The 54,330-nt window shown below is 59.0% G+C and carries 59 protein-coding genes; 35 read left to right on the forward strand and 24 right to left on the reverse strand.

What is annotated here, in order from left to right:
- The 3 genes from AC1Q8Q_RS09020 to AC1Q8Q_RS09030 all read right to left on the reverse strand — a co-directional run.
- The coding region (locus tag AC1Q8Q_RS09020; protein WP_492614985.1) for a hypothetical protein at positions 1-183 on the reverse strand (183 nt) is incomplete at its 3' end.
- A 64-nt stretch (positions 184-247) separates the two neighbouring features.
- Complete coding sequence (locus AC1Q8Q_RS09025; protein WP_168757040.1) at positions 248-1,468, reverse strand: CaiB/BaiF CoA transferase family protein; 1,221 nt, start codon at positions 1,466-1,468, stop codon at positions 248-250.
- A 12-nt stretch (positions 1,469-1,480) separates the two neighbouring features.
- The gene (locus AC1Q8Q_RS09030; protein ID WP_008064832.1) at positions 1,481-2,662 is read right to left on the reverse strand and encodes an acyl-CoA dehydrogenase; all 1,182 of its coding nucleotides are present in this window, start codon (positions 2,660-2,662) and stop codon (positions 1,481-1,483) included.
- 157 nt (positions 2,663-2,819) lie between these two features.
- Here AC1Q8Q_RS09030 and AC1Q8Q_RS09035 point away from each other — a divergent pair, with 157 nt between their 5' ends.
- The 10 genes from AC1Q8Q_RS09035 (at position 2,820) to AC1Q8Q_RS09080 (ending at position 12,705) form a co-directional block, all read left to right on the forward strand.
- On the forward strand, positions 2,820-3,719 hold the full coding sequence (locus AC1Q8Q_RS09035; RefSeq protein WP_020798089.1) for a LysR family transcriptional regulator: 900 nt from the start codon (positions 2,820-2,822) through the stop codon (positions 3,717-3,719).
- Positions 3,720-4,155: 436 nt separating this feature from the next.
- A complete protein-coding gene (locus tag AC1Q8Q_RS09040; RefSeq protein WP_020798088.1) occupies positions 4,156-5,277 on the forward strand; it encodes a Re/Si-specific NAD(P)(+) transhydrogenase subunit alpha in 1,122 nt (373 codons plus the stop codon).
- A gap of 11 nt (positions 5,278-5,288) precedes the next feature.
- The gene (locus tag AC1Q8Q_RS09045; protein WP_008064823.1) at positions 5,289-5,645 is read left to right on the forward strand and encodes an NAD(P) transhydrogenase subunit alpha part 2; all 357 of its coding nucleotides are present in this window, start codon (positions 5,289-5,291) and stop codon (positions 5,643-5,645) included.
- Entirely contained in the window at positions 5,642-7,075 is a 1,434-nt protein-coding gene (locus tag AC1Q8Q_RS09050; protein ID WP_083349961.1) for an NAD(P)(+) transhydrogenase (Re/Si-specific) subunit beta, read from the forward strand. The genes AC1Q8Q_RS09045 and AC1Q8Q_RS09050 overlap by 4 nt, the downstream gene beginning before the upstream one ends.
- A 215-nt stretch (positions 7,076-7,290) precedes the next feature.
- Positions 7,291-8,784, forward strand: coding sequence for a succinyl-CoA:acetate CoA-transferase ScpC (gene scpC / locus AC1Q8Q_RS09055; RefSeq protein WP_020798086.1), 1,494 nt, complete (start codon positions 7,291-7,293; stop codon positions 8,782-8,784).
- A gap of 319 nt (positions 8,785-9,103) precedes the next feature.
- The gene (locus AC1Q8Q_RS09060; protein WP_007902752.1) at positions 9,104-9,319 is read left to right on the forward strand and encodes a DUF1127 domain-containing protein; all 216 of its coding nucleotides are present in this window, start codon (positions 9,104-9,106) and stop codon (positions 9,317-9,319) included.
- A 336-nt stretch (positions 9,320-9,655) separates the two neighbouring features.
- Entirely contained in the window at positions 9,656-9,973 is a 318-nt protein-coding gene (locus AC1Q8Q_RS09065) for a DUF2388 domain-containing protein (protein ID WP_008064820.1), read from the forward strand.
- A gap of 107 nt (positions 9,974-10,080) precedes the next feature.
- Positions 10,081-10,398: a DUF2388 domain-containing protein gene (locus AC1Q8Q_RS09070; RefSeq protein WP_151143788.1), complete on the forward strand. Its 318-nt coding sequence runs from the start codon at positions 10,081-10,083 to the stop codon at positions 10,396-10,398.
- 28 nt (positions 10,399-10,426) lie between these two features.
- The gene (locus AC1Q8Q_RS09075) at positions 10,427-10,747 is read left to right on the forward strand and encodes a DUF2388 domain-containing protein (protein WP_020798084.1); all 321 of its coding nucleotides are present in this window, start codon (positions 10,427-10,429) and stop codon (positions 10,745-10,747) included.
- Positions 10,744-12,705, forward strand: a complete 1,962-nt coding sequence (locus tag AC1Q8Q_RS09080) for a DUF7844 domain-containing protein (protein WP_432668813.1) — start codon at positions 10,744-10,746, stop codon at positions 12,703-12,705. Before AC1Q8Q_RS09075 ends, AC1Q8Q_RS09080 begins: the two co-directional genes overlap by 4 nt.
- Positions 12,706-12,809: 104 nt before the next feature.
- On the opposite strand, the gene trpA is transcribed toward AC1Q8Q_RS09080, so the two are convergent.
- A complete protein-coding gene (trpA, locus tag AC1Q8Q_RS09085; RefSeq protein ID WP_020798082.1) occupies positions 12,810-13,622 on the reverse strand; it encodes a tryptophan synthase subunit alpha in 813 nt (270 codons plus the stop codon).
- Positions 13,622-14,857, reverse strand: coding sequence for a tryptophan synthase subunit beta (gene trpB, locus AC1Q8Q_RS09090; RefSeq protein WP_020798081.1), 1,236 nt, complete (start codon positions 14,855-14,857; stop codon positions 13,622-13,624). Before trpB ends, trpA begins: the two co-directional genes overlap by 1 nt.
- 112 nt (positions 14,858-14,969) lie before the next feature.
- Here trpB and AC1Q8Q_RS09095 point away from each other — a divergent pair, with 112 nt between their 5' ends.
- Positions 14,970-15,887 (forward strand): LysR family transcriptional regulator, encoded by a 918-nt coding sequence (locus tag AC1Q8Q_RS09095; protein ID WP_020798080.1) that lies wholly within the window; start codon positions 14,970-14,972, stop codon positions 15,885-15,887.
- Here the strand turns inward: AC1Q8Q_RS09095 and AC1Q8Q_RS09100 are convergent.
- Positions 15,860-16,186, reverse strand: coding sequence for an ElaB/YgaM/YqjD family protein (locus AC1Q8Q_RS09100; RefSeq protein ID WP_020798079.1), 327 nt, complete (start codon positions 16,184-16,186; stop codon positions 15,860-15,862). The genes AC1Q8Q_RS09095 and AC1Q8Q_RS09100 overlap by 28 nt on opposite strands.
- 157 nt (positions 16,187-16,343) lie before the next feature.
- On the opposite strand from AC1Q8Q_RS09100, the gene AC1Q8Q_RS09105 reads away from it, so the two are divergent.
- The gene (locus tag AC1Q8Q_RS09105) at positions 16,344-16,559 is read left to right on the forward strand and encodes a dodecin (protein WP_007940746.1); all 216 of its coding nucleotides are present in this window, start codon (positions 16,344-16,346) and stop codon (positions 16,557-16,559) included.
- A 123-nt stretch (positions 16,560-16,682) separates the two neighbouring features.
- Positions 16,683-16,907, forward strand: coding sequence for a DUF1161 domain-containing protein (locus AC1Q8Q_RS09110; protein WP_020798078.1), 225 nt, complete (start codon positions 16,683-16,685; stop codon positions 16,905-16,907).
- A 78-nt stretch (positions 16,908-16,985) separates the two neighbouring features.
- Here AC1Q8Q_RS09110 and AC1Q8Q_RS09115 read toward each other — a convergent pair whose 3' ends face one another.
- The gene (locus AC1Q8Q_RS09115; RefSeq protein WP_168757039.1) at positions 16,986-17,987 is read right to left on the reverse strand and encodes an LLM class flavin-dependent oxidoreductase; all 1,002 of its coding nucleotides are present in this window, start codon (positions 17,985-17,987) and stop codon (positions 16,986-16,988) included.
- A 237-nt stretch (positions 17,988-18,224) separates the two neighbouring features.
- Here AC1Q8Q_RS09115 and AC1Q8Q_RS09120 point away from each other — a divergent pair, with 237 nt between their 5' ends.
- Positions 18,225-18,656 (forward strand): OsmC family protein, encoded by a 432-nt coding sequence (locus AC1Q8Q_RS09120; protein WP_020798076.1) that lies wholly within the window; start codon positions 18,225-18,227, stop codon positions 18,654-18,656.
- Positions 18,657-18,819: 163 nt separating this feature from the next.
- The gene (locus tag AC1Q8Q_RS09125; protein ID WP_492614986.1) at positions 18,820-19,053 is read left to right on the forward strand and encodes a DUF1161 domain-containing protein; all 234 of its coding nucleotides are present in this window, start codon (positions 18,820-18,822) and stop codon (positions 19,051-19,053) included.
- 6 nt (positions 19,054-19,059) lie between these two features.
- Here AC1Q8Q_RS09125 and AC1Q8Q_RS09130 read toward each other — a convergent pair whose 3' ends face one another.
- Together AC1Q8Q_RS09130 and AC1Q8Q_RS09135 are read right to left on the reverse strand one after the other, a co-directional pair.
- The gene (locus AC1Q8Q_RS09130) at positions 19,060-19,479 is read right to left on the reverse strand and encodes a PA0061/PA0062 family lipoprotein (protein ID WP_033038895.1); all 420 of its coding nucleotides are present in this window, start codon (positions 19,477-19,479) and stop codon (positions 19,060-19,062) included.
- A 40-nt stretch (positions 19,480-19,519) separates the two neighbouring features.
- Entirely contained in the window at positions 19,520-19,942 is a 423-nt protein-coding gene (locus tag AC1Q8Q_RS09135) for a PA0061/PA0062 family lipoprotein (protein WP_033038893.1), read from the reverse strand.
- A 60-nt stretch (positions 19,943-20,002) separates the two neighbouring features.
- Here AC1Q8Q_RS09135 and AC1Q8Q_RS09140 point away from each other — a divergent pair, with 60 nt between their 5' ends.
- Entirely contained in the window at positions 20,003-21,070 is a 1,068-nt protein-coding gene (locus AC1Q8Q_RS09140; protein WP_033038890.1) for an aminopeptidase, read from the forward strand.
- Between the two features lie 166 nt (positions 21,071-21,236).
- On the opposite strand, the gene AC1Q8Q_RS09145 is transcribed toward AC1Q8Q_RS09140, so the two are convergent.
- Positions 21,237-21,887 carry an HAD family hydrolase gene (locus AC1Q8Q_RS09145; protein ID WP_020798070.1) on the reverse strand — a complete coding sequence of 217 codons (651 nt, stop codon included), beginning with the start codon at positions 21,885-21,887 and terminating at the stop codon, positions 21,237-21,239.
- Between the two features lie 28 nt (positions 21,888-21,915).
- Positions 21,916-22,461, reverse strand: a complete 546-nt coding sequence (locus AC1Q8Q_RS09150) for a gamma carbonic anhydrase family protein (protein ID WP_008064772.1) — start codon at positions 22,459-22,461, stop codon at positions 21,916-21,918.
- A 62-nt stretch (positions 22,462-22,523) separates the two neighbouring features.
- On the opposite strand from AC1Q8Q_RS09150, the gene prlC reads away from it, so the two are divergent.
- Entirely contained in the window at positions 22,524-24,602 is a 2,079-nt protein-coding gene (gene prlC / locus AC1Q8Q_RS09155; RefSeq protein ID WP_492614987.1) for an oligopeptidase A, read from the forward strand.
- The gene (locus AC1Q8Q_RS09160; protein WP_008064765.1) at positions 24,599-24,886 is read left to right on the forward strand and encodes a YheV family putative zinc ribbon protein; all 288 of its coding nucleotides are present in this window, start codon (positions 24,599-24,601) and stop codon (positions 24,884-24,886) included. Before prlC ends, AC1Q8Q_RS09160 begins: the two co-directional genes overlap by 4 nt.
- A gap of 53 nt (positions 24,887-24,939) precedes the next feature.
- On the opposite strand, the gene AC1Q8Q_RS09165 is transcribed toward AC1Q8Q_RS09160, so the two are convergent.
- Positions 24,940-25,245 carry a hypothetical protein gene (locus AC1Q8Q_RS09165; protein WP_020798067.1) on the reverse strand — a complete coding sequence of 102 codons (306 nt, stop codon included), beginning with the start codon at positions 25,243-25,245 and terminating at the stop codon, positions 24,940-24,942.
- Between the two features lie 190 nt (positions 25,246-25,435).
- Here AC1Q8Q_RS09165 and AC1Q8Q_RS09170 point away from each other — a divergent pair, with 190 nt between their 5' ends.
- The 3 genes from AC1Q8Q_RS09170 to AC1Q8Q_RS09180 all read left to right on the forward strand — a co-directional run bounded on the left by AC1Q8Q_RS09170 (position 25,436) and on the right by AC1Q8Q_RS09180 (position 29,083).
- Complete coding sequence (locus tag AC1Q8Q_RS09170; RefSeq protein ID WP_033038882.1) at positions 25,436-26,494, forward strand: PA0069 family radical SAM protein; 1,059 nt, start codon at positions 25,436-25,438, stop codon at positions 26,492-26,494.
- 240 nt (positions 26,495-26,734) lie between these two features.
- Entirely contained in the window at positions 26,735-27,466 is a 732-nt protein-coding gene (locus tag AC1Q8Q_RS09175) for a carbonic anhydrase (RefSeq protein WP_020798065.1), read from the forward strand.
- 90 nt (positions 27,467-27,556) lie between these two features.
- The gene (locus tag AC1Q8Q_RS09180; RefSeq protein ID WP_033038880.1) at positions 27,557-29,083 is read left to right on the forward strand and encodes a SulP family inorganic anion transporter; all 1,527 of its coding nucleotides are present in this window, start codon (positions 27,557-27,559) and stop codon (positions 29,081-29,083) included.
- Between the two features lie 124 nt (positions 29,084-29,207).
- Here AC1Q8Q_RS09180 and AC1Q8Q_RS09185 read toward each other — a convergent pair whose 3' ends face one another.
- Positions 29,208-29,858, reverse strand: a complete 651-nt coding sequence (locus AC1Q8Q_RS09185; RefSeq protein ID WP_020798063.1) for a hypothetical protein — start codon at positions 29,856-29,858, stop codon at positions 29,208-29,210.
- Positions 29,859-30,227: 369 nt separating this feature from the next.
- Between AC1Q8Q_RS09185 and coxB the strand changes: the two genes are divergently transcribed.
- The 4 genes from coxB (at position 30,228) to AC1Q8Q_RS09205 (ending at position 34,632) form a co-directional block, all read left to right on the forward strand.
- Positions 30,228-31,355 carry a cytochrome c oxidase subunit II gene (gene coxB, locus AC1Q8Q_RS09190; RefSeq protein WP_020798062.1) on the forward strand — a complete coding sequence of 376 codons (1,128 nt, stop codon included), beginning with the start codon at positions 30,228-30,230 and terminating at the stop codon, positions 31,353-31,355.
- Between the two features lie 82 nt (positions 31,356-31,437).
- The gene (gene ctaD / locus AC1Q8Q_RS09195; protein WP_020798060.1) at positions 31,438-33,036 is read left to right on the forward strand and encodes a cytochrome c oxidase subunit I; all 1,599 of its coding nucleotides are present in this window, start codon (positions 31,438-31,440) and stop codon (positions 33,034-33,036) included.
- A 131-nt stretch (positions 33,037-33,167) separates the two neighbouring features.
- Complete coding sequence (locus tag AC1Q8Q_RS09200) at positions 33,168-33,719, forward strand: cytochrome c oxidase assembly protein (RefSeq protein WP_033038877.1); 552 nt, start codon at positions 33,168-33,170, stop codon at positions 33,717-33,719.
- Positions 33,720-33,744: 25 nt separating this feature from the next.
- Positions 33,745-34,632: a cytochrome c oxidase subunit 3 gene (locus AC1Q8Q_RS09205; protein ID WP_020798057.1), complete on the forward strand. Its 888-nt coding sequence runs from the start codon at positions 33,745-33,747 to the stop codon at positions 34,630-34,632.
- Positions 34,633-34,728: 96 nt separating this feature from the next.
- On the opposite strand, the gene AC1Q8Q_RS09210 is transcribed toward AC1Q8Q_RS09205, so the two are convergent.
- On the reverse strand, positions 34,729-34,932 hold the full coding sequence (locus tag AC1Q8Q_RS09210; protein WP_083349954.1) for a twin transmembrane helix small protein: 204 nt from the start codon (positions 34,930-34,932) through the stop codon (positions 34,729-34,731).
- Between the two features lie 70 nt (positions 34,933-35,002).
- On the opposite strand from AC1Q8Q_RS09210, the gene AC1Q8Q_RS09215 reads away from it, so the two are divergent.
- From AC1Q8Q_RS09215 to AC1Q8Q_RS09235, 5 genes are read left to right on the forward strand one after another with little or no spacing between them, the layout of a single operon-like run.
- A complete protein-coding gene (locus AC1Q8Q_RS09215; RefSeq protein ID WP_020798056.1) occupies positions 35,003-35,743 on the forward strand; it encodes an SURF1 family protein in 741 nt (246 codons plus the stop codon).
- Positions 35,709-36,302, forward strand: coding sequence for a PA_0111/PP_0108 family redox-active disulfide protein (locus AC1Q8Q_RS09220; protein WP_020798055.1), 594 nt, complete (start codon positions 35,709-35,711; stop codon positions 36,300-36,302). Before AC1Q8Q_RS09215 ends, AC1Q8Q_RS09220 begins: the two co-directional genes overlap by 35 nt.
- Positions 36,303-36,312: 10 nt before the next feature.
- Positions 36,313-37,386 carry a COX15/CtaA family protein gene (locus AC1Q8Q_RS09225; RefSeq protein WP_020798054.1) on the forward strand — a complete coding sequence of 358 codons (1,074 nt, stop codon included), beginning with the start codon at positions 36,313-36,315 and terminating at the stop codon, positions 37,384-37,386.
- Positions 37,374-38,273, forward strand: a complete 900-nt coding sequence (gene cyoE / locus AC1Q8Q_RS09230) for a heme o synthase (protein ID WP_020798053.1) — start codon at positions 37,374-37,376, stop codon at positions 38,271-38,273. Before AC1Q8Q_RS09225 ends, cyoE begins: the two co-directional genes overlap by 13 nt.
- Positions 38,270-38,905 carry an SCO family protein gene (locus AC1Q8Q_RS09235; RefSeq protein WP_020798052.1) on the forward strand — a complete coding sequence of 212 codons (636 nt, stop codon included), beginning with the start codon at positions 38,270-38,272 and terminating at the stop codon, positions 38,903-38,905. Before cyoE ends, AC1Q8Q_RS09235 begins: the two co-directional genes overlap by 4 nt.
- A gap of 85 nt (positions 38,906-38,990) precedes the next feature.
- Here the strand turns inward: AC1Q8Q_RS09235 and AC1Q8Q_RS09240 are convergent, their stop codons facing one another.
- The 3 genes from AC1Q8Q_RS09240 to AC1Q8Q_RS09250 form a co-directional block, all read right to left on the reverse strand.
- The gene (locus tag AC1Q8Q_RS09240) at positions 38,991-39,764 is read right to left on the reverse strand and encodes a MetQ/NlpA family ABC transporter substrate-binding protein (RefSeq protein ID WP_020798051.1); all 774 of its coding nucleotides are present in this window, start codon (positions 39,762-39,764) and stop codon (positions 38,991-38,993) included.
- A 90-nt stretch (positions 39,765-39,854) separates the two neighbouring features.
- Positions 39,855-40,529 carry a methionine ABC transporter permease gene (locus AC1Q8Q_RS09245; RefSeq protein WP_008002212.1) on the reverse strand — a complete coding sequence of 225 codons (675 nt, stop codon included), beginning with the start codon at positions 40,527-40,529 and terminating at the stop codon, positions 39,855-39,857.
- Positions 40,529-41,536: a methionine ABC transporter ATP-binding protein gene (locus AC1Q8Q_RS09250; RefSeq protein WP_033038874.1), complete on the reverse strand. Its 1,008-nt coding sequence runs from the start codon at positions 41,534-41,536 to the stop codon at positions 40,529-40,531. The genes AC1Q8Q_RS09245 and AC1Q8Q_RS09250 overlap by 1 nt, the downstream gene beginning before the upstream one ends.
- Before the next feature lie 189 nt (positions 41,537-41,725).
- Between AC1Q8Q_RS09250 and katE the strand changes: the two genes are divergently transcribed.
- Complete coding sequence (katE, locus tag AC1Q8Q_RS09255) at positions 41,726-43,885, forward strand: catalase HPII (protein WP_277352214.1); 2,160 nt, start codon at positions 41,726-41,728, stop codon at positions 43,883-43,885.
- Positions 43,886-44,005: 120 nt separating this feature from the next.
- Here katE and AC1Q8Q_RS09260 read toward each other — a convergent pair whose 3' ends face one another.
- Genes AC1Q8Q_RS09260 through zur form a run of 4 tightly spaced genes read right to left on the reverse strand, consistent with a single transcriptional unit; the run spans position 44,006 to position 46,811 of the window.
- Positions 44,006-44,725 carry a PA5502 family lipoprotein gene (locus AC1Q8Q_RS09260; protein WP_151143780.1) on the reverse strand — a complete coding sequence of 240 codons (720 nt, stop codon included), beginning with the start codon at positions 44,723-44,725 and terminating at the stop codon, positions 44,006-44,008.
- A gap of 37 nt (positions 44,726-44,762) precedes the next feature.
- Positions 44,763-45,551, reverse strand: coding sequence for a zinc ABC transporter permease subunit ZnuB (gene znuB, locus AC1Q8Q_RS09265; RefSeq protein WP_020798047.1), 789 nt, complete (start codon positions 45,549-45,551; stop codon positions 44,763-44,765).
- Positions 45,544-46,329 (reverse strand): zinc ABC transporter ATP-binding protein ZnuC, encoded by a 786-nt coding sequence (gene znuC, locus AC1Q8Q_RS09270; protein WP_020798046.1) that lies wholly within the window; start codon positions 46,327-46,329, stop codon positions 45,544-45,546. Before znuC ends, znuB begins: the two co-directional genes overlap by 8 nt.
- Complete coding sequence (gene zur, locus AC1Q8Q_RS09275) at positions 46,329-46,811, reverse strand: zinc uptake transcriptional repressor Zur (RefSeq protein WP_033038868.1); 483 nt, start codon at positions 46,809-46,811, stop codon at positions 46,329-46,331. Before zur ends, znuC begins: the two co-directional genes overlap by 1 nt.
- Before the next feature lie 66 nt (positions 46,812-46,877).
- Here zur and AC1Q8Q_RS09280 point away from each other — a divergent pair, with 66 nt between their 5' ends.
- Positions 46,878-47,798, forward strand: a complete 921-nt coding sequence (locus tag AC1Q8Q_RS09280; protein ID WP_492614988.1) for a zinc ABC transporter substrate-binding protein — start codon at positions 46,878-46,880, stop codon at positions 47,796-47,798.
- Positions 47,799-47,921: 123 nt separating this feature from the next.
- Here the strand turns inward: AC1Q8Q_RS09280 and AC1Q8Q_RS09285 are convergent, their stop codons facing one another.
- Together AC1Q8Q_RS09285 and AC1Q8Q_RS09290 are read right to left on the reverse strand one after the other, a co-directional pair.
- Entirely contained in the window at positions 47,922-48,872 is a 951-nt protein-coding gene (locus AC1Q8Q_RS09285) for a homoserine kinase (protein WP_033038864.1), read from the reverse strand.
- Between the two features lie 59 nt (positions 48,873-48,931).
- A complete protein-coding gene (locus AC1Q8Q_RS09290; RefSeq protein ID WP_110748477.1) occupies positions 48,932-49,222 on the reverse strand; it encodes a DUF2782 domain-containing protein in 291 nt (96 codons plus the stop codon).
- Between the two features lie 74 nt (positions 49,223-49,296).
- On the opposite strand from AC1Q8Q_RS09290, the gene polA reads away from it, so the two are divergent.
- A complete protein-coding gene (gene polA / locus AC1Q8Q_RS09295) occupies positions 49,297-52,110 on the forward strand; it encodes a DNA polymerase I (protein WP_492614989.1) in 2,814 nt (937 codons plus the stop codon).
- A 332-nt stretch (positions 52,111-52,442) separates the two neighbouring features.
- Here the strand turns inward: polA and yihA are convergent, their stop codons facing one another.
- Positions 52,443-53,087, reverse strand: a complete 645-nt coding sequence (yihA, locus tag AC1Q8Q_RS09300) for a ribosome biogenesis GTP-binding protein YihA/YsxC (protein ID WP_020798038.1) — start codon at positions 53,085-53,087, stop codon at positions 52,443-52,445.
- A 191-nt stretch (positions 53,088-53,278) separates the two neighbouring features.
- Here yihA and AC1Q8Q_RS09305 point away from each other — a divergent pair, with 191 nt between their 5' ends.
- Complete coding sequence (locus AC1Q8Q_RS09305) at positions 53,279-53,569, forward strand: c-type cytochrome (RefSeq protein ID WP_033038856.1); 291 nt, start codon at positions 53,279-53,281, stop codon at positions 53,567-53,569.
- A 43-nt stretch (positions 53,570-53,612) separates the two neighbouring features.
- Positions 53,613-54,242: a c-type cytochrome gene (locus tag AC1Q8Q_RS09310; protein ID WP_020798036.1), complete on the forward strand. Its 630-nt coding sequence runs from the start codon at positions 53,613-53,615 to the stop codon at positions 54,240-54,242.
- Positions 54,243-54,330 lie beyond the last annotated feature (88 nt).

Below are 54,330 nucleotides of genomic sequence, written 5' to 3' on the forward strand. Positions count from 1 at the left end.
CACCTCTTTTTCAACTTCCTTGGCGCTTCGATGAACTGAAGCAACCTGCTGCCGAAAACTTCGTAACTCATTGTTTACCAAGGAGTTTTCCGTTTCGACTGCGCCGGAAGTGGGGCGAATTATAGGCTTCCAGAATCTGCCGTCAAGCATTGATTCCGCTTTTCTATCAACAACTTGCAGCAAGCGCCAAAAACTCAGATTGAAACCTATATAGAGGAGTAAGCACTCCTCTATATAGAAGGGCCTATCAGAGGACTCCCGAATCTCTGAGTGCAGACACGGCGCCAGCATCCAGACTCAGCACCCGCTGCAAAACCTCCAGCGTATGCTCGCCCAGCAAAGGCGGTGCATAGCGATACTCCACTGGCGTCTTGGACAACCGTATAGGACTGGCCACCTGGGGCACCATGCCAGCCAGTACGTGAGGCAACTCGATGGCCAACCCGCGCGCCTTGACCTGGGGATCTTCAAACATCTGCGCCAGGTCATTGATGGGGCCGCACGGCACACCAGCCTGTTCCAACTGAGCGACCCATTCGGCGGTAGTCTTGAACACCGTAGCCTGACGGATCAGGGGGATCAGCACCGCCCTGTTTGCCACCCGCAGCTTGTTGGTTGCAAAACGCGGATCGTCCGCCCACTGAGGCTGCCCAGCCACTTCGGCAAACTTGCGAAACTGCCCGTCATTCCCGACCGTCAGGATGAAGTCGCCATCAGCCGTAGGGAAGTCCTGATAAGGCACGATGTTCGGGTGTGCATTGCCCAGGCGCTTTGGCGCATTGCCCGTTGTCAGGTAGTTCATCGCCTGATTGGCCAAACAGGCGACCTGAACATCCAGCAATGCCATATCGATATGCTGCCCACCACCATCGTGGTCTCGATGCGCAAGCGCGGCCAGGATAGCCACAGTGGAATACAGCCCCGTGAGGATGTCCGTCAGCGCCACACCCACCTTGACCGGCCCAGCACCCTCTTCGCCTTCAGGTCGACCCGTCAAGCTCATCAGCCCACCAAGGCCCTGGATCATGAAGTCATAACCTGCGCGCTTGGCGTAGGGACCGGTTTGCCCAAACCCGGTGATCGAGCAATAAATCAGATCAGGATTGATCGCTTTCAGCGACTCATAGTCCAGACCGTAGGCCGCCAGACCGCCGACCTTGAAATTCTCGATGAGGATGTCCGACTTGGCCGCCAAGTCACGCACCAGCTTCTGCCCCTCTGGACGCGTGAAGTCGATGGTGACCGATTGCTTGTTGCGGTTGGCCGACAAGTAATAGGCAGCCTCGCTGGTGTTCTCGCCATAGGCGTCCTTGAGGAACGGAGGGCCCCAGGCGCGCGTGTCATCGCCATTGCCCGGACGCTCGACCTTGATCACTTCAGCGCCAAGGTCGGCGAGGATCTGGCCGGACCATGGCCCAGCCAACACCCGCGATAAATCCAGTACCCGTAGATGTGAAAGCGCGCCCATGACGTTCTCCTGTTAATAGAACGCCTGGATGCCGGTCTGAGCGCGACCGAGGATCAGCGCGTGGACGTCATGCGTACCCTCATAGGTATTCACCACTTCCAGGTTGACCAGATGACGAGCAACGCCGAATTCATCCGAGATACCGTTACCGCCCAGCATGTCGCGGGCCATGCGCGCGATATCCAGGGATTTGCCGCAGGAGTTGCGCTTCATCATCGAGGTAATTTCAACCGCCGCGGTGCCTTCGTCCTTCATGCGCCCCAGACGCAGGCAGCCTTGCAGCGCCAGGGTGATTTCGGTCTGCATGTCGGCCAGCTTCTTCTGGATCAACTGGGTAGCGGCCAATGGGCGACCGAACTGCTGACGATCCAGGGTGTATTGGCGAGCGGTGTGCCAGCAGAACTCAGCGGCGCCCAGCGCCCCCCAGGAGATGCCGTAACGGGCCGAGTTCAAGCAGGTGAAAGGACCTTTCAGGCCTCGGACGTCAGGGAAGATGTTTTCTTCCGGAACGAACACGTTGTCCATGACGATCTCGCCGGTGATCGATGCCCGCAGGCCAACCTTGCCGTGAATCGCCGGAGCGCTCAGGCCTTTCCAGCCCTTCTCCAGAACGAAGCCGCGGATGTCGCCGGCATCGTCCTTGCCCCAAACCACGAATACGTCGGCGATCGGGCTGTTGGTGATCCACATCTTGCTGCCGGTCAGGCTATAGCCGCCTTCCACTTTCCGTGCACGGGTGATCATTGCACCTGGATCGGAGCCATGGTTTGGCTCGGTCAGGCCAAAGCAGCCGATCCACTCGCCCGACGCCAGTTTTGGCAGGTACTTCTGTTTCTGGGCTTCAGTACCGAATTCATTGATCGGCACCATTACCAGCGAGGATTGCACGCTCATCATCGAACGGTAGCCTGAGTCGACGCGCTCGACTTCACGCGCAATCAAACCGTAGCTGACGTAGTTCAGGCCGCTGCCACCGTACTGCTCGGGAATGGTTGCACCCAGCAGACCCACTTCGCCCATTTCACGGAAGATCGCCGGATCGGTCTTTTCATGGCGGAAGGCTTCGAGCACACGCGGCGCGAGACTCTGCTGAGCGAACTGCGCAGCGGTGTCGCGGATCATGCGCTCTTCTTCGGTGAGCTGTTGATCCAGCAGCAGGGGATCGATCCAGTTGAAGCTAGCTTTACCGGCCATGAGTGTGTCCTCTCGAAACAGGTCAAATAACGTGCAGTGATCCTAGGCCGGGTTCGCCATCTGGGCAAACGAGGATTTCGCATACTGTTGTGCTAATTTCTCACTCCGAGATGTCGCAAAAGCCATTTAAGGCGATGTATTAGTGAGGTTGACGTACATGCGCAGGAAAATACCCAGTACAACGGCCCTGATCAGTTTTGAAGCCGCCGCCCGCCATGAAAGCTTTACCAAGGCAGCCCAGGAGCTTTCGCTGACCCAAGGGGCAATTTGTCGACAGATCGCCAGCCTCGAGGAGTTCCTGGGCGTGGAACTGTTCCGACGCTCCCGACGCGGGGTCAAGCTGACGGAGGCGGGTCTTTCCTACAGTCGCCGGGTTGCCACCCAACTCGATGCGGTTGAGCGCGACACCCTGTCCGTGATGGGCCAACAGGGGGCCAACGTCATAGAACTGGCCGTAGTTCCAACGTTCGGGACCCAGTGGCTGCTGCCCAGGCTCAAGGACTTTCAACAGAAACACCCGGAAGTAACAGTCAACCTGACCAACCGCACACGGCCGTTTCTGTTTGCCGACACCGATTTCGACGCAGCGATCTACTTCGGTGATGCGGATTGGTCGGGTACTGAATCCCACAGACTGATGGGCGAAAATCCGATGCCCGTGTGCAGCCCCAACCTATTGGGCCAAAAAAATGCCCTGACAGCCGCTGAAATCGCCGACCTTCCCCTTCTGCAACAGACCACCCGCCCCTACGCCTGGCGCCAATGGTTCGACTCTCAGCACCTGAACGTCCCACGCGACATGACAGGGCCGCGCTACGAGCTATTCTCCATGCTGGCCCAGGCGGCGATGCACGACATGGGGATTGCACTGATCCCGCCGTTCCTGATTCAGCGCGAATTGGCCGAGGCTCGCCTGGTGATCGCCAACCCGCAGGCGCTCTCCAGCATAAAGGCCTATTACCTGATGATTCCGGAGAGAAAGGTCGAATCGGCGTCTTTAAGGGCTTTTCGGGACTGGCTGGTAAATCAGGCCCATGGCTACAGCCTAGAAGGATAAAGGCCTGCAGAACTTATCTGACCTCGTAGTCAGAAAACTGAAAACCCTACAGATATAAGTAATTGTCGCATAGAGAGAAACTGTACGACGAAGCAGTACAAACGTGCCACAAGCGCCTGAAGACGCGGCTTTGCGCCACTATTCCAGGTCGATTCCGCATCATTCATATGGCCGATGTGTAAATTGTTGGATTTGCGCCAAAATGCCCGAAAGGCACGGCCTACAAGGGATTGAGCCGTTTGGTTGCGACATTCGGTCACGGGGTGACTTGTAGTTAATTTTCCGTCACCCGTCATAATCCCTTGTAAGGGCACAAAGTTCGCCTGCAAAATGCCGCGCCCCGCCTGAATTTAGCGGGGTCGTGCTGATCGGCCGCCCCAGCCGCACCATCCGTAGTGCATGGGTTTACTCAATAAGATCACGCAGGAGATTTGACGTGCACATTGGTGTTCCTCTCGAAACCCAGACCGGTGAAACACGGGTTGCTGCAACCCCCGAAACCATCAAGAAGCTGATCGGCCAGGGTCATAAGGTCACTGTACAAAGCGGCGCCGGCGTCAATGCCAGTGTTGTCGACAGTGCCTATGAAGCCGCAGGCGCGGCCATTGGCAGTGCCAGCGAGGCGTTTGGTGCAGAGCTGATTTTGAAGGTGGTCGCCCCCAGCGACAGCGAGCTTGCGCTGATTAAGAGCGGCACCGTTGTGGTGGGGATGCTCAATCCGTTCAACAACGAAACCATCGCCAAGATGGCTGAGTGCGGCATTACTGCCTTTGCCTTGGAGGCTGCTCCTCGCACCTCGCGCGCACAGAGCCTGGACGTGCTGTCCTCGCAAGCCAACATCGCCGGCTATAAAGCCGTGTTGCTGGCCGCTCATCACTATCCGCGCTTCATGCCGATGCTGATGACCGCCGCGGGCACCGTGAAAGCGGCGCGGGTGCTGATTCTCGGCGCCGGTGTTGCCGGGCTGCAGGCCATCGCTACGGCCAAGCGCCTGGGTGCGGTGATCGAAGCGTCTGACGTGCGTCCGGCGGTAAAAGAACAGATCGAATCCCTGGGCGCCAAGTTCGTCGACGTGCCTTACGAGACCGATGAAGAGCGCGAATGCGCTGTCGGTGTCGGCGGTTACGCTCGCCCGATGCCTGCCAGCTGGATGCAGCGCCAGGCCGTGGCCGTGCACGAACGCGCCAAACAGGCTGACATCGTCATTACCACGGCGCTGATTCCGGGTCGCAAGGCACCGACGCTGCTCAGTGCAGAGACCGTGGCACAGATGAAACCGGGCTCGGTGGTCATCGACCTGGCGGCTGCCCAAGGCGGTAACTGCCCGCTGACCGTGGCCGACCAGGTGGTTGTCGAAAACGGTGTGACCATCGTTGGCCCGACCAACCTGGCGGCCGCAGTCGCTGCCGACGCCTCGGCACTGTATGCACGCAACCTGCTGGACTTCATGAAACTGTTGTTCGATAAAGAAGGACAACTGGTGATCAACCTTGAAGACGATATCGTCGCCGCGTGCCTGATGTGCCGCGACGGCCAGATCGTGCGCAAGAACGGCTGAGGATAAAAACAATGGAAGACATGCTGATCTCTCACGGTATCTACAACCTGATCATCTTCGTGCTGGCCATCTATGTCGGCTACCACGTGGTCTGGAACGTGACCCCTGCACTGCACACCCCTCTGATGGCCGTGACCAACGCGATCTCGGCCATCGTCATCGTCGGCGCCATGCTGGCTGCCGCCCTCACCGTGACCCCACTGGGCAAGACCATGGGCACCCTCGCCGTGGCCCTGGCCGCAGTGAACGTGTTCGGTGGCTTCCTGGTTACCCGGCGCATGCTGGAAATGTTCAAGAAGAAAGCGGCTCCAGCAAAAGCTCCGGCAGCCAAGGCCGAAGCAATCAAGGCTGAGGTGCAGCAAGCATGAGCATGAATCTGGTTACTTCCCTGTATTTGATCGCCTCGGTCTGCTTCATCCAGGCGCTCAAGGGACTCTCGCACCCAACCACGTCGCGTCGCGGCAACCTGTTCGGCATGCTCGGCATGGGCCTGGCGATCCTCACCACGGTTGGCCTGATCTACAAGCTGGGCGCCGAGCTGGCCCACGACGGTATCGTCTACGTGATCGTCGGCCTGCTGATCGGCGGCACTGTCGGTACGATCATGGCCAAACGTGTTGAAATGACCAAGATGCCCGAACTGGTCGCCTTCATGCACAGCATGATCGGCCTGGCGGCGGTGTTTATCGCCGTGGCCGCCGTGGTCGAGCCACAGTCGCTGGGTATCGTCCAGAACCTCGGCGATGCGATCCCGGCCGGTAACCGCCTGGAGTTGTTCCTCGGCGCTGCCATCGGTGCGATCACCTTCTCCGGTTCGGTCATTGCCTTCGGCAAACTGGCGGGCAAGTACAAGTTCCGCCTGTTCCAGGGCGCGCCAGTACAGTTTGGCGGTCAGCACAAGCTGAACCTGCTGCTCGGCCTGGCCACACTGGCCCTGGGCGTGACCTTCATGCTCACCGGCGACTACACCGCTTTCGCCGTGATGCTGGCGCTGGCCTTCGTGCTTGGCGTGCTGATCATCATCCCGATCGGCGGTGCCGACATGCCGGTCGTCGTGTCCATGCTCAACAGCTACTCGGGCTGGGCGGCGGCGGGTATCGGCTTCTCGCTGAACAACTCGATGCTGATCATTGCCGGCTCGCTGGTCGGTTCGTCCGGCGCGATTCTTTCGTACATCATGTGCAAGGCGATGAACCGTTCGTTCTTCAACGTATTGCTCGGCGGTTTCGGCAACACGGCGGACGCAGGCCCTGCAGGCTCGAAAGAAGCGCGTCCGGTGAAATCCGGTTCGGCTGACGATGCAACCTTCCTGCTGACCAACGCCGACACCGTGATCATCGTTCCGGGCTACGGCCTGGCGGTAGCGCGGGCCCAGCATGCGCTGAAGGAACTGACCGAGAAGCTGACCCACCGTGGCGTGACCGTGAAGTACGCGATCCACCCGGTTGCCGGTCGCATGCCTGGCCACATGAACGTACTGCTGGCCGAGGCCGAAGTGCCTTACGACCAGGTGTTCGAGATGGACGACATCAACTCCGAGTTCGGCCAGGCCGACGTGGTACTGGTGTTGGGCGCGAACGACGTGGTCAACCCGGCGGCGAAGAACGATCCGAAATCGCCGATTGCCGGCATGCCGATCCTCGAAGCGTTCAAGGCCAAGACCATCATCGTCAACAAGCGCTCGATGGCCAGCGGCTATGCCGGCCTGGACAACGAGCTGTTCTACCTGGACAAAACCATGATGGTCTTCGGCGACGCCAAGAAAGTCATCGAAGACATGGTTAAAGCCGTCGAGTAAGACCGTTTCGCAGTGCCACAACGCCCCGACTCGTCGGGGCGTTTTTGTTTGTGCAAATCAATGGTCAAACCGTCGCGTTGTTACCGAAACGGTAACGGTGTTTTGTCTTAAAGCACCGGAATAGACACCTCGTTTGCGACCTTGGTAGCGGGACACAGCGCCGTGAAATTCAATAGACTGCATGTCCTGCTACCCGTTGCCCGAGATAACAATCCATGTACCGTGACCGTATTCGCCTGCCTTCGTTGTTGGATAAAGTGATGAGCGCCGCCGAGGCTGCCGCTCTGATTGAGGACGGCATGACCGTCGGCATGAGCGGCTTCACCCGTGCCGGCGAAGCCAAGGCCGTGCCCCACGCACTGGCCGAACGGGCCAAAGCCTCCCCGCTGAAGATCAGCCTGATGACCGGCGCCAGCCTGGGCAACGACCTCGACAAACAGCTCACAGAAGCCGGCGTATTGTCACGACGCATGCCGTTCCAGGTGGACAGCACCTTGCGCAAGGCGATCAACGCTGGCGATGTGATGTTCATTGACCAGCACCTCTCGGAAACCGTCGAGCAATTGCGCAACCAGCAACTGAAGCTGCCGGACATCGCGGTGATCGAAGCCGTGGCCATTACCGAGCAAGGTCATATCGTGCCGACCACTTCCGTGGGCAACTCGGCCAGCTTCGCGATTTTCGCCAAGCACGTGATCGTCGAGATCAATCTGGCGCACAACCCCAACCTCGAAGGTCTGCACGACATCTATATCCCGACCTATCGCCCGACCCGTACGCCGATTCCCTTGGTCAAGGTCGACGATCGCATTGGCAGCACCGCCATCCCGATTCCACCGGAAAAGATCGTCGCGATCGTGGTCACCAATCAGTCCGACTCACCGTCCACCGTGCTGCCTCCGGACGTGGATACCCAAGCGATCGCCGATCACCTGATCGACTTCTTCAAGCAAGAAGTCGGCGCGGGACGCATGACCAACAAGCTCGGCCCACTGCAGGCCGGGATCGGCACCATCGCCAACTCCGTGATGTGTGGTTTGATCGATTCGCCATTCGAAGACCTGACCATGTACTCCGAGGTGCTTCAGGACTCGACGTTCGACTTGATCGATGCCGGCAAGTTGAGTTTTGCCTCTGGCAGTTCGATCACCTTGTCGAGTCGCCGCAACGCTGACGTATTCGGCAACCTGGAGCGCTACAAGGACAAACTGGTGCTGCGCCCTCAGGAAATCTCCAACCACCCGGAAGTGGTCCGCCGCCTCGGTATCATCGGCATCAACACCGCCCTTGAATTCGATATCTATGGCAACGTCAACTCCACCCATGTCTGCGGCACGCGGATGATGAACGGCATTGGCGGCTCGGGCGACTTCGCGCGCAACGCGCACTTGGCGATTTTCGTCACCAAGTCGATCGCCAAGGGCGGGGCGATTTCCAGCGTGGTGCCGATGGTCAGCCACGTTGACCATACCGAACATGATGTCGACATCCTCGTCACCGAAGTCGGCCTGGCGGACCTGCGCGGCCTGGCACCCCGGGAGCGGGCACGCGTCATCATCGACAACTGCGTACATCCAGATTATCGCCAGGCACTGAACGACTACTTCACGGCCGCCTGCGCCATCGGCGGACACACGCCCCATATCCTGCGTGATGCACTGAGCTGGCACATGAACCTGGAAGAAACCGGGAGAATGATCGCTGTTTGATTGATACAGATGGCAGCTGACGCAAACACAGTTTCGTCAGCTTGCTGTTGTCACCTCGTAATCTGACAAAAACTGTACTGCTGTACCGGTCATTTCCTACCGAATTTTCCTACTCCACTCCGCCAAATCAGTAAAATCGCACCATAATGGCGCAGATAGATACAGTTGCCTCATTTTTGACCAGTACACCCCCTATAAACAGTTAACTGAGCTCTCACAATACAGATGAACTGTATCTACAGAGACTAGGCAAACAAGAGGATCATGGGCACCAGTTAAGCCACTACCTAATCCCGCCATAAGCGGAAGGATGAAAACCATGGAACGTACACTCAGTTCCGAACTGTTCTTCGAAGACACTGCTGCAAAAACCCAGGCTTCCATGCCTCTGCGCGTTATCGCCAACCTGATGCTGTGGCAGCGCCGCATCTCCAGCCGCCACCAACTGGCTCGCCTGGATTCGCGTCTGCTGGCTGACGCCGGGATTAGCGAAGCACAACGCTACGAAGAGCTGAGCAAGCCGTTCTGGCGCTAAGTCAGCGTCGCTGGCTCTGACCCGCAGGGTCCACCGCCAGCAACCCGAATTGCACAAACAAAGCCCGTCGTGGGACTCCACGACGGGCTTTGTCGTTTCAGGTGTTATCAATGCGCAAACAGGTACAGTTTTTATAGTTCAGGATCAGACCATTACAGTTTGCAATCGACTATCGACCGCTCGAACTGATTTTTAGCAACCTTTTCTCTTATAGGCTGTTCGAAACGACCTGCTCAGGCCTAATATCAAGCCAGAACGTGGCGCCCCCCGAGTGTCTGGCGTCTGAATCACCAGACACTGCGCCACCTTTATCGTCTTATCCAAAGGAGTTACACCATGTCCCGTCTTCGTCTGCTCAGCGCTGCAGCCCTGCTTGCCGTGGCTGCCAATGCCCACGCCACCAGCTTCATCGTGACCACCGATGCCGTCGTCGGTGCACTCAAAGCCACGTCCGACGCCACCTCCGACGTGACGTCTTCGTTCAAGGACGACAAGATCGTGCTCGCGGCCCGTGACGACGCTGCCAGCTTCGTCGCCAGCGAAGGTTCGATTCGTGGGGTAAAACTGGAAAGCGCACTCGATCACATTCGCCACCAGGCTCCGCAACTGAATGCAACAGACGCCCAGCTGGCGCAAGCCATCCTGACCATCTAAGCGTTTTCCATGATGGGGGACACGCGTGACGTGTCCCAATGTTTCAGCGCTGGCTCTAGCCCGGGCCTTGCGCTAGCCTTGGGACTCACATTCAACTGTCGAGTCTCATGCGTTTTCTTTCAAACCTGCTGGTTGCTCCAGTCTTTCTAGCAGCCTGCTATTCGGGGGCAGCCCATGCCTTCGACGCGTTTAACCTGTCTACCCAAGGCATCGTGGCCAGCGTTTATGCCACAGGCCTGGTGACCTCTGCCCCCTTCGATCATAAACTGCTCCTCAACGCCCGGGATGATGCCGCGGTATTCATCGCCAGTGATGGTCGAATGAGAGGCGCACGACTGGAGTCGGCCTTGAATTACCTGCGCCAGGCCCAGCCAAAACTTCATGCCAGTGACCTTGAACTGGCACGAGCAATTCTCGTCCAATAGTTATCCCATGTTTCTCCGGAGTCGTTCCATGCGTAACCCGCTGATTGTTGCCACCCTTGGCCTATTGTTGTTGGCTGATGTGGCCCAGGCCCAAACCCTGGTTGCCACCAGCAACATCCTCATTCGTGCCACCCAGCGCACACTGGATTTCACTTCCGACACCACGACGTCGATCCGCGACTCTAAAATCGTCCGTGAAGCCCAGGACGATGCCGCCAGTTTCGTCGCCAGCAACGGCGATATTCGTGGTGCACACTTGGAATCTGCACTCAATTTGTTGCGCACTCGCGTTCCTGAAGCCCGCGATGCCAGTGATCAGGATCTCGCCGAAGCCATCCTCGCACTGTGAGGTCTCCAGCTTCCTGGCTGTTGGCCGGGGCCCTGCTGCTGTTTGGCAGCACGGCCCACGCCGACCTCGAACTACACCTCAAGACCGAAGGCCTTAGCCCGGCGCAACAGCGGGCCAGCCAGGCGTTGCTTGATGAAGCCATGCAGGCATTGCCGCCACGGTTCATCGAGCAACTCGACCGGCGTATCGACGTCGGCTGGACCGATAAAATGCGCAGCGATGCCTACGGTCAGGCGTCGCTGGTTTCCGAACTCGATCTGAATCGCAATTTGTTGGCGAGCCTCACCGATGGCAGCGCCGCCACCAAGAAAACCTATCGCCCCCATGGCACTGTGCGCCGGGAAATGCTCGCGACGGTGCTGCATGAGCTGACCCATATTTATGATCGCTCGCGCCTCTGGCCAAACGCGGAACGCACGCTGATCCAGCGCTGCACCCAACGCAGCGGCAGTTCAGGGCTGATCGGTATTCCCGATCAATGCCGTGGGCAGTCCGATAGACGCTTTACCTTGAGCGATGATCCGCGCCTGCTCGACCTTGCCGGCTGGCAACAGTACGTTGGCCGTCGGGGCGAGCGCGAACAGCACAACCGTCAGATCGCCCGCAGCCCGGATATCTACGAGACCAGCAGCCCCAAGGAATTCGTCGCGGTCAACATGGAGTATTTCCTCCTCGACCCGAGCTACGCCTGTCGTCGCCCTGCGCTGTACCGCTACTACAAGGAGCGTTTCGGCTGGGCACCTGCGGCCAAGAACGATTGCGGCAAGACCTTCGCATTCCTCAACGCCGGCAATGACTTTGCCAAGACGCCTTTGGGCCAGGTCGATCCGGAGCGGGTCTACGCCGTCGACTATCTACTGGCAGAGGCCAATCAGAACTGGGTCAGCCGTTGGGGCCACAGCATGTTGCGCCTGGTGATCTGTGCACCTGGCCGGCCACGCGGGCCGGATTGCCGCCTGGACCTGGACCAGCACCTGGTGTTGTCCTACCGTGCGTTCGTGGGCGACGTGCAACTATCGAGTTGGGATGGACTGGTGGGTAAATACCCCTCACGCCTGTTCGTGTTGCCGCTGGCCCAAGTGATCGACGAATACACCAAGACCGAGTTACGCAGCCTCGCCTCCGTGCCACTGAACCTGTCTCGTGAAGAGGTTGAAAACGTGGTGGAGCGTGCCGCAGAGATGCACTGGAGTTACGACGGCAACTACTTCTTCCTGTCGAACAACTGCGCTGTCGAAGAGCTGAAGTTATTGCGTGGCGGCACCAACAACTCAAAACTGGTTGCCCTGGACAACATCATGCCCAATGGTTTGCTGGAGGTGCTCAAGGGGCGCGGTCTGGCGGATACCAGCGTGCTGGACGATCCACGTGAGGCGCTTCGCCTGGGCTATCGCTTTGACTCTTTCCGCGATCGCTATCAAGCAATGTTCGAGGTATTGAGAAAACAGCTACCGATCAAACAGGAGAAGGTCGAAGACTGGCTGTCCCTGACCGCCGCACAACGCCGCCAATGGTTCGATCAGGCAGATTTGCGCACCAGCGCGGCATTGCTCTTACTGGAACAGGCAAGCTATCGCCAGCAGTTGCTTCTGGCCCAGGACGAGGTCAAACAACGTTATCTGGGTGCCCGTGAGCTGAAAAACGGCGGAATGGACAAAGCCAACGCGACACTGAGGCAAATTCTCGATAACAGCGGTTTCCTCAGTCGTCCGGCGGAATTACTCGGCAGCGGCGGGTATGGCTTGCCACAACCTGCTGAATGGCAACGCCTGGAATCGGAGACCAGCCTGCGGCAGAAGCAGCTTCAGGCACTGACCGGGGATCTGGACAAGGAAGTCCGGGCCCTACTCGATCCAGACCGCGCAGCGGAAATGGCGGCCAACGAAGCCAACGTGAAACAGATCGGTGAGCATCTGCGTAAATTGCACAAGGCAGCAGGTGGCCTTCAATTGCCTTGAGGCTAAAAAAGCAAAAGGGCTTCAGAACATTGTCCTGAAGCCCTCGATCTTGCTGATCAACCTGTGACGAGAGGGTTTGATTCCTCTGTGTAGCAACTGTTCCGTTAGCTGACGCGGGCCTTACGCACGCCATCGGCCAATGCCGAGCACAGGCTCAGCACACCATCGATCGCCTGTTCCGGCGTCGTGGCATTGGCGATGTGATCGATCAGTGCCGAACCCACCACCACTCCGTCCGCCAGGCGCGCGATGGACGCCGCTTGCTCTGGCGTGCGAATGCCGAAACCGATGCTGATCGGCAGATCGGTGTGACGGCGCAGACGAGTGACCGCTTCTTCGACGTGTTCCAGGGTTGCTGCGCCAGCACCGGTCACACCGGCCACCGATACGTAGTAAACAAACCCGGAGCTACCATTAAGGACTGTTGGCAGACGCACATCGTCAGTGGTCGGGGTAGTCAGGCGAATGAAATCGAGACCGGCGGCCTGGGCCGGGTCGCACAACTCACCGTTATGCTCGGGCGGCATGTCCACCACGATCAGGCCATCGACACCGGCCTCTTTTGCATCGGTGATGAAACGCGGTACACCGTACTTGTGGATCGGGTTGAAGTAACCCATCAGGACGAGTGGCGTCTCGTTGTTGTCCTTGCGGAACTCACGCACCATTTCCAGGGTTTTCGCCAGGTTCTGCTTGGCCGCCAGCGCGCGAATATTGGCGAGCTGGATCGCCGGGCCGTCGGCCATCGGATCGGTGAAAGGCATGCCCAATTCGATCACGTCGGCGCCAGCGGCTGGCAAACCCTTGAGGATCGCCAGGGAGGTGTCGTATTCCGGGTCGCCGGCGGTGACGAAGGTCACCAGGGCGGCGCGGTTCTGTTCCTTGAGTTCGGCAAAACGCGTTTGCAGGCGGCTCATCAGTGTTTCTCCTGCTTGGATTGCTCGTGTTGAGAGTGTTCCATGTGGTGCATCACGGTCTGCATGTCTTTGTCGCCGCGACCCGACAGGTTGACCACCATCAGGTGATCCTTCGGCAGCGTCGGCGCGCGCTTGAACACTTCAGCCAGGGCATGGGCGCTTTCCAGGGCAGGAATGATCCCTTCCAGACGGCAGCACTGGTGGAATGCAGCGAGCGCTTCGTCGTCGGTCACCGAGGTGTACTGGACACGGCCGATGTCATGCAACCAGGCGTGCTCCGGGCCGATGCCCGGGTAGTCCAGACCAGCGGAGATCGAGTGTGCGTCAATGATCTGGCCATCGTCGTCCTGCAGCAGGAAGGTCCGGTTGCCGTGCAGCACACCCGGTACGCCGCCGTTCAGGCTGGCCGCGTGCTTGCCGGTCTCGATGCCGTGGCCGGCCGCCTCCACGCCGATGATCTCAACGCTCTTGTCATCCAGGAACGGGTGGAACAGGCCCATGGCATTGGAACCGCCACCGATGCACGCCACCAGGCTGTCCGGCAGGCGGCCTTCCTGGGCTTGCAGCTGGTCACGGGTTTCCTTGCCGATAACGGCCTGGAAGTCGCGGACCATTGCCGGATAAGGGTGTGGACCGGCGACGGTGCCGATCAGGTAGAAGGTGCTGTCGACGTTGGTCACCCAGTCGCGCAGGGCTTCGTTCATCGCATCCTTCAGGGTGCCGGTGCCGGCCACGACCGGGATCACTTCAGCGCCCAACAGCTTCATGCGGAACACGTTGGCCTGCTGGCGTTCGATGTCGGTGGTGCCCATGTAGATCACGCAGTCCAGGCCAAAACGCGCAGCCACGGTGGCGGTCGCCACCCCGTGCATGCCAGCGCCGGTTTCGGCAATGATACGTTTCTTGCCCATGCGTCGCGCCAAAAGGATCTGGCCGATGCAGTTGTTGATCTTGTGCGCGCCAGTGTGGTTCAGCTCTTCGCGCTTGAGATAAATCTTCGCGCCGCCACAGAATTCGGTCAGACGTTCGGCGAAATAGAGCGGGCTCGGACGACCGACGTAGTCGCGCTGGAAGTACGCCAGCTCTTCCTTGAATGCCGGATCTTCCTTGGCCGCTTCGTATTCGCGGGCCAGGTCAAGGATCAGTGGCATCAGGGTTTCAGCGACGTAACGGCCGCCAAACGCGCCGAACAGGCCGTTGGCGTCAGGGCCGTTGCGCAGATTAGTCTGGGTCATGGGGCGCTCCAATTGAATGCGTGATATGACAATGGGCTTAACTCTACCCCTGACGCCAGGCTCTGAAAACCGATAAGATCGCCACAACCTGTCAGGAAAACTCACAGATATCATGAGCCACGATCTGCCACCCCTGAACGCCTTGCGCGCCTTCGAAGCCACTGCCCGCCTGAACAGCGTCAGCCAGGCTGCCGAGCAGCTGCATGTCACCCACGGTGCTGTCAGTCGCCAACTGAAGGTGCTTGAAGAACACCTCGGGGTGAGCCTGTTCACCAAGGAAGGCCGTGGCCTGAAACTCACAGATGCCGGCATGCGTTTACGCGATGCCAGCGCCGACGCCTTCGAACGCCTGCGCACGGTGTGCGCCGAGCTCACGCAAAGCACTGCCGATGCACCGTTCGTCCTGGGCTGCTCAGGAAGCCTGCTGGCACGCTGGTTCATACCGCGCCTGGGCCGACTGAACGCTGATCTGCCTGATTTGCGCCTGCACCTGTCAGCCGGCGAAGGCGATCTCGATCCCCGTCGCCCCGGCCTGGATGCCCTGCTCGTATTTGCCGAACCGCCCTGGCCCGCTGATATGCAGGTCTTCGAATTGGCCAGCGAACGGATCGGCCCGGTCATGAGCCCACGGTTCGCCGGTTATGAGCACCTGGAAACAGCGCCGGCTGCAGCGCTGCTCACTGAACCCTTGCTGCATACCACTTCGCGACCGCAAGCCTGGCCCAGTTGGGCGCAGCAAAGCGGCCTCGACGCCAAAGCGTTGAAGTACGGCCAAGGTTTCGAGCATTTGTATTATTTGCTGGAAGCGGCCGTAGCCGGACTGGGTGTTGCGATTGCTCCCGAGCCGCTGGTGGCCGAGGACCTGAAGGCGGGTCGCCTGGTCGCCCCTTGGGGATTTTGCGAAACACCCGCTCAACTGGCCCTGTGGCTACCCAAGCGCGCCGCGGACGGGCGCGCCAGGCAACTGGCGCAATGGCTCAAGACTGAGCTGCGCCAGACAGATCATTCCCCGCGCTTAAACAGCAAATAGGCCGCCAACAGGCCCAGCGCACCAACGGCAACACCAGCAGTCGTCCAAGGGTGTTCCTGCGCGTAATCCCGAGTGGCAATTCCGGTTTCACGGGTTTTGACCTTGACCTCTTCATAGGCATCCGAGAGCAGATGGCGTGAATGCCTCAGAGCGTTCTCGGCATTGCCTTTAAGCACCTTGAGGGTTTTACGCGACTCGTCCGAGGCGTCGTCCTTCAGGCTTTCCAAGGATTTGAGCAGACTCTCGATCTCCGCTTCCATGCTTTGCAATGAGGCTTTACGTAACGAGCTGTTGGCCATGGTGGCTCTCCTGCATTGTTGATGAGTGGCGTGTGTTGGTTGGGACTTCAGGGACTCGAGAAAGTGCAGTAAATGTGAGTATCAATGTCGCAACGACCGAAGGAAGTAAGACAGAAAATCACTGCTAGGCTGTATTTCACACCCTAAGGAGAACGCCATGACTGACCATCACACCTATAAGAAAGTCGAACTCGTCGGCTCGTCCACCAGTAGTATTGAAGACGCGATCAACAACGCACTGGCCGAGGCCAACAAAAGTCTCAAGTACATGGAATGGTTCGAAGTCACTGAGACCCGTGGCCATATCAAGGATGGCAAGGCTGCGCACTTCCAGGTGACACTCAAGGTCGGGTTCCGGATTGCCAGTAGCTGACGTTGGTTCTAGTCTGTTGAACTTGAGCGCTGGCCGAATGCCATAAGGAATGGCAGTGCGCTAGATGCGTTTCCGGCCAATGGCTGGATGCCTTTTTTTGATCCGACCAGAGAAATGCGACTGATGAAGAAATTTATTTTGGCGGTAGGCTTGTTGAGCCTGGTGGGTACTGCCTTTGCTGACAACGGCAAAAATTGCGAAGAATTGAAAGCCGAAATCGCAGCAAAGCTCGACGCCAAGGGCATTTCCGGCTATTCGCTGGAAATTGTCGACAAAGGCAATGCGTCTGGCGGGAAAATCGTCGGCACCTGCGAGAAGGGCAGCAAGGAAATAGTCTATAAGCGGTAGCACCAGAAAACGGTAGCCCCAACCGATTGCCAGCAAAAAGCCGACGCCATCGCGTCAGCTTTTTTGCGGTCAACGTGTTCAGCCCTTCATGACTTGCGCCAGCAGCTCATAGGAATGCAGCCGATCCGCATGTTCGTACAGGTCGCAGGTAAAAATCAGCTCGTCGGCTTGGGTCTGCTCGATCAGCACGTCCAGCTTGGCGCGGATTTTTTGCGGGCTGCCGATCATCGCCAATCCCAGGAAATCGCTGACCGCCTCTTTCTCATGAGGCAACCACAGCCCGTCCATCGTCTTCACCGGCGGGCGCTGCACCAGGCTCTGACCACGCATCAGCGCAAGAATACGCTGGAATACCGAGGTCGCCAGATAATCGGCGTGTTCATCCGTGTCGGCGGCGACCAAAGGCACGCCAAGCATTACGTATGGCTTGTCCAGCACGGCGGAAGGCTTGAAGTGATTGCGGTAGACGCGAATGGCCTCATGCATGAAGCGCGGAGCAAAATGTGACGCGAACGCATAAGGCAAACCGCGCTCCCCTGCCAGCTGCGCACTGAAAAGGCTTGAGCCCAGCAACCAGATCGGCACATTCGTGCCGGTACCCGGCATTGCGATGACGCGCTGGTCCGGGGTGCGCGGGCCGAGATAACGCACCAGTTCGGCCACATCTTCCGGGAAGTCGTCGGCACTGCCGGAACGTTCGCGACGCAGCGCACGGGCCGTCATCTGGTCGGAACCGGGCGCACGGCCAAGCCCCAGGTCGATGCGCCCTGGATACAGACTTTCCAGCGTGCCGAATTGTTCGGCGATGACCAGCGGTGCATGGTTTGGCAGCATTACCCCACCGGACCCGACACGGATGGTCGACGTACCACCGGCCAGATAGCCAAGCAGCACGGAGGTTGCAGAACTGGCAATACCGTCCATGTTGTGATGTTCAGCCACCCAAAAGCGGTTATAGCCGAACTTCTCGACGTGCTGCGCCAGGTCCAGCGAGTTGCGCAACGACTGGGCGGCGCTGCCGTTTTCGCGCACGGGCACCAGGTCGAGGGTCGAGAACTTGATATCGGACAGTCGTTTCATAATCCTGCTTCTCCAATTGAGGGCGCAGGTTTTTTTACAAACGAAAACCTGCCGAATCCATAAGCGTGTTTCATGCAATGAGGGCATATACCCGAGTTTCAATAGCAAGGCGAAATTTAGCGACAAAAAACCGAACGATCAGATGCGCTGAACTTTGCTCCCCGGTCTACCCTCAGAACCCTAACGACCGAAACCACAACGGCGCGACGCTTCGCGCCGGATCTTGAGGAGACAGGCATGGCTATCACCAAGAAAGCATCGGCCCATTGGGAAGGTGATCTGAAAACCGGCATCGGCTCGATTTCCACCGAAACCGGTGTGCTCAGGGACGCGCCCTATGGCTTCAAGGCCCGCTTTGAGGGCGGAAAGGGCACAAATCCGGAGGAGTTGATCGGTGCGGCCCATGCGGGCTGTTTCTCCATGGCGTTTTCGATGATTCTCGGTGAGGCCGGCCTCAAGGCCGACAGCATCGATACCAACGCCGAAGTGACCCTGGACCAGGTAGAAGGTGGTTTCGCGATCACGGCCGTGAAATTGATCCTCAAGGCAAAAATCCCCGGCGCGAGCCAGGCGCAGTTCGATGAGTTGAGCAACAAGGCCAAAGAGGGTTGTCCGGTCTCCAAGGTGCTGAATGCGAAAATCAGCCTGGATGCGACGCTGGTCAACTAAGTTCGCATGATCGCAGCCTTCGGCAACTCTTGATCCTGTAGGAGTTGCCGCAGGCTGCGATCTTTTTTGATTTGAAACAGATTTGCCCGGTAAAACTGTGGTCGAATAAATGACAGCAGCACAAACGCATGACCTATGCGCGCTGCCTCAAGGAGCTTCAACCATGAAACGTTTTACCTTGGCGATTATCTGCTGCACCCTGGCCACTTCGGCCCTGGCGGCACCCAAACCTTGTGAAGAGCTCAAGGCCGAAATCGAAGCCAAGATCCAGGCCCGAGGCGTGACGTCCTACACCTTGGAAATCGTTACCAACGACGAAGTGCACGATCAGAACATGGTCGTTGGCTCCTGCGACGGCGGCACCAAGAAAATCATCTACCAGAAGAATGACCGCTGACCTGAATCAAGGCACACAGTTGATCTGGCTCGCTTCGGCGACGATCTCGCGCCTGGCGTTATACAGGCGCGCTTCAGGGGTGAACGCCATGGAACGGGCTTGTAACAGATAACGCTGACCGGCTTCGAAATGATCGTATTTAACGATTATGTAGCATAGCCGCTCCGTAGTACCGCCGAACAAGTCCGAGCTCCCGCCTGGCACTTCAAAATCGAAGCGCACGGTCAGCTCGTGGCTACCGGGAGTGACCTGGAAAAAACGCCCGTCACGCAAGCGCTGGTTATCCAGTCGCTCCGCCATCAGCAATTTATCGTTAGGAAATGGCGTAGAGAAGTCTACCCACGCCATGTGCGGATTGGCCGCCGGCATAGGCGTCGAACAGCCGGCCACGGCACTTGCAGCCAGTAACAGCATCAACCTGCGCATGATAAATATCCCTATGTCAGGATATTCAGGATAGCGCCGATCAGGATCGTTGACAGCCCGCTGGTGTGCCCTGGCCAATCACTTTTCGCTGTTGATCATACAGCTTGGCCCATGGCCGGAAACCAATATTCCCCGCCTGCAATTGATAGCGCTCGCCTGCATTGAAGTCGTTGAATTTCACATTCATCTGACAGTCTCGCCACAGCGGTTGCGCATCGGGACCGATATTGGTGGGCTGGACGGGGAACTGGTAGCGAACGGTCAACTCATGGCTGCCGGGTTGAACCTCGAAATAGCGCTTGTCGGTTGCCGCTTTGTTGTCCACTTCAAACGCCAGCAGGGCCGTGTCTTCCTGATGTGACTCCAGATCGATCCAGGCTTGCGTCGGGTCATGGCGAGGTAATCCGAATCCAGCACATCCGGCCAGCATCAGCAGGCCTCCCGTCAGCATCAACTTGCGCATAGCGGAGCTCCAGTCAAGCGGGATAGTCTTGCGAGCAGACTTTCCAGGGATTTTTTTATTTTGATCAGGCCGCGTCGAAGCCTTGGGTTACTTGATCGCGTTTTACGCATTTTGTTTCCGGGTGTGCTGTTTTTGTTACTCAACGGTTGTTCCAGCGTCAGCTACTACAGCCAGTTGGCCAGTGGTCAACTGCAATTGCTGCGGGCCCGGGAACCCGTTGCCCGCGTCATTGCCGACCCACAGCGCGATCAGAAATTGCGCGCGCACCTGGTCCAATCACAAAAGGCCAGGACCTTTGCCAGCCAGCAACTACACCTGCCGGATAATCAGAGTTACCGCCTGTATGCCGACATTGGCCGTCCCTACGTGGTCTGGAACGTGTTTGTCACACCGGAATTTTCCCTGAAGCCACAAAACCACTGCTTCCCCGTCGCCGGTTGCGTGGCTTATCGCGGCTATTACAGCCAGAGTGCGGCTCGCGGTGAGGCGGCGCTGCAGCGCATGCAAGGCATGGACGTGTCCATCGGTGGAGTAGAGGCCTATTCGACCCTAGGGTGGTTCAACGATCCGATCATGAACTCAATGATGGGCTGGGGCGATGAACGACTGGCCACGCTGATCTTTCATGAACTCGCGCATCAGCGTGTTTATGTGAAGGATGACACTGAGTTCAACGAGTCATTCGCCACCTTTGTCGAGCAGGAAGGCACCCGCCAATGGCGGGCTTACCGTAGCCTTCCACCCGTAAACAGAACACAGGAGAAACAACGGGGCCAATTCATTCAGCTGATTCTGGACACCCGCACCCGGCTTGAAAAGCTATACACCCTGCCGCTGCCGCCCGAACAAATGCGCCAGCGTAAAGCTGAGGCGTTCGAACAGTTGCGCGCCGAATACCGCCAGATGCGTGATGAACAATGGGCCGGGGACAAACGCTACGACGCTTGGATTAATGCGCCGATGAACAATGCACGATTGCTGCCGTTCGGTCTGTATGACCAATGGGTGCCGGCGTTTGCGGCGTTGTTCAGGCAAGTAGGTGGGGATTGGGTGAAGTTTTATGCACAGGTCGAAAAGTTGGGGGCGTTGCCGGTTGAACAGCGTAAAGCGGCGTTGAAGGCGTTGTAGGAGCCAGGCTTGCCGGCGAACCAGGCGCCGCGGTTGTACCTGTTGCACCGCGTTATCGTTCTTCGCGGGCAAGCCTCGCTCCTACAGGCGAATTGGGCGCCGCGCTGTGTCTGTTGCCCCGCGTCATCGTTTTTCGCCGCCAAGTCGGATCGCCGCCCGCTCGCTCCTACTCGCGCAAAAACGCCTGATGCATCTCGTCCAACGTTTCAAAATGATAAGTCGGTGCTTCGGCACTCAACTCCTCCCGACTGCCAAACCCATAACCCACCGCTGCCGCATCCAGCCCGTTACTGCGCGCGCCGATCAGGTCGTGCTTACGGTCGCCGATCATCAGGGTACTCGCCGGGTCGAGGCCTTCTTCGGCCATCAGGTGGGCGATCAGTTCGACCTTGTTGGTCCGGGTGCCGTCCAGTTCGCTGCCATAGATCACCTTGAAGTGTTTGGCGAAGTCGAAATGGCGAGCGATTTCCCGGGCGAAAACCCAGGGTTTAGAGGTCGCGATGTACAGCTGTCGTCCTTGCCCACCCAGGGTTTCGAGCAGCGGTGTAACACCGTCGAATACGCGGTTTTCATAAAGCCCGGTAACCTTGAAGCGTTCCCGATAGAAGTTCACCGCCTCCCAGGCCCTGGGCTCGTCAAAGCTATAAAACTGCATGAAAGCCTGTAACAAGGGCGGACCGATGAAGTGTTCGAGTTTGGTCAGGTCGGGTTCATCGATGCCCAGCTTACCCAGGGCAAACTGGATCGAACGGGTGATGCCTTCGCGCGGGTCGGTCAGGGTGCCATCAAGGTCAAACAGAACGGTTTGGTAATGCATGAAGATTCCTGGGCGATAGCGAGACATTTCAGATCTGGTCGTAGCCTTCGGCCAGATGCAAATCCTTGAGCTTCACGTAGTTCGCCGCGCTGTAGGTGAAAAAGGCTTGTTCCTTGTCAGTCAGTGGCCGGATCTGTTTCACCGGGCTGCCCACATACAGGAAACCGCTTTCCAGGCGTTTACCCGGAGGTACCAGGCTTCCGGCACCAATAATAACGTCGTCGGCGACCACCGCGCCGTCCATGACGATGCTGCCCATGCCGATCAGGACCCGGCTGCCCACAGTGCAGCCATGCAGCATGACTTTGTGGGCGATGGTCACGTCGTCGCCAATAAGTAACGGGAAACCATCCGGATTGAACGGCCCGGCATGGGTGATGTGCAGCACGCAGCCATCCTGCACGCTGGTACGCGCGCCAATGCGGATGCGGTGCATGTCGCCACGGATCACCGTCAATGGCCATACCGAGCTGTCTTCGCCGATTTCAACATCGCCGATCACCACCGCCGAACTGTCGACAAAAGCGCCTTTGCCGAGCAACGGCGTGTGGTTCTGGTACTTGCGAAGGGACACGATAGGTTCTCTCTCTGTCGCTGATAGCTGCGGTGAGTGTCGATTGTAATTAAGATGGCTGCATGTTTCTTCCAGCCAAGGTGCCAACCGTGAGCGTGAACAACCCTCTTTTGCAGTCCTACGACCTGCCGCCGTTCTCCGCGATCCGTGCCGAGCATGTGCAACCGGCCATTGAACAGATCCTGGCTAACAACCGCGCCGCCATTATCGAGATCCTCAAGACCCAGGGCAAACAACCGACCTGGGCCGGCCTGGTGCTGGCCATGGACGAGCTCAATGACCGCCTGGGTGCGGCGTGGAGTCCGGTCAGCCATTTGAATGCCGTGTGCAACAGTGCCGAACTGCGTGAAGCCTATGAGGCTTGCCTGCCTGCATTGAGCGCCTACTCCACGGAAATGGGCCAGAACCGTGAACTGTTCCAGGCGTATGAGGCCTTGGCCAACAGTCCGGAAGCCGCCGGTTTCGACGTAGCGCAGAAAACTATCCTGGAACACGCCCTGCGCGATTTTCGTCTGTCGGGTATCGACCTGCCGGAATCCGAGCAGAAGCGCTACGCCCAAGTGCAGAGCAAACTGTCGGAGCTGGGTAGCCGCTTCTCCAACCAATTGCTGGATGCCACCCAGGCCTGGACCAAGCACATCACCGACGAAGCTGCCCTCGCCGGCCTGACCGATTCGGCCAAGGCGCAAATGGCCGCCGCCGCGCAAGCCAAGGACCTCGATGGCTGGCTGATCACCCTGGAATTCCCGAGCTACTACGCGGTAATGACCTACGCCCACGATCGCGCACTGCGTGAAGAAGTCTACGCTGCGTACTGCACCCGCGCCTCGGACCAGGGCCCGAATGCCGGCCAGAACGACAACGGCCCGGTCATGCAGGAAATCCTTGACCTGCGTCAGGAGCTGGCCAAGCTCCTGGGGTTCGCCAGTTTCTCGGAACTGAGCCTGGCCACCAAAATGGCGGAATCCAGCGATCAGGTGCTGAGCTTCCTGCGCGACCTGGCCAAGCGCAGCAAGCCGTTCGCCGCCCAGGACCTGGAACAGCTCAAGGCCTATGCGGCCGAACAGGGCTGCCCGGACCTGCAAAGCTGGGACAGCGGCTTCTATGGCGAAAAACTTCGCGAACAACGTTACAGCGTTGCCCAGGAAGCCCTGCGTGCCTACTTCCCGATCGATAAAGTACTGGGCGGCCTGTTTGCCATCGTGCAACGCCTGTACGGCATCGAAATCGCCGAGCAGCAAGGCTTCGACACCTGGCACCCGGATGTGCGCCTGTTCGAAATCAAGGAAAACGGCCAGCACGTCGGCCGCTTCTTCTTCGACCTCTACGCTCGCGCCAACAAACGCGGTGGTGCCTGGATGGACGGTGCCCGCGATCGTCGCCGCACCGCCGAAGGGATGCTGCAAAGCCCGGTGGCCAACCTGGTGTGCAACTTCACTCCGGCCGACAGCGGCAAGCCTGCGCTGCTGACCCACGATGAAGTCACCACTCTGTTCCACGAGTTCGGTCATGGCTTGCATCACCTGCTGACCCGCGTCGAACACGCCGGGGTGTCCGGCATCAACGGTGTGGCCTGGGACGCGGTCGAGCTGCCAAGCCAATTCATGGAAAACTGGTGCTGGGAGCCCGAGGGGCTTGCGCTGATCTCCGGTCACTATGAAACCGGCGAACCACTGCCCCAGGACCTGCTACAGAAAATGCTGGCGGCGAAAAACTTCCAGTCCGGCCTGATGATGGTTCGCCAACTGGAGTTCTCGCTGTTCGACTTCGAACTGCACGCCACCCATGGTGACGGTCGCAGCGTATTGCAAGTGCTTGAAGGCGTGCGCGACGAAGTGTCGGTGATGCGTCCTCCGGCCTACAACCGCTTCCCTAACAGCTTCGCGCACATCTTCGCCGGTGGTTACGCGGCGGGTTACTACAGCTACAAATGGGCTGAAGTGCTCTCGGCCGATGCTTTCTCCAAATTCGAGGAAGAGGGCGTGCTCAATGCCGACACCGGCCGGGCATTCCGCGAAGCGATCCTCGCGCGCGGCGGTTCTCAAGAGCCGATGGTGCTGTTCGTCGATTTCCGTGGTCGTGAGCCGTCGATTGACGCACTCTTGCGCCACAGCGGCCTGAGTGAGGGCGCAGCAGCATGAGTGAGAGCCCCGTGATTACCAAACGACGCTTTATCGCCGGCGCGGTTTGTCCAGCCTGCAGCGAGCCGGACAAGTTGATGATGTGGAGCGAAGACGACGTACCGCATCGCGAATGCGTGGCTTGCGGTTACTCCGATACGCTGAATGAACAAGGCCTGTCCGTTCCCAAGGAACTGGGTACCCGGGTCAACACTTCCGCACTCAAGCCTGCGGACACCAAGGTTCAGGCCGTGCAGTTTTTTCCGAATCCGAAGCTGAAGAAAAAGCCTGACGAGCAACACTGAGAGGAAAGCGACACCTCTCACGGCGCAACGCCGTGAGAGGTATTGAGATTCCGTCAAGGCATGGAAATGCTGACGTAGGCTTTGGCCAGCGCCAGCAGTTTCATCATGTCCTCGGCATCAATATCGCCGTCACCATCGACATCTTTTTTGAGGTTACGGATCTTGAATGATTGTCCCCCATCATTTGAGGAGGCGATGAGGGTGGTGGCGTCCAGCAAAGCGGTGCTCGTCGCGAAATTTTTCGTATCCCAAGTCTCTTCTTTCAATGCGAACTGCATCGATACAAGCACTTCATTTGGATCGACGACAGTCGGACCAAGTTTCTGCAAAAAAATACCGCGGCGATTAAACATCGACATAATTAAATCCTTTTAATTAATACTCCAATCAATGCATGGAGCGACCATAACAATACCGGTCGCTGGAGCGTTTCAACCAGACGCGATGTGTATCGTTCAGTGACTTTCGAAACCAAGAGCTGCCCAACGGCACTGGTCACTCGAATCTTTCACGTATACTGTATGGGCATACAGCATGCGAGCCATTCCCATGAACGCGCCATTGCCTCCACGCGGTCGCGGCACCGCCACCAACCCGCATAACCGCTTCGCCCCCCATCGCTCGGTGGCCGAGGACGACGGTTGGTACCAGGAAGCGCCGATGACCCAAGGCACCGAGGTGTCCATCGAGACCGCGAAAACCATCATCACCCGCAATAATTCACCGGACCTGCCCTTCGATCGCTCGATCAACCCTTATCGTGGCTGCGAGCACGGTTGCATCTACTGTTATGCACGGCCCAGTCACGCCTATTGGGACATGTCGCCAGGTCTGGATTTCGAGACGAAGCTGATCGCCAAGACCAATGCAGCGGACATATTGGAAGAACAGCTTTCCAAACGTGGCTATCAATGCGCACCGATTAACCTGGGTTCCAACACCGATCCTTACCAGCCCATCGAGCGCGACTACAAGATCACCCGCCAAACCCTCGAAGTGCTGCTGCGCTATCGTCATCCGGTAACCATCGTGACTAAAGGCTCGTTGATTCTGCGCGATCTGGACCTGCTGGCCGAACTCGCCCGTCAACGGCTGGTGGCGGTGATGATCAGCCTGACCACGTTGGACGACGAGCTCAAGCGCATCCTCGAGCCCCGCGCGGCGGCCCCCAAGGCCCGGCTGCGGGCGATCAGGGTGTTGCGCGAAGCGGGAGTTCCTGTGGGCGTTCTGTGCTCACCCATGATTCCGATGATCAACGACAGCGAAATCGAAAACCTGCTCACAGAAGCCCATGCCGCTGGAGCACAAAGCGCGGCTTACATGATGCTGCGGTTGCCCCTGGAAGTCGCGCCCCTGTTCGAAGAGTGGCTGGCGGCCCACTATCCGCAACGTGCGGCCCATGTCCTCAGCCTGATTCGCCAGAGCCGTGGCGGCGAGTTGTACGACAGTCGCTTTGGCGCACGCATGCGTGGTGAAGGCCCCTTTGCCGATTTGTTGGCACAACGTTTTGCCAAAGCCATTAAACGCCTGGGGCTCAACCATCGGGAAGGTTTCAACCTGGACTGCGATGCCTTCTGTCCCCCGGGTCGCCAAATGTCGTTGATTTGAGGACAATTAGCCTATGGTTGAGTACGAGGATCGCCCTCAACTTTTTCGCCAGTCACGTTTTTTGTGACCTGGAACACAGGTTCTAGAGCGGTCTTTTCAGTTTGAGTTAAGATTCGACGGCTACCTTGTTCATCGAGTGACTGACGGGTCGATCGACGACCTGGATGTTTTTTTAGACAGCCACTGGCTTCACACCGGACAAAACGGGAATATCCCTGACTCCGCCAAAGAGGATGAATCATGAGTGACAAGGATAAACAGCCGTTGGCTGCGTCGGCTTCTGCCCAACCCGGGGCGGAAAGCGCCGATGCAGCGCTGAAGCATATCGTTGACGGCTTTTTGCATTTTCATCATGAGATCTTTCCACAACAGGAAGAACTCTTCAAAAAACTCGCCACGGCCCAGCAGCCACGGGCGATGTTCATTACCTGCGCTGACTCGCGCATCGTCCCCGAGCTCATCACCCACAGCTCGCCGGGCGACCTGTTCGTCACTCGCAACGTCGGCAACGTCGTACCACCGTACGGCCAGATGAACGGTGGTGTGTCCACCGCCATCGAGTACGCGGTGCTGGCACTGGGTGTACAGCACATCATCATCTGCGGCCACTCCGATTGCGGAGCGATGCGTGCGGTACTCAATCCCGACAGCCTGGAAAAAATGCCTACGGTCAAAGCCTGGCTGCGGCATGCGGAAGTCGCGAAAACCATGGTGCACGACAACTGCAACTGCGCCGACGAAAACGAACGCATGCACGTCCTCACCGATGAAAATGTCATCGCCCAGTTGCAACACTTGCGGACCCATCCCTCGGTCGCCTCGCGCATGGCGAACGGTCAACTGTTCATCCATGGCTGGGTCTATGACATCGAAACCAGCGAAATCAAAGCTTACGACGCGGATCAGGGTCGTTTCCTGCCGCTCGACGGCAGCCATCCGATTCCGGTGGCGACGCCCAAAGCGCGCTTCTAAATCCTCCTAACCATCTGTGTGGTTTGATGCCGGCCGCTGTTACAGCGGCCCGGCCTTGCCATGCCTGAAGAAAACTTCGGGAGAATCATCATGCGTGCTGCGCAACTTAAAACAGTGCTGCCACGGGAGCTGTTGGCTTCGGTGGTGGTGTTTCTGGTCGCCCTGCCATTGTGCATGGGCATTGCCATTGCTTCGGGACTGCCACCAGCCAAAGGCCTGATCACGGGGATCATCGGTGGACTGGTAGTCGGTTGGCTGGCCGGCTCGCCATTGCAAGTCAGTGGTCCTGCGGCAGGTCTGGCGGTGCTGGTGTTCGAACTGGTACGCCAGCATGGCGTGGTCATGCTCGGGCCAATCCTGCTGTTGGCGGGCTTTTTACAGTTGGTCGCTGGTCGCTTGAAACTCGGCTGCTGGTTTCGCGTGACAGCACCTGCCGTTGTCTACGGCATGCTCGCCGGGATCGGGGTGCTGATCGTCCTGTCACAGCTGCACGTGATGCTGGACGCCACGCCCAAGCCCTCGGGGCTGGATAACCTGGCAGCCTTCCCGGCCGCCGTGGCTCAGGCTTTGCCATCCTTTGGCTGGCAGGCCGGTTTGCTTGGGTTGGGAACGATCGCAGTCATGTGGTTGTGGGAAAAGCTGCGTCCCCATTCCCTGCGCTTCGTTCCCGGCGCGCTACTGGGGGTTGGGATCGCCACCGTCGTCAGCCTGGCCTTGGCGCTGCAAGTCAAACGGGTGGAAGTACCCGCAAACCTGTCCGAAGCCATCGATTGGCTTAAACCTGCCGACTTGCTGAACCTGGCTGACCCTGCGTTGCTGATTGCCGCATTCGCGGTCGCATTCATTGCCAGCGCCGAAACCCTGCTATCCGCTGCCGCAGTCGACCGCATGCACAGTGGTCAACGCTCGGACTTCGACCGCGAGCTGTCCGCCCAAGGCGTTGGCAACATGCTTTGCGGAATGCTCGGCGCGTTGCCGATGACCGGAGTGATCGTACGCAGCTCGGCCAATGTCCAGGCCGGTGCCAGCACGCGTTACTCGACGATTTTCCATGGATTATGGCTGCTGGCGTTCGTAATGTTGTTGTCGAGCGTGCTGCAAAGCATTCCCGTGGCGAGCCTGGCCGGTGTGTTGGTTTACACCGGTTTCAAACTGGTGGATCTCAAGGCTTTTCGCGGTTTGGGTCGATACGGTCGAATGCCGATGTTCACCTACGCCACGACAGCGCTGGCGATCATCTTCACCGACTTGCTGACGGGCGTGCTGGTCGGCTTCGGCTTGACCTTGGTGAAGCTGGCGCTGAAAGCCTCACGACTGAAAATAAGCCTGATCGACCTTCCGCAGGACGGCGAAATGGAGCTGCGTCTGGTGGGGGCGGCGACCTTTCTCAAGGTGCCGGCGTTGACCCGGGTACTGGGTAGCATTCCGGCAGGTGCGACGGTGCATGTGCCACTCAATAACCTGAGCTACATCGACCATTCGTGCCTGGAATTGCTGGAGGAATGGGGACGGGCGAATGCGGCCAAGGGCTCGAAATTGTTGATCGAGTCGCGCGGGTTGAAGCGAAGGCTGGAGGGCCGGGTGCGGACCAATATCGGAATTGGTGCGGCTGGCTGAATAACCCACCTGTAGGAGCGAGCCTGCTCGCGATGGACCAAAGAACACCGCGGGGTGTCAGAATACCCGCGGAATCGTTGTCGACCATCGCGAGCATGCTCGCTCCTACAAGGGTAATGCGAACCTACGCCACCGGCTGTTCCAGCTCCAGGCCCACACCCAGGCGGCGGGACATGCACGGCCAGCGCTTCCATGCGGCGCCGGTGTCCGGGCTGCTGAGTTTCTCGCGGTAGGCTTCGACCGACTCCAGCGCAAAGCTTTCGTCGTTGAGCATCTCGTCCACAGCGTGATGCACCGCCTCGTCCAGTTGGTTGGCGAACTCCTCACCGATCAACTGGTGAGCAATCAGGTTGGCGACAGTCATGTCCAAGGGGATCAGTGGCTGGCCAAGATGCTTGATGTACAGGTCGTTGACCTCTTCGACGAACCGGTGCGCCAGATAGGCTTCGTCCAGCAGGCTGTCGAGCCCGACGTGCCCGGCCATGATCGCCGGCGGCTGGAGGAAGTACTGTTCGGCGATTTTCAGCACCGGTTTTACCTGCGATTCGATACCCGCTTCCCTGGCGACTTCATTGGCTGCATCCAGCAGATCAGGTACTTCCTCAATGTAGGCGGCGACAAAACGTGTCAGGACGCCGTTGGCATCCGCCTCCGGTAATTGGATCGCGCGGTGTAGGTGAGGCAGTTGGTTTTCCAGCTGACGCGTCAGCAGGCCGCTCTCGGCTTCGTGTTGTTGTGCTTTTTGGATCTGCTCGCGCAATGCGGCGGTGTTCATGAAAACTCCAGGAAACAAGGCAATGAAATAGGGAAGACATAACTTAGCTGGCATACGAAAAATGCTAAGACGCATTTGTCATAATTATTTCATCCTTGAGACGCCTCCGTTATATCGGTTTGCCACCACTCGTCTGCATCCTTCTCCATTCGTGCCCTGCAAAGCAAGTTAATGCTGTTTCAGATGATTTACGCCAGCACATTGCGAGGTGGGAGTCGCTGTCTATACTCGGGTTGGAATGGAGTTAGCTGATGACGCCCGACTGCAATGCAGCAAGGCCCGGCGATTCAAGTTCGTAGTCTGATGCAGCCGCTCCCTTGCCGCAGGTGAAAGCCGGCGGGATAACAAGAACGATAAGGGGAACCCGCAATGATGCGACATCCACATGTCTGGATGGGCCTCCTGTTGTGGTCGATTTTCAGTCAGGCACAAGCGGCCTGGACTGTGAATATGGCGCCTGGAGCGACTGAAATCAGTCACGCTGTGTTTGACCTGCACATGACCATTTTCTGGATCTGTGTAGTGATCGGCATCATCGTCTTTGGCGCCATGTTCTGGTCGATGATCTTGCACCGCCGCTCTACCGGGCAGGTGGCGGCAAAATTTCACGAAAGTACCACCGTCGAAATTCTCTGGACCATCGTGCCCTTCATTATTCTGGTGGCCATGGCGGTTCCGGCGACTGCCACCCTGATCAAGATGTACGACGCCAGTGAGCCGGATATCGATATCCAGGTCACCGGCTATCAGTGGAAATGGCATTACAAGTACCTGGGCCAGGACGTTGAGTTCTTCAGCAACCTGGCCACTCCCGCCGATCAGATCCACAACAAGGAAGCCAAGAGCGAGCATTACCTGCTCGAGGTCGACAAGCCCCTGGTGCTTCCGATCGGCGCCAAGGTGCGCTTCCTGGTGACCTCTGCCGACGTGATTCACTCCTGGTGGGTGCCGGCCTTCGCGGTCAAGCGCGATGCGATCCCGGGGTTCGTCAACGAAGCCTGGACCCGTGTCGAAAAGCCCGGTGTCTACCGCGGCCAATGCGCCGAGCTGTGCGGCAAGGATCATGGGTTCATGCCGATCGTGGTTGAGGTCAAGGACAAGCCCGATTACGAAAAGTGGCTGGCTGAACGCAAGGCAGAGGCTGCACAACTCAAGGAGCTGACCAGTAAGGAATGGACCCTCGACGAGCTCAAAGAGCGCGGCGACAAGGTCTATCACACCGCCTGCGTGGCCTGTCACCAGGCCGAAGGCCAGGGCCTGCCGCCCATGTTCCCGGCTCTCAAGGGCTCGAAAATCGCCACCGGCCCCATCAAGGATCACCTGAGCATTGTCTTCCACGGCAAGCCTGGCACCGCCATGGCGGCGTTCGGCAAGCAACTGTCGGAAGTCGATATCGCAGCGGTCGTGACCTACGAGCGTAACGCCTGGGGCAACAACAAGGGCGACATGGTCACCCCCAAAGAAGTGCTGGAGCTGAAACAGGCGGAAAGCAAATGACCCAGTCTATTGCGCACCCAAGGAACCCGTCGGGGCAGCACGCCCCGACCTGCCCAGCCCATCTGCTTGCAGGAGACAGGACATGACTGTTGTAGTCGATGACCATGTTCAGACCGGCACCGCACACGAACATGCCCACGGCCCTGCCAAAGGCCTGATGCGCTGGGTGCTGACGACCAACCACAAGGACATCGGTACGCTGTACCTGTGGTTTGCGTTTTCCATGTTCCTGCTCGGCGGCTCGTTCGCGATGGTGATTCGCGCCGAACTGTTCCAGCCGGGGTTGCAGATCGTCCAGCCGGAATTCTTCAACCAGATGACCACCATGCACGGCCTGGTGATGGTCTTCGGTGCGGTGATGCCGGCCTTCGTCGGCCTCGCCAACTGGATGGTTCCGCTGATGATCGGCGCACCCGACATGGCGCTGCCGCGGATGAACAACTTCAGCTTCTGGCTGTTGCCAGCGGCATTCATCCTGCTGGTTTCGACCCTGTTCACCCCAGGAGGCGGACCCAACTTCGGCTGGACGTTCTACGCGCCGCTGTCGACGACGTACGCGCCGGAAAGCGTGACCTTCTTCATCTTCGCCATCCACTTGATGGGGATCAGTTCGATCATGGGTGCGATCAACGTGATCGCCACCATCCTCAACCTGCGCGCCCCCGGCATGACGCTGATGAAAATGCCGCTGTTCGTCTGGACCTGGCTGATCACCGCGTTCCTGCTGATCGCGGTAATGCCGGTACTGGCCGGTTGCGTGACGATGATGCTGATGGACATCCACTTCGGTACCAGCTTCTTCAGCGCCGCCGGTGGCGGTGACCCGGTGCTGTTCCAGCATGTGTTCTGGTTCTTTGGCCACCCCGAGGTGTACATCATGATCCTGCCGGCCTTTGGTGCCGTCAGCTCGATCATTCCGGCCTTCTCGCGCAAGCCGCTGTTCGGCTACACCTCGATGGTCTACGCCACGGCGAGTATCGCGTTCCTGTCGTTCATCGTCTGGGCGCACCACATGTTCGTGGTCGGTATCCCGCTGGTGGGTGAGCTGTTCTTCATGTATGCCACGTTGTTGATCGCGGTACCCACCGGGGTCAAGGTGTTCAACTGGGCCAGTACCATGTGGCAAGGCTCGCTGACCTTCGAGACGCCGATGCTATTCGCGGTGGCGTTCGTGATCCTGTTCTCCATCGGCGGTTTCTCCGGACTGATGCTGGCCATCGCCCCGGCGGATTTCCAGTACCAGGATACGTATTTTGTGGTCGCGCACTTCCACTACGTGCTGGTGCCGGGTGCAATCTTCGGGATCTTCGCCTCGGCCTATTACTGGATGCCGAAGTGGACCGGCCACATGTACGACGAAACCCTCGGCAAGCTGCATTTCTGGCTGTCGTTCATCGGCATGAACTTGGCTTTCTTCCCAATGCACTTCGTCGGGCTTGCGGGCATGCCTCGACGGATTCCGGACTACAACCTGCAATTCGCCGACTTCAACATGGTGTCGTCGATCGGCGCCTTCATGTTCGGTGCAACGCAGATTTTCTTCCTGTTCATCGTGATCAAGACCATTCGCGGTGGCCCGCCAGCACCGGCCAAACCGTGGGATGGGGCCGAAGGCCTGGAATGGAGCGTTCCCTCACCGGCGCCGTATCACACCTTCACCACGCCGCCGGAAGTGAAATGAAATGAGCGCCATGGCCTTTGTGGGAGCGAGCCTGCTCGCGAAAAACGATGACGCGGTCTACCTGCCAAACCGTGGCGTCTGCTTCGCGAGCAGGCTCGCTCCCACAGGGCTCTCGGCGCAGGTGAGAAATCATGGCTGACTCGATTTCGATGAAGAAACTGGTCACCCGCCTGTTACTGGTGGTGGTAGCGATGTTTGTCTTCGGTTTTGCCCTGGTGCCGATCTACGACGTGATGTGCAAGGCATTCGGCATCAACGGCAAGACCGCCGGGCAGTATGAGGGTGAGCAAACGGTCGATACCTCGCGACAGGTTCGCGTGCAGTTCCTGTCGACCAACTCCGCCGACATGTCCTGGGATTTCTATCCCAAGCATGATGAATTGACGGCCAACCCCGGGGCAGTGAACGAGATGATCTTCATCGCGCACAACCCTACCGATCGCCCGATGAGCGCCCAGGCGGTGCCGAGCATCGCGCCCAGCGCGGCGGCGGCGTACTTCCACAAGACCGAATGCTTCTGCTTCACCCAACAAGTGCTGCAGCCCGGTCAACGAATCGAGATGCCGGTACGTTTCATCGTTGACCGTGACATGCCCAAGGATGTGAAGCACCTGACGCTATCCTACACGCTGTTCGATATCACCGCCCGACATCCACCGGTCGCAGTAAATACTGGCGGTTGAGCGTGCCCGATAAGGAGAACAATAAATGGCAACTCATGAACATTATTACGTTCCGGCCCAGAGCAAATGGCCGATCATCGCTACGGTCGGGATGTTCGTCACGGTGCTCGGCCTGGCCATCTGGTTCAACGATCTGAAAGCGGCGCGGCCGGAATCCCACGGCCCGCTGATCTTTTTCGTCGGTGGCCTGTTGCTGGCCTACATGCTCTTTGGCTGGTTCGGTACGGTGATCAAGGAAAGTCGCGGCGGCTTGTACAGCGCGCAGATGGATCGCTCGTTCCGCTGGGGCATGAGCTGGTTCATTTTCTCAGAGGTGATGTTCTTCATCGCCTTTTTCGGCGCACTGTTTTATGTGCGCCATGTATCCGGTCCCGCCCTGGGTGGCGAAGGCACCAAGGGCCTCGCTCACATGCTGTGGCCTGCCTTCGAGTGGACCTGGCCACTGCTGAACAACCCCGATTCCAAGCTGTTCCCACCACCGAAGGAGGTCATCAGCCCCTGGGGATTGCCGCTGCTCAATACCGTGATACTGGTGACCTCCAGCGTCACGGTGACCATCGCCCACCATGCCTTGAAGAAGGGCCATCGCGGCGCGCTGAAAATCTGGCTGGCGCTCACGGTGCTGCTGGGCGTTGCGTTCCTCGGCTTTCAGGCCGAAGAGTACATGCACGCCTATAACGAACTGGGCTTGACCCTGGGTTCGGGCATCTACGGCGCCACGTTCTTCATGCTCACCGGATTCCACGGCGCCCACGTGACGATCGGCACCATCATCCTGTTCGTGATGCTGATGCGGGTCATGCGTGGGCACTTCGACAGCGAACATCAGTTCGGCTTCGAGGCAGCGAGTTGGTACTGGCACTTCGTGGATGTGGTGTGGATCGGGCTGTTTGTTTTCGTCTATGTGCTGTAGGAGCGAGCATGCTCGCGATGGTATCCAACGATAACGCGGGGAACCTGATACCCCGCGATGCTTTCGAGTTTTTCGCGAGCATGCTCGCTCCTACGGTTACCAGGGTGCGCGAGATACAAGCTGGCCGCTGAAAAAGCCCCAGGCGATCAAGCCGACGGTAATGGCGGCCAGTGCTACACGAACACTCAAGGCAATGACGAGGCGGTTCGAGCTGCTGTCGTCCTTGACCAGAAAAAACAGGCCGCTGAACAGGCTGACAACCGTGGCAATCAGCATCAGGACGATGGCTGCTTTGAGCATGGTGGGACTCCGGGGGACAAGCGATGCATCTGAGTATAGCTATCGCGACGACCGACTTTCTGGCGATGCCATGAAGCGCTTTCGGCCGGGCATCATTCCGACATTGGTGGTTGCGCTGTTGCTGCCCCTGCTGGTGTCGCTTGGGTTCTGGCAATTGAGCCGGGGTGCGGAGAAAAGCGCGCTACTGCAAACCTATACTGAACGCCGGGCTGCAGAACCGATGGCCAGCACCGAGCTGCAACACACGGCAGACCCGGCCTTCAGACGGATTCACCTGCATGGCCAGTTCGATGCCGCGCACAGCCTGTTGCTGGATAACCGTCAGCGTGGCGGAAAAGTCGGGGTCGAGCTGCTGCAACCGTTTCAGGATCAGGCAACTGGGCTGTGGCTGCTGGTCAATCGCGGCTGGCTGCCTTGGCCCGACCGCCGGACGCCGCCGCGATTCACTACACCGACCGATGCCTTGAGTCTCGATGCATGGGTCTACGTTTCACCCGGCGCGACCTTCCAGCTCCACGCCGACCCAAGCACCAGCACTTGGCCAAAACTACTCACGGCCATTGACCCGAATGCACTCTGGGCAGCCCTGGGCCGTGAAGGCTTTGCCTACGAATTACGCGCAGAAACCGGGCCCGCGACGTACCAGGCCGATTGGCCGGTAGTGGCCATGGGGCCGGAAAAACACATCGCTTATGCCGTGCAGTGGTTCGCCATGTCGATCGCCCTGTTCGGTCTTTACCTCTACCTCGGCTGGCACAACGCAAAGGAGAAACACCATGGGAGCGGCCATGAATCCACCCAGCATGTCTGAGGCCAAAACGCCGGTGAACCGGCGCAAGGGACGGTTGCAGTTACTGCTGATTGTGCTCGGGGTGGTCGGTCCGATGATCCTGGCCACCGGCATGTACAAACTGAATTTCTGGGTGCCGGAAGGCCGCAGCTATCACGGCGAACTGATCGGCAACGGACAGAGCCGCGCCGACCTTGGCGTACGGGCGCAGGAAAACCGCTGGCAGTTGCTGGTGACGGCACCGAAAGAGTGCTCGGTGGACTGCCAGCAACTGGTTTATCTGGCGCGCCAAATCCAGATCGGCCTGGGTCGCGATGCCGGTCGCGCCAGTCACGCACTGGCGGCGACACAGCCGCTGAGCAGTGATTACGAGACTAAACTTCAACGCGAGTACCCGCAGTTGCAGCGCTATCCACTGGATTTGCCGACCTACACCAAAGGAGCTCAGAGTAATGACTCTCCACACCTGTGGATCATCGATCCCCACGGCAATCTGGTCTTGCGCTACGACCCGTCAGTCAAGGGCAAGGATCTGCTCAATGACCTGCGGCACCTGCTGAAACTGTCGAACATCGGATAAGGGCATCGTCATGGCCAAGCCTGGATTTCGCCTCGCGCTGTTTGCCACCTTTCTGGCACTGATTGTGGTGTTGCTCGGTGCCTATACCCGCCTGACCCACGCAGGCTTGGGCTGTCCGGACTGGCCTGGCTGCTACGGTTTTATCAGCGTGCCCAAAAGCGAAGCACAACTGGCCCATGCCGAATTGCATTTTCCGGACACGCCTGTAGAAGCCCATAAAGGCTGGAACGAGATGATCCATCGCTACTTCGCCGGCACGCTGGGGCTGCTGATATCGGTGTTGGCCGGTAGGGCCTGGGTCCATCGCCGGCATCCAGGGCAACCGGTGAAGCTGCCGTTGTTCCTGCTGGCAGTGGTGTTTGCCCAAGCCGCGTTCGGCATGTGGACGGTGACACTCAAGCTCTGGCCGCAAGTCGTCACCGGACATCTGCTTGGCGGCTTTGCGACCCTGAGCCTGCTGTTTCTGCTGACCTTGCGCCTGTCCGGCGTACTGCCCGCATTGACGGTGCCGCGACGCCTGCAGTACTGGGCGACGGCGGGGCTGTTGCTGGTCATCGGGCAAATCGCCTTGGGTGGCTGGGTCAGCTCCAACTACGCCGCTGTGGCCTGCATCGACTTTCCGACGTGCCACGGGCAATGGCTGCCGCCTGCGGACTTCGCCAATGGCTTTCACCTGACCCAGCACATCGGCCCGAACTACCTCGGCGGGCAACTGGACAGCGACGCCCGCACCGCGATTCACCTGACACACCGGATCGGCGCGTTGTTGGTGACCCTGGTGTTACTTGGCCTCGCCTGGCAACTGAAAGTCGTTGGCATGACGCGACTCGCCGGGTTGGTGCTGATCGCCCTCGCGGCGCAAATCACCCTGGGCATCAGCAACGTGCTGTTGCACCTGCCGCTACCGATTGCCGTCGCCCATAACGCCGGGGGCGCAGCGCTGTTGCTGACGATGGTGTTGGTCAATTACCACGCCCGGACCAGCCTGGTTCGGGTCAAGCAGCCGACACGCTGGCGTTTCAGCCCGCGTAAACATTCAGCCGGGCCCATAACAATAAAAGGAGAGACGCCATGGCGATTCTGATCGGCGAACGTCACAGCCAGGCAATCTGGCGTGACTACCTGGAGCTGACCAAACCAAAAGTGGTGGTGCTGATGCTCATCACTTCACTGGTAGGGATGTTCCTCGCAACGCGCGCCGGAGTGCCGTGGACCGTGCTGGTGTTCGGCAACCTGGGCATTGCCTTGTGTGCGGGCGGTGCGGCAGCGGTCAACCACGTGGTGGACCGCAGGATCGATGCGGTCATGGCTCGCACCCACAAACGGCCACTGGCCGAAGGCCGGGTGTCTCCGGCCGCCGCGCTGACTTTTGCCCTGGTGCTGGCACTGCTTGGCCAGGCCTTGTTGCTGGCCTTCACCAATCCGCTGACAGCATGGCTGACCCTTGCCTCCCTGCTCGGCTACGCAGTGGTCTACACCGGTTTCCTCAAGCGTGCGACGCCGCAGAATATCGTCATCGGAGGCCTGGCCGGGGCCGCTCCGCCGCTGCTCGGCTGGACCGCCGCCACCGGCCACGTCAGCGCCGAACCGCTGCTGTTGGTGCTGATCATCTTCGCCTGGACCCCGCCACACTTCTGGGCCCTTGCGATCCATCGCAAGGAGGAATATGCCAAGGCTGACATCCCAATGCTGCCGGTGACCCACGGCGAGCACTACACCAAGATCCACATCCTGCTTTACACCTGCGCGCTGCTGGCCGTCAGCCTGATGCCCTACGTGATCCACATGAGCGGCTTGCTCTACCTGGTCTGCGCCATCGGTCTTGGCGCCAGATTCCTGCAATGGGCCGTGGTGCTGTACCGTGGCACTCGGCCGCACGCGGCGATCAACACCTTCAAGTACTCTATTTACTACTTGTTCCTGCTGTTCATCGCCCTGCTCGTTGACCACTACTTATTGTTGAACCTATGACCCGAACCCAGAAAACCGTCTTCATCCTTGTCGCCCTGATCGCGCTGGTCCTGGGCCTGACCATTAACAAAGTGCTCTCCGGCAAAGGCCAGGGCGACCCGACGGCACTGATCGACGCGGGGATCATTCTCCTGCCGCAAAGCCGCAACCTGCCGGATGTGAAGATGACTGATCAGGACGGCAAGCCGGTGGCCATCAACGAGCTCAAAGGCAAGTGGAGCCTGCTGTTCTTCGGCTACACCTTCTGCCCGGATATCTGCCCGACCACCCTCGCCCAACTGCGCCAGATCAAGAGTGAATTGCCGCCGGAGGCTGTGGATAAGTTGCAGATCGTGCTGGTCAGTGTCGATCCGCACCGCGATACGCCCAAGCAGCTCAAGCAGTACCTGGGCTACTTCGATCCGCAGTTTGTCGGCCTAACGGCGACGTCGACCGAGGATCTGCAAAAGATCGCTAATGCCGTGAGCATCCCGTTCATTCCGGCCGATACAAGCAAGCCGAACTACACGGTCGACCACAGCGGTAACCTCGCGGTCATTGGCCCGGACGGAACCCAGCGCGGCTTCATTCGGGCGCCGTTGAACAATGTGAAGCTGGTGGCGCAATTGCCGGTGATGCTCAACCGCAAATAACCACCATACCGCTCCTACGGGAACGATATTTCAGGCACAAAAAAGGGGACGCTTATGGCGTCCCCTTTTTCGTTGCGTCAGCCAATCAGAACGCAGGCACCACCGCGCCTTTGTACTTCTCGAGAATGAAGGCCTTCACTTCCGGGCTGTGCAGGGCAGCAACCAGCTTCTTCATCGCTTCACTGTCCTTGTCGTCCGGACGGGCAACCAGGATGTTCACATAAGGCGAGTCGCTACCTTCAATGACCAGCGCGTCCTTGGACGGATCGAGCTTGGCTTCCAGCGCGTAGTTGGTGTTGATCAGCGCCAGGTCGACCTGGGTCAGCACGCGCGGGATGGTCGCGGCTTCCAGCTCACGGAATTTCAGGTTCTTCGGGTTCTCGGTAATGTCCTTGACCGTCGACAGGATGTTGTTCGAATCCTGCAACTTGATCACACCGGCCTTGGCGAGCAGCAGCAGCGCGCGGCCACCATTGGTGGCGTCGTTCGGGATCACCACGGTGGCGGTGCTTGGCAGCTCTTCCAGGGTCTTGTACTTGCTGGAGTAAGCACCCAGTGGTTCCAGGTGCACGCCGGCCACCGAGACCAGGTTGGTGCCCTTGGCCTTGTTGAACTCATCCAGGTACGGCTGGTGCTGGAAGAAGTTGGCGTCCAGGCGTTTTTCCGCGACCTGCACGTTCGGCTGGATGTAATCGGTGAAGACTTTAACCTTGAGGTCCACGCCTTGCTGGGCCAGGGCCGGTTTAACGAACTCGAGGATTTCCGCGTGCGGAACCGGAGTCGCGGCGACTGTCAGGGTGTCGGCGGCGTGGGCGGAAAAGGCTGCAACAGCAGCGAATGCGACGAGTAGTTTTTTCATTCAGCTAACTCCTTTTGGGTACCCGCTTGAGGCGCCAGTCTTCGGCGCCTCAAGCGAATGGCCGGCTCATTTGTCATGTACGAGAACGTTTTATTTCCGAGAGAAATGCACAACCAGCTTGTCGCCAACGGTTTGCAGGACCTGCACCAGCACCAGCAGCAGCACCACCGTCACCACCATCACGTCAGTCTGGAAACGCTGGTAGCCGAACCGGATCGCCAGGTCACCCAGACCACCGGCACCGACCACACCGGCCATTGCCGTGTAGGACACCAGTGTAATGGCCGTCACCGTAATCGCCGCGAAAATGCCCGGGCGGGCTTCGGGCAGCAAGGCATTGGTGATGATCTGCCGCGTCGTCGCGCCCATGGCCTGGGTCGCTTCGATGATGCCGCGATCCACTTCGCGCAGAGCGGTTTCCACCAGCCGCGCGAAAAACGGCGTGGCACCGACCACCAGCGGCGGGATCGCGCCGGCGACCCCCAGGGAAGTGCCAGTGATCAACACGGTGAACGGAATCATCACGATCAACAGAATGATGAAGGGCAGCGAACGCAGGATGTTCACCACCAGAGACAACATCGCGTAGACGCCTTTGGCTTCCAGCAACTGACGCGGGCTGCAGAGGAACAACAGCACACCCAGCGGCAGGCCCAGCAACACGGTGAACAGCAGCGAACCACCGAGCATCAGCAGCGTATCACCGGTGGCCAGCCAGATTTCGAACCAGTCGATGTTGGCGAAGAAACTAGTCAGGGCTTCCATTAGCGCAGCACCTCCATGTGAACGTCGGCCGCGGTGAAGCGGGCAAAAGCCGCTTCCATGTCACCACCGGTCACGGCCAGGGTCAGTTGCCCGTAAGGGACGTCCTTGATGCGATCGATCCGACCGGCCAGGATGCTGTAGTCCACACCGGTCTCCCGAGCGACGGTTCCCAGTAGGGGCGCGTAGGTCGCTTCGCCCTGGAAGGTCAGACGCACGATGCGGCCTGGCACGTGTGCGAAGTCGTCACGCTGTTCGCTTTCGTCGATGTGCTCGTCTTCTTGCACGAAACGCTTGGTCGTCGGGTGTTTCGGATGCAGGAACACCTCGGCCACCGAACCTTGCTCGACAATCACGCCAGCGTCCATGACGCCGACCTGGTCGCAGACTCGGCGGATCACGTCCATTTCATGGGTGATCAGCACGATGGTCAACTTCAGCTCACGATTGATCTCAGCCAATAATTGCAGGACCGACGCCGTGGTCTGCGGGTCCAGTGCACTGGTGGCTTCGTCGCACAGCAGGATTTTCGGCTTGGTCGCCAAGGCGCGGGCAATGCCGACACGCTGCTTCTGGCCGCCGGACAACTGCGCTGGATACTTGTTGGCGTGATCGGACAAACCGACCCGGGCCAACAACTCGGCCACGCGCAGATCGATCTCGCGGCGGGACAATTCACCGGCCAGCGTCAGCGGCAGCGCAACGTTGTCGGCAACGGTCTTGGACGCCAGCAGGTTGAAGTGCTGGAAAATCATTCCGACCTGCTGACGGAAACGGCGCAGTCCGTTGGCATCGAGCGCAGTGACTTCTTCGCCGTCCACGATGATCTTGCCGCCGCTAGAGTTTTCCAGGCGATTGATCAGACGCAGCAGGGTACTTTTTCCCGCACCGGAATGGCCGATCAGACCAAAGACCTGACCATTCTCTATCGTCAGACTGGTCGGATGCAGGGCGGGGATATCCTTACCGGCGACGCGGTAGGTTTTATGGACGTTTTGAAACTCGATCACGTAGCGAACCTTGTGGGGCGCGTTGGAAAAGGATCAGCGGTTAGCCGGGCGCGCATTTTAGCCTGTCCGTATAGCAGTTCTTAGCATTTATTTCGTATTCAACCAGTCATTTGGCAATAACGCGATCAAAGGTCAGATAAAAGGAACGGCTCGAAACGTCATCAGTCACTAATTAGGCCACTCGAAACAATCCCCGAGGAGTCATGCCTGATGAGCACCAAGAAGCCTGCCGCCCCCAAGAGCGCACTGGCCGGGACCGATACCCTGGACCGCAGCAACACCAATACCAAGCTCGATAGCCTGGAAAAATTCCGTTCCGACGCCACCGGTCAGGCCTTGCGTACCAATCAGGGCGTGAAGGTGGCGGACAATCAGAACACCTTGAAAGCCGGCGCCCGAGGGCCATCGTTGCTGGAAGACTTCATCATGCGTGAAAAAATCACGCACTTTGACCATGAGCGCATCCCCGAGCGTATCGTGCATGCCCGAGGCACGGGTGCCCATGGTTTCTTCCAGACTTACGAGAACCACTCAGTACTGACCAAGGCCGGTTTCCTGCAAGACCCGGCGCAGAAAACGCCGGTGTTCGTGCGTTTTTCCACCGTGCAGGGGCCCCGTGGTTCAGGCGATACCGTGCGGGACGTACGTGGTTTCGCTGTGAAGTTTTTCACCAATGAAGGCAACTTCGACCTGGTGGGCAATAACATGCCGGTGTTTTTCATCCAGGACGCCATCAAATTTCCCGACTTTGTCCATGCAGTAAAACCCGAGCCTCACAATGAAATCCCTACTGGCGGCTCGGCCCACGATACGTTTTGGGACTTTGTCTCACTGCAACCTGAATCAGCCCATATGGTGATCTGGGCCATGTCCGACCGGGCAATTCCGAAAAGCCTGCGCAGCATGCAAGGTTTCGGCGTGCACACCTTCCGGTTGATCAACGCCGAAGGTAAATCGCGTTTCGTCAAATTCCACTGGCGCCCCGCCGCCGGGACCTGCTCGCTGGTGTGGGATGAAGCGCAGAAACTGGCGGGTAAAGACACCGATTATCACCGCCGCGATCTCTGGGAAGCCATCGAGATGGGTGACTACCCGGAATGGGAACTCGGCGTGCAGATTATTGAGGAGGAAAACGAACACGCCTTCGATTTCGACATCCTCGACCCCACCAAGCTGATTCCTGAAGAGCTCGTGCCCATTACGCCACTGGGGAAAATGACGCTCAACCGCAACCCGGACAATTTCTTCGCCGAAACCGAGCAGGTTGCATTCTGCCCGGGGCATATCGTGCCCGGGATCGACTTCTCCAATGATCCGTTGCTGCAAGGTCGGCTGTTTTCCTACACCGATACGCAGATCAGCCGACTTGGTGGACCGAATTTTCATGAAATCCCGATCAACCGTCCAGTAACACCACTCCACAACGGCCAGCGTGATGCATTACACCGCACCACCATCGACAAGGGGCGTGCGTCCTACGAACCCAACTCCATCGACGGCGGATGGCCGAAAGAAACACCTCCTGCCGCCCAGGACGGCGGTTTCGAAAGTTATGCGGAGCGCATCGACGCCAACAAGATCCGGCAGCGCAGCGAGTCGTTCAGCGACCACTTCTCCCAGGCACGGCTGTTTTTCCACAGCATGAGCAAGCATGAGCAAGAACACATCATCGCGGCATACAGCTTTGAGTTGGGCAAGGTTGAGCGTGAGTTCATCCGGGCCAGGCAAGTGAATGAAATCCTGGCCAACATCGATCTGGAGCTGGCCAAACGGGTGGCACAGAACCTCGGGCTTGCGGCGCCGAAAGCGGGGACCGTCGATGTACCGAAAACGTCCCCGGACCGCTCGCCGGCCCTGAGCCAGGCCAACCTGCTGCCAGGCGACATCAAAACCCGGAAGGTAGCGATCCTGGCGGCCGACGGCGTGGACGGGGCAGCAATCGATGCCATGAAGAAAGCGCTGGAAGCTGAAGGGGCGCATGCCAAATTGCTCGGCCCGACCTCGGCCCCGGTGAAAACCTCCGATGGCAAGTCGTTGCCGGTAGATGCGTCCATGGAAGGCTCGCCTTCAGTAACATTCGACGCTGTGTTCGTGCCTGGAGGCGCGGCATCGATCAAGGCGCTGAGCACTGACGGTGTGGCGTTGCATTACGTACTGGAGGCTTACAAGCATTTGAAAGCGATTGCGTTGCACGGTGAGGCGAAGCAGTTGCTGGATGTGTTGAAACTGGAGGTTGATGCGGGGTTGGTCATAGGGGCGGATAGCAAGTTGGCCAAGCCATTCTTTGCCGCGATTGGACAGCATCGGGTTTGGGACAGGGAGCCGAAGGCTAAAGCGATTCCGGCCTAGAAAGCTTTATCGTCGGATAGGATGCCATCGCGGGCAAGCCCGCTCCTACAGTGGACAAGTTGGCCAAAAAATGTGCGGCCGACCCGAAACCCTGTGGGAGCGGGCTTGCCCGCGATGCTTTCAAGGTGCTTTGCGGGGACTCAATACCATCTGCGCCGGAACGCTGCGCAGAATCTGCCGATCCAGCTTCAGATCAAACTGCGGATCGAGCTTCTGCACGCGCTTGATCAACAAATTGGCCAGCCAAGGATAATCATCGGTACGCGGAACCTGAAGGCTCACATCGCACTGAAAATTCACCACATCGGCGGCAATAGCATCCAATTGACGACGCATTTTCCCCATATCGGTGATTTTCAGCTTCACCGTCGTGCTTTCAGCCTCAGGGTCAATGACCTTGGCCTTGCGCTTGGCTTCGGCGGACTTGAGGTCTGCTTCGGCCTTTTCCAGCTCAGCCTTGCGGGCTTGTGCGATGGCACCGTTGACACCACCGGTCAGCGCAGGCGCTTTAGGCATCAAGACCCGAGCCCGGGCCAATGCGGTGGCAGCAGCGTTTACATCGCCCTTTTGCAGGACGATCTGACTACGCAGCAGATAGGCTTCGGCCAGTTGACGCTGGTATTGCTCTAGGGACTGATCGTTGGGGGACTCGGCCTGCAACGCTGCCAATTGATTCTCGGCTGTGGCCAGCTCGCTGCTGGCCAGGCTTTGTTCCAGCTGTGCAATGGCCGTGGCCCGCGCATCCGGGGCCTCGGTGGCTGCCGGTGGCGTGCTTTGGCAAGCGCCCAGCAGCAAAGAAAATGCGACAAGGAGCAGATAACGGGAGGCGAACGACTTCATTCCTGCGACTCTCTATTTGCGCAAAAAACGAGCAAGTCTACACCCCTCGACGGGGCAGAACAAAACTCAGCAGAAACAGCGCGGCGGCCGCCACTACAATCGACGGGCCCGCCGGGGTGTCCTTGAACCAGGACAACGCCAACCCGCCACACACGGCGAGCACGCCCAGCAGGCTGGCGCCCAGTGCCATCTGCTCCGGTGAGCGGGCGTGACGTTGTGCCGCGGCGGCCGGAATGATCAACAACGATGTGATCAGCAACACACCGACGATTTTCATCGCCACGGCAATCACTACGGCGATCAACAGCATCAGCGCCAAGCGCAATCCCGCCACCGGCAGCCCTTCGACCCTCGCCAACTCTTCGTGCACCGTGATTGCCAGCAATGGCCGCCACAATGTCACCAACAACGCCAGCACCGCAGCGCTACCCCCGAGGATCCATGCCAGATCGGTCGGGCTGATCGCCAGCAAGTCACCGAACAGATAGGCCATCAGGTCGATCCGCACTTCGTGCATGAAGCTTAGTACCACCAGGCCCAAAGAGAGGGTGCTGGGTGCGAGAATTCCCAAAAGCGTGTCGGAGGCCAACGGCTGGCGCTGTTGCAAGGTCACCAGCAACACTGCCAACAGCAAGCAGCCGACGGTGACGGCCACAGTCGGGCTGACATCCAGCAAAAAGCCCAGCGCCACGCCCAGCAATGCCGCGTGGGACAGGGTGTCGCCGAAATAGGCCATGCGCCGCCAGACCACGAAGGAGCCCAACGGGCCCGCCACAACTGCCAGAGCCAATCCTGCAAGCAGGGCGTAGAGCAGAAAATCAGCCATGCTTGCAGCTATCTCCGTGAACATGGGTATGACCCGATGTGGGCGCCTTGACCACCGAGCCGTGCAGATCGTGGGCGTGGTCGTGGTGGTGGTGATAAATCGCCAGGCTTTGTGCGTTTTTGCCGAAAAGTTCGACAAATGCCGGATCGCCGCTGACCTGCTCGGGGTGGCCAGAGCAGCAGACATGGCGATTCAGGCAAACTACCTGGTCGGTGGTGCTCATCACCAGGTGCAAATCGTGGGAAACCATCAACACACCGCAGCCGTGACGGTCTCGCAGGCGGGTGATCAGGCTATAGAGTTCAGCTTGGCCGGCCACGTCGACGCCTTGTACCGGTTCGTCGAGCACCAGCAGCTCAGGCTCACGCAACAAGGCCCGGGCCAACAGGACACGTTGCATCTCACCGCCGGAAACACTTTGCACGGGGCTGTCGATCACCTGCTCGGCGCCGACTTCCTTGAGCGCGGCCAACGCCATCGCGCGGTCCACACCCGGCACCAAGCGCAAGAAGCGCAGCACCGAGAGCGGCAGGGTCGGGTCGACATGCAGCTTTTGCGGCATGTAGCCGACCCGCAGTTTCGGCTTGCGCCAGACGCTGCCACTGTCGGGCTTTAGCAGACCGAGCACGGCGCGCACCAGCGTGGTCTTGCCGGCGCCATTGGGGCCGATCAGGGTCACGATCTGCCCCGGCTCGACGCTCAGTTCGATGTTATCCAGCACCGGTTGCCCGGCAAACGTGACGGCAACCTGCTCGAGGCGGATCAGCGCGTTGCTCATCAAGCCCCCTGGCAGCCCGAACAGAGACCTATCACTTCAACGGTCTGGCCTTCGACGACAAACCCGACGTCCCTGGCACTGGCGATGATCGCGTCGCTGATGGACTTCTGTTCGAGTTCGATGGCGGCGTGGCATTCACGGCAGATCAGGAACTGACCCTGGTGGGCGTGCGTCGGGTGATTACAGCCGATGAAGGCGTTGAGCGAGGAGATACGGTGTACCAGGCCGTTTTCCAGCAGGAAATCCAGAGCGCGGTAAACCGTTGGGGGTGCGGCCCGGCGCCCGTCCTGCTCACTGAGGACCGCAAGAATGTCATAGGCCCCCAGTGGCTTATGGCTTTGCCACACCAGTTCCAGCACCCGCCGACGCAACGCGGTCAGGCGCAAACCCTGGCGCGCGCACAGGGCGTCGGCCTCAGACAGTGCGCTGTGAACGCAATGAGAGTGGTCGTGAGGACGGCTGGCTATCGGTGTTTTAGGCATGAGCGGCGACGAGTATTGTGAGAGACGTTATTATGTTACCCGTTCTCGCCTCTTCGAGTGGTCATCGTGTCCCGACTTTTTTCCATCTTTGTCGCAATTTTCACAAGTTTTCTGCTGATCGGCTCAGCGCAAGCCGAAGTCAAGGTCCTCACCAGCATCAAGCCGCTACAGCTGATCGCCGCTGCCGTACAGGACGGCGTGGCGATCCCGGAAGTCTTGTTGCCACCCGGCGCCTCGCCGCATAACTATGCCTTGCGCCCATCCGACGTACGGAAGGTGCAATCGGTGGATCTGCTGTACTGGATCGGGCCGGACATGGAAGGTTTCATGCCTCGGGTGCTCAATGGTCGTACGCTGCCGAGCGTTGCGGTGCAGGACCTTCCTGGCCTGAAATTGCGACATTTCGCCCAAGACAACCACTCCCACGCTGAAGAAGCGGACGAACATGACCATGACCATCGCCCGGGCAGCCTGGATGCGCATTTGTGGCTATCGCCGGCCAACGCCCGGGTTATCGCAGCGAAGATGGCGGCGGATCTGAGTGCAGCCGACTCGGTCAACGCGGCACGCTACCAGAGCAACATGAAGGCATTTGACGAGCGCCTCGATGCGCTGGATGCACGCCTGAAGAAACGCCTGGGGGGTATTGAAGGCAAACCTTACTTCGTGTTCCACGAAGCGTTCGACTACTTCGAAGACGCCTACGGCCTGAAGCACGCCGGTGTGTTCAGTGTCGCCGCCGAAGTACAACCCGGCGCCCAGCATGTGGCGGCGATGCGCGCGCGGTTGCAGGAAGTCGGCAAGACCTGTGTATTCAGCGAACCACCACTGCGCCCGCGCCTGGCGGAAACCCTGGTGGCCGGGCTCCCGGTGAAACTGGCGGAGCTGGATGCGCTGGGCGGGTATACGCCGGCGACCGCCCAGGGGTATGAGCAGATTTTGGAGAAGTTGGGGAATGATTTGGCGGGGTGCCTGGAGTCGTTGTAACAACCCAGCTCTCTGTAGGAGCGAGCATGCTCGCGAAGAAATCCCCAGCACCGCGGGGTGTCAGGCACCCCGCGTCATCGTTAACCACCATCGCGACGGTGCGACGATTCGACATGCTCGCTCCTACAGGGCGAAAGGCAGCGGCGTATTGACCGTCTGCCGCTGGGCTAGCCGCAGCTCAAACTCCATCGGATCGTGAATCAACACGTCCTGCCCGGCAAACGACTCCGCCGCGATCAAGCGCGACAACCAGAAACGCACGCACGCCACCCGCAACATGGTCGGCCACAGCTCGGCCTCGGCCGCGGTGAATGGACGCAACGCGGCATAAGCCCCCAGCAACGCCCGCGCCCGTGGGCCGTCGATCAAGCCGTCATCGTCCGAACACCAGTCGTTCAAGGCGATCGCCACGTCGTAGAGCATCGGCCCCGAGCAGGCGTTGTAGAAATCGATCAGACCGGTCAGGTGCGTGCCTTCGAACATCGCATTATCGCGGAACAGGTCGGCGTGGATATTGGCGCGTGGCAACGCCAGAATTTTCTCTTTCTGCTGTGTGATTTCTTCAAGCGCCCGCTCCAGCAAAGCTTTCTGCCCGGCATTGAGGTGCGAAAGAAATTGCGTGCCCTCTTCCAGCATCCAGTCCAGGCCACGATCGGTCTTGCGCTTGATCATCTTGGCCTGGGTCGCCAGGTGCAGGTGAGCAAGCAACTCGCCTACTTGCGCGCAATGCTGTGCGTTGGCTTGCTTGATGTGCTTGCCGGCCAGGCGCGGTTGCAGCAGCGCAGGCTTGCCGGCCAGCTCGCGCAACGCGACACCGTCGGTAGTGCGCAGCGCGTAAGGCACCGGCAGGTCGGCTTCGTGCAGCACGTCGAGCAATTCGATGAAGAACGGCATCTCCTGGACCGGGCCGCGCTCGACCAGGGTCAGGACGAATTCGCCCTGCTCCAGGCTAATAAAGAAATTGGTGTTTTCGCTACCGGCGGCAATCCCCTGGAAATCAAGCAGGCGGCCTAGGCCATAAGGGGCGAGAAAAGCTTCCAGCTCGGGCCGAGCCAGGGGGGTAAACACAGACATGATTAAAACTGCCAGTAGGAGGCGCCGCCCTTGAGCCAACGCCGATTGAAATTAAGAAACTACTTCCACTCGAAGATCTTCCACGACGGTATCAGCATATCCGGCTGATCCGAGCGGATGAAGTTACCGTCCGATCCATCGGCGCGCACCAGAAAATAGGGCTTACCCACTGACGGCGTAACTTTGATGGCGTAAAGAAAACCATTCTGACGGTACTCCTGAATCGTTTTGTCGCCTTCCGTGCGAATGGTCACTTCCGGATCTGGCGATGGCGCATCGTCCGCCGCCATTACGGCCAGCGGTGTAATTGCAAACAAGCCAGCCAGCAACAGGCGATTTAGTGTGCGCATGATAACCTTGTCCCTTTGTCGTCAACGGTCCCGCTATTCTAGCGCCGGACCCGCCGAAAAGGTTGATCCTGCTCATGAGCCAAGCCCCCCTCGTCCTGGTGGACGGTTCTTCTTACCTGTACCGCGCCTTTCACGCGTTGCCACCGCTGACCACGTCCAAAGGCCTGCCCACCGGCGCGGTCAAGGGCGTGCTGAACATGCTCAAGAGTCTGCGCAAGCAGTACCCGGACAGTCCCTTCGCCGTGGTATTCGATGCCAAGGGTGGGACATTTCGCGATGACATGTACGCCGAATACAAGGCCAACCGGCCGAGCATGCCCGACGACATGCGCGTGCAGATCGAGCCCCTGCATCAAAGCGTGATCGCCCTGGGCTTCCCGCTGCTGTGCGTAGAAGGCGTCGAGGCCGATGACGTGATCGGCACGCTGGCCCGCAGCAGCGCGGCGGCCGATCGCCCGGTGATCATCTCCACCGGGGACAAGGACATGGCGCAGTTGGTCGACGGCCACATTACCTTGGTCAATACCATGACCGGTAGCAGCATGGACGTAGGGGGCGTGAAGGAGAAATTCGGCGTCGCTCCCGAGCAGATCATCGATTATCTGGCACTCATGGGCGATTCGTCCGACAACATCCCAGGCGTTCCGGGCATCGGTCCAAAGACCGCTTCCGGCCTGCTGGTGGGTGTGAATGGTGGCTTGACCGAGCTCTACGCGCAGCTCGACATCGTCCCAACCCTGCCGATCCGCGGCGCCAAGACCCTGCCGGCCAAGCTCGAAGAGCACAGGGAGATGGCGTTCCTCTCCTACCAATTGGCGACCATCAAGGTCGATGTGCCGCTGGACATTGGCCTCGACGACTTGCAAATGGGCCCGGAAGATCCAGCCAAGCTCTACGAGCTCTACACGCTGCTGGAATTCAAAAGCTGGCTGAACGATCTTGATCGGGACGCCAAGCGTCTTGAATTGAGCGGTGCCGCCTCCGCGCCTGCGCCGGTCGTTGATCTGTTCAGTGCCGCTGAAGCCGAAGCTGAAGTGCCGGCGACAACGTCAGAAACCCGCTATGAAACCGTCCTCGATCAAGCGCGATTCGACGTTTGGCTGGATAAACTGAAAAACGCCAAGCTGTTCGCCTTCGACACCGAAACCACCGGCATCGACGCACAGCAGGCACAACTGGTGGGCCTGTCTTTTGCGGTGCAAGCCAACGAAGCGGCCTACATCCCGTTGACCCACTCGTACATCGGCGTACCCGAGCAACTGGATCGCGACACCGTCCTGCGCGCCCTCAAGCCGATCCTGGAAGACCCGAACAAACTCAAGGTCGGCCAGCACGCCAAGTTCGACATGAACATTCTCGCCAACTGCGCCATCGGTGGCGATCAGGCCAACGGCATCACCGTGCGCGGCGTCGCTTTCGACACCATGCTCGAATCCTATGTGCTCAATTCCACAGCCACCCGCCATGACATGGACAGCCTGGCGCTGAAATACCTGGATCACACCACCGTGAGTTTCCAGGACATTGCCGGCAAAGGCGTCAAGCAACTGACGTTCGATCAAATTGCGCTGGAGCAGGCCGGGCCTTACGCCGCCGAGGACGCGGACATCACCCTGCGCCTGCACCAGGCCTTGTTCGACAAGCTGTCCGCCATCCCGACCCTGGCCAGCGTGCTTACGAACATCGAAATGCCCCTGGTGCCTGTGCTCGCACGTATCGAACGCCAAGGCGCATTCGTAGATGCCGCCCTGCTGGGCGTGCAGAGCATCGAACTGGGCGATAAGATGGTGGCACTGGAGCGTGAAGCCTTCGAGATTGCCGGAGAGGAATTCAACCTGGGCTCACCCAAGCAGCTCGGCGTCATCCTTTACGAGAAACTCGGGTTGCCGGTGCTGAAAAAGACCGCCAAGGGCCAACCATCGACCGCCGAAGAAGTGCTGGCCAAGCTGGCCGAGGACGACTATCGACTGCCCAAGGTGCTGATGGAATACCGCTCCATGAGCAAGCTCAAAAGCACCTACACCGACCGTCTGCCGGAACAGATCAATCCACGCACCGGGCGCATCCACACCTCCTATCACCAGGCCGTGGCGTCCACCGGGCGTCTCTCATCCAGCGACCCGAATCTGCAGAACATCCCGGTGCGCACCGCGGAAGGCCGGCGTATCCGCCAGGCCTTTGTCGCCCCGGCCGGCTACAAGCTGCTGGCTGCCGACTATTCGCAGATTGAACTGCGGATCATGGCGCACCTGTCTCGCGATGAAGGCCTGATGAATGCCTTCCGCAATAACCTGGACGTGCACACCGCCACCGCTGCCGAAGTGTTCAAGGTCGAGCTGAACCAGGTCACCTCCGACCAGCGTCGCAGCGCCAAGGCGATCAACTTCGGCCTGATCTATGGCATGGGTGCGCAAAAACTCGGCAAGGACATCGGCGTTGATACCAAGACCGCCAAGGCGTACATCGACACCTACTTCGCCCGTTATCCCGGTGTGCGCGAATACATGGATCGCACCCGCGTGCAGGCCGCGGATCAAGGCTACGTGGAAACGTTCTTCGGGCGACGGCTGTACTTGCCGGAGATCAATTCCAACAAGCCGCAGGAGCGTGCCGCAGCCGAACGCACGGCCATCAACGCGCCGATGCAAGGCACGGCAGCCGACATCATCAAGAAAGCCATGGTGGCCGTGGATGGATGGCTGACCTCCTCCGGCCTGGACGCCAAGGTCATTCTGCAGGTCCACGATGAATTGGTACTGGAAGTGCGCGAGGACCTTGTCGATCAAGTCACCAACGAGATTCGCCTGCACATGAGCGGTGCGGCGAAACTGGATGTGCCATTGCTGGTGGAAGTCGGGGTAGGCAATAACTGGGATGAGGCGCACTGAGTGCAAAACGCTGCTGCGGCATGATGCCGCGGCAGACCCCAACCTGCGCTGCTTAGTCCAAAAAGTGATTGGGTTTATTCCAAAGCTTCTGAAAATAAACTGAACTAATCTCGCCAAGGCCACTCAGATTTACTGAATGGCTGGTGAAGCCCTTCGATGCTCCTATGTTGTGTTAAGTGTTGGCAGATATCTGGACCCCGCCCTAGCGGTCTAGAACTTGAACCCCGGAACTTCCCCCTCCCCATAGAAGTCCGGGGTTTTTTTTGCCTGAAAACTGCCTGATGCGGTCACGCCACGCTGGCCTGACCGCTCCTGAGACAGTTTTTTCACGCTTATCCAGTTACTTCGTCAGCGCCTTTGTCCGGCAGTTCCATCCAGTTCGCCAATACAGTGTAGGCGTCTTCCAGGCCCATGCGCTTAGGGGCCGAAAACAACTGGATCGTCACAGCATCGCCCCAACCCTTGCGAATTTCCGATTGCACCTTGAGCAATGTGTTCTTGGCCGCGCCGTAGGTCAGCTTGTCCGCCTTGGTCAGCAAAATGTGCATCGGCATGCCGGCTGCGACGGCCCAATCGAGCATCAACAGGTCGAAGTCGGTCATCGGGTGGCGGATGTCCATCATCAGGATCAGACCTTTCAAGCTCTCACGACCGCCCAGGTAAGCTTCCAGGTGACGCTGCCAGTGTTGCTTGAGCGGGATCGGTACTTTTGCATAACCGTAGCCCGGCAGGTCGACCAGACGGCGTTCATCGTCTAGCTTGAAGAAGTTCAACAGTTGCGTGCGCCCCGGTGTTTTCGAGGTGCGCGCCAGGCTGGCATGCGTCAGGGTGTTCAGGGCACTGGACTTGCCGGCGTTGGAACGCCCGGCGAAGGCGACTTCAAAGCCCTCGTCATCCGGACATTGGTCGACTTTGGCGGCGCTGAGCATGAAGGTGGACTGTTGGCACAGACCGAGGATGGGATTCTTGAGTTGCATGGGATTTCCGATGTGGGCGGCGCCAGGAATGGGCGCGGCAAGCAGTGTCGCTTCCGTTTCAGTGACGCCAGTATATAATGCCGCAGATTTTGTGTGCGCTTTGTCCCGATGCAGGATGAAGTTCACGAGAGCGACAGACCTTGATTGCGCACTAGAACGCAGATCGCTCTCAACCCTGAAAAGGTCGTTTTATGACGAAATGGCTGCTAGTTACCGGAGTCTTGATGCCGCTTTACAGCGCTCAGGCTACACAGGATCCGGAAACTGTGTACAACCGTGTTTGTGGTGCCTGTCATTCCGGCCAACTACCCATGGCGCCCCGCAAGGGCGATCAGGAAGCTTGGAAGCCGAGGTTGGCGAAAGGTATGGAGACGCTGGTGCAACACGTGACCCAGGGTTTCAAGGCGATGCCGCCGCGTGGTTTGTGCATGGACTGCAGTGCCGAGGATTACCAAGCCATCATCCGCTGGATGAGCGAGTAAACCCGGTCCATAACTTAACCCTTAGCCGTAGTTGGATTAGCTGATGAACAAATTGATCGTGAGTCTGCTGTTGACCGTGGGGATCTCCGGCATTGCCCATGCTGCAGGTGAGCCAGTCAAACCTGGTGACGCCGCCGCAGGCCAGGCAAAAGCCGCCGTATGTGGTGCCTGTCATGGCCCGGATGGCAACAGCATGGCGCCTAACTTTCCAAAACTGGCAGGCCAGGGTGAACGCTACCTGACCAAGCAGCTGCACGACATCAAGTCGGGCAAGCGCACCGTCCTGGAAATGACCGGCCTGCTGACCAACCTGAGCGACCAGGATCTGGCGGACATCGCCGCCTACTTCGCCAGCCAGAAGGGCAGCGTCGGTGCCGCCGACCCGAAAGTCGTGGCTCGCGGTGAAGCACTGTTCCGTGGCGGCGACCTGGCCAAGGGCCTGCCATCGTGCACCGGCTGCCACTCGCCAAATGGCGCGGGCAACGCGGCCGCCGGCTTCCCGCACCTGGGTGGCCAGCACGCTCAATATGTCGCCAAGCAACTGACTGACTTCCGCAAGGAAGAAGGCGGTCGCAATAACGATGGCGATACCAAACCGATGCAGAGCATTGCCAAAAAGCTGAGCGACGAAGACATCGCCGCAGTGTCCAGCTATATCCAGGGCCTGCACTAAGACCGATTGATCGGGCGTTGCGCAAGGCATAGAACCCTTGCAGCGTTAACGCTCGATTAATCCGTCACAGCAAGTATAAAAAGGGTGG

This window comes from Pseudomonas sp. GW823-FHT06B06 (genome assembly GCF_058795195.1).

What these genes read in the sequence shown, in the direction of transcription:
- AC1Q8Q_RS09025 (WP_168757040.1), bottom strand. Translation starts at nt 1,468, where the DNA reads ATGGGCGCGCTTTCACATCTACGGGTACTGGATTTATCGCGGGTGTTG.
- AC1Q8Q_RS09030 (WP_008064832.1), bottom strand. Translation starts at nt 2,662, where the DNA reads ATGGCCGGTAAAGCTAGCTTCAACTGGATCGATCCCCTGCTGCTGGAT.
- AC1Q8Q_RS09035 (WP_020798089.1), top strand. Translation starts at nt 2,820, where the DNA reads ATGCGCAGGAAAATACCCAGTACAACGGCCCTGATCAGTTTTGAAGCC.
- AC1Q8Q_RS09045 (WP_008064823.1), top strand. Translation starts at nt 5,289, where the DNA reads ATGGAAGACATGCTGATCTCTCACGGTATCTACAACCTGATCATCTTC.
- AC1Q8Q_RS09050 (WP_083349961.1), top strand. Translation starts at nt 5,642, where the DNA reads ATGAGCATGAATCTGGTTACTTCCCTGTATTTGATCGCCTCGGTCTGC.
- scpC (WP_020798086.1), top strand. Translation starts at nt 7,291, where the DNA reads ATGTACCGTGACCGTATTCGCCTGCCTTCGTTGTTGGATAAAGTGATG.
- AC1Q8Q_RS09060 (WP_007902752.1), top strand. Translation starts at nt 9,104, where the DNA reads ATGGAACGTACACTCAGTTCCGAACTGTTCTTCGAAGACACTGCTGCA.
- AC1Q8Q_RS09065 (WP_008064820.1), top strand. Translation starts at nt 9,656, where the DNA reads ATGTCCCGTCTTCGTCTGCTCAGCGCTGCAGCCCTGCTTGCCGTGGCT.
- AC1Q8Q_RS09070 (WP_151143788.1), top strand. Translation starts at nt 10,081, where the DNA reads ATGCGTTTTCTTTCAAACCTGCTGGTTGCTCCAGTCTTTCTAGCAGCC.
- AC1Q8Q_RS09075 (WP_020798084.1), top strand. Translation starts at nt 10,427, where the DNA reads ATGCGTAACCCGCTGATTGTTGCCACCCTTGGCCTATTGTTGTTGGCT.
- trpA (WP_020798082.1), bottom strand. Translation starts at nt 13,622, where the DNA reads ATGAGCCGCCTGCAAACGCGTTTTGCCGAACTCAAGGAACAGAACCGC.
- trpB (WP_020798081.1), bottom strand. Translation starts at nt 14,857, where the DNA reads ATGACCCAGACTAATCTGCGCAACGGCCCTGACGCCAACGGCCTGTTC.
- AC1Q8Q_RS09095 (WP_020798080.1), top strand. Translation starts at nt 14,970, where the DNA reads ATGAGCCACGATCTGCCACCCCTGAACGCCTTGCGCGCCTTCGAAGCC.
- AC1Q8Q_RS09100 (WP_020798079.1), bottom strand. Translation starts at nt 16,186, where the DNA reads ATGGCCAACAGCTCGTTACGTAAAGCCTCATTGCAAAGCATGGAAGCG.
- AC1Q8Q_RS09105 (WP_007940746.1), top strand. Translation starts at nt 16,344, where the DNA reads ATGACTGACCATCACACCTATAAGAAAGTCGAACTCGTCGGCTCGTCC.
- AC1Q8Q_RS09110 (WP_020798078.1), top strand. Translation starts at nt 16,683, where the DNA reads ATGAAGAAATTTATTTTGGCGGTAGGCTTGTTGAGCCTGGTGGGTACT.
- AC1Q8Q_RS09115 (WP_168757039.1), bottom strand. Translation starts at nt 17,987, where the DNA reads ATGAAACGACTGTCCGATATCAAGTTCTCGACCCTCGACCTGGTGCCC.
- AC1Q8Q_RS09120 (WP_020798076.1), top strand. Translation starts at nt 18,225, where the DNA reads ATGGCTATCACCAAGAAAGCATCGGCCCATTGGGAAGGTGATCTGAAA.
- AC1Q8Q_RS09125 (WP_492614986.1), top strand. Translation starts at nt 18,820, where the DNA reads ATGAAACGTTTTACCTTGGCGATTATCTGCTGCACCCTGGCCACTTCG.
- AC1Q8Q_RS09130 (WP_033038895.1), bottom strand. Translation starts at nt 19,479, where the DNA reads ATGCGCAGGTTGATGCTGTTACTGGCTGCAAGTGCCGTGGCCGGCTGT.
- AC1Q8Q_RS09135 (WP_033038893.1), bottom strand. Translation starts at nt 19,942, where the DNA reads ATGCGCAAGTTGATGCTGACGGGAGGCCTGCTGATGCTGGCCGGATGT.
- AC1Q8Q_RS09145 (WP_020798070.1), bottom strand. Translation starts at nt 21,887, where the DNA reads ATGCATTACCAAACCGTTCTGTTTGACCTTGATGGCACCCTGACCGAC.
- prlC (WP_492614987.1), top strand. Translation starts at nt 22,524, where the DNA reads ATGTTTCTTCCAGCCAAGGTGCCAACCGTGAGCGTGAACAACCCTCTT.
- AC1Q8Q_RS09160 (WP_008064765.1), top strand. Translation starts at nt 24,599, where the DNA reads ATGAGTGAGAGCCCCGTGATTACCAAACGACGCTTTATCGCCGGCGCG.
- AC1Q8Q_RS09165 (WP_020798067.1), bottom strand. Translation starts at nt 25,245, where the DNA reads ATGTCGATGTTTAATCGCCGCGGTATTTTTTTGCAGAAACTTGGTCCG.
- AC1Q8Q_RS09170 (WP_033038882.1), top strand. Translation starts at nt 25,436, where the DNA reads ATGAACGCGCCATTGCCTCCACGCGGTCGCGGCACCGCCACCAACCCG.
- AC1Q8Q_RS09175 (WP_020798065.1), top strand. Translation starts at nt 26,735, where the DNA reads ATGAGTGACAAGGATAAACAGCCGTTGGCTGCGTCGGCTTCTGCCCAA.
- AC1Q8Q_RS09180 (WP_033038880.1), top strand. Translation starts at nt 27,557, where the DNA reads ATGCGTGCTGCGCAACTTAAAACAGTGCTGCCACGGGAGCTGTTGGCT.
- AC1Q8Q_RS09185 (WP_020798063.1), bottom strand. Translation starts at nt 29,858, where the DNA reads ATGAACACCGCCGCATTGCGCGAGCAGATCCAAAAAGCACAACAACAC.
- coxB (WP_020798062.1), top strand. Translation starts at nt 30,228, where the DNA reads ATGATGCGACATCCACATGTCTGGATGGGCCTCCTGTTGTGGTCGATT.
- ctaD (WP_020798060.1), top strand. Translation starts at nt 31,438, where the DNA reads ATGACTGTTGTAGTCGATGACCATGTTCAGACCGGCACCGCACACGAA.
- AC1Q8Q_RS09200 (WP_033038877.1), top strand. Translation starts at nt 33,168, where the DNA reads ATGGCTGACTCGATTTCGATGAAGAAACTGGTCACCCGCCTGTTACTG.
- AC1Q8Q_RS09205 (WP_020798057.1), top strand. Translation starts at nt 33,745, where the DNA reads ATGGCAACTCATGAACATTATTACGTTCCGGCCCAGAGCAAATGGCCG.
- AC1Q8Q_RS09210 (WP_083349954.1), bottom strand. Translation starts at nt 34,932, where the DNA reads ATGCTCAAAGCAGCCATCGTCCTGATGCTGATTGCCACGGTTGTCAGC.
- AC1Q8Q_RS09215 (WP_020798056.1), top strand. Translation starts at nt 35,003, where the DNA reads ATGAAGCGCTTTCGGCCGGGCATCATTCCGACATTGGTGGTTGCGCTG.
- AC1Q8Q_RS09220 (WP_020798055.1), top strand. Translation starts at nt 35,709, where the DNA reads ATGGGAGCGGCCATGAATCCACCCAGCATGTCTGAGGCCAAAACGCCG.
- AC1Q8Q_RS09225 (WP_020798054.1), top strand. Translation starts at nt 36,313, where the DNA reads ATGGCCAAGCCTGGATTTCGCCTCGCGCTGTTTGCCACCTTTCTGGCA.
- cyoE (WP_020798053.1), top strand. Translation starts at nt 37,374, where the DNA reads ATGGCGATTCTGATCGGCGAACGTCACAGCCAGGCAATCTGGCGTGAC.
- AC1Q8Q_RS09235 (WP_020798052.1), top strand. Translation starts at nt 38,270, where the DNA reads ATGACCCGAACCCAGAAAACCGTCTTCATCCTTGTCGCCCTGATCGCG.
- AC1Q8Q_RS09240 (WP_020798051.1), bottom strand. Translation starts at nt 39,764, where the DNA reads ATGAAAAAACTACTCGTCGCATTCGCTGCTGTTGCAGCCTTTTCCGCC.
- AC1Q8Q_RS09245 (WP_008002212.1), bottom strand. Translation starts at nt 40,529, where the DNA reads ATGGAAGCCCTGACTAGTTTCTTCGCCAACATCGACTGGTTCGAAATC.
- AC1Q8Q_RS09260 (WP_151143780.1), bottom strand. Translation starts at nt 44,725, where the DNA reads ATGAAGTCGTTCGCCTCCCGTTATCTGCTCCTTGTCGCATTTTCTTTG.
- znuB (WP_020798047.1), bottom strand. Translation starts at nt 45,551, where the DNA reads ATGGCTGATTTTCTGCTCTACGCCCTGCTTGCAGGATTGGCTCTGGCA.
- znuC (WP_020798046.1), bottom strand. Translation starts at nt 46,329, where the DNA reads ATGAGCAACGCGCTGATCCGCCTCGAGCAGGTTGCCGTCACGTTTGCC.
- zur (WP_033038868.1), bottom strand. Translation starts at nt 46,811, where the DNA reads ATGCCTAAAACACCGATAGCCAGCCGTCCTCACGACCACTCTCATTGC.
- AC1Q8Q_RS09285 (WP_033038864.1), bottom strand. Translation starts at nt 48,872, where the DNA reads ATGTCTGTGTTTACCCCCCTGGCTCGGCCCGAGCTGGAAGCTTTTCTC.
- AC1Q8Q_RS09290 (WP_110748477.1), bottom strand. Translation starts at nt 49,222, where the DNA reads ATGCGCACACTAAATCGCCTGTTGCTGGCTGGCTTGTTTGCAATTACA.
- polA (WP_492614989.1), top strand. Translation starts at nt 49,297, where the DNA reads ATGAGCCAAGCCCCCCTCGTCCTGGTGGACGGTTCTTCTTACCTGTAC.
- yihA (WP_020798038.1), bottom strand. Translation starts at nt 53,087, where the DNA reads ATGCAACTCAAGAATCCCATCCTCGGTCTGTGCCAACAGTCCACCTTC.
- AC1Q8Q_RS09305 (WP_033038856.1), top strand. Translation starts at nt 53,279, where the DNA reads ATGACGAAATGGCTGCTAGTTACCGGAGTCTTGATGCCGCTTTACAGC.
- AC1Q8Q_RS09310 (WP_020798036.1), top strand. Translation starts at nt 53,613, where the DNA reads ATGAACAAATTGATCGTGAGTCTGCTGTTGACCGTGGGGATCTCCGGC.